Here is a 57,671-nt window from a genome sequence, read left to right on the forward strand (position 1 = left end):
TGGCCTGGTGGCTCAGCTGGTTAGAGCGCCGCCCTGTCACGGCGGAGGTCGTGGGTTCGAACCCCATCCGGGTCGTTTACAATTAAATATTGTATTTCGCTTATTAACTATGGGGTCTTAGCTCAGCTGGGAGAGCATCTGCCTTACAAGCAGAGGGTCACAGGTTCGAGCCCTGTAGGCCCCATACTTTTTACGCCGACATGGCTCAATGGCAGAGCAGCTGATTTGTAATCAGCAGGTTGTTGGTTCGACTCCGACTGTCGGCTCTATATTAACTAATATAGAGTTAGTTAATATTATGGGTGGATTCCCGAGTGGCCAAAGGGGACAGACTGTAAATCTGCTGGCACTGCCTTCGAAGGTTCGAATCCTTCTCCGCCCATTGATAATCTAAAGATTATCTTTTTAAACAATTTATTTAGCGAATGCCGCGGGGTAGAGCAGCTCGGAAGCTCGTCGGGCTCATAACCCGAAGGTCGCAGGTTCAAATCCTGCCCCCGCTACTACGCCTAGATAGCTCAGTCGGTAGAGCAGAGGACTGAAAATCCTCGTGTCACTGGTTCGATTCCGGTTCTAGGCACTTAATTACCACTTCCTAAATCGGAAGTGGTTTTTTTGTTTAATCAAGATTTAATTATAATACTGAAGTTAAAATCATATCATAGTACAAGAAATGCAGTAATACTGCTAGTATTGGGCTATATGAATAACTAAATAAACTTGTATAATATATGATAATAAGCTACAATATAGTAGTTGCGTTTAGAATTTTACATGGAGGATATTATGAGTAAAAAAAGCAATATCAACTATAAGTATTTAAGAAGAAGACAATCATGGTTTAGAAGAAATTTACCTACTGTAATTATTGCAGTGGTTGCAGTTTTATTAATTGCAGCGGCAGTAGTTGTAGGTGTTGTTATAGGAAAGAATAGTAATAAGAAAGACAATAATGATAATCAGGCAACAGTTAAGGAAAGTACAACTGCAGAAGAAACAAGTTCAGAAGTAGATTGGATCATTGAGGAAGAACCAGAAACAACAACAGAAGAAGAGACAGCAGCATTAATGGCTCAGGTTACTACTAATGCAACAACACTTGGTTCATCAAATCCTTACTTCATTAAGGTTAATAGAGCAGCAAACTGTGTAACAGTTTACGGTATAGATACTAACGGCGAATATACAATTCCAGTAATTGCATTTGCAAGTTCATGTGGACGTGAAGGTCACGAAACACCACTAGTTGAAAATTATAAGACTTCAGATAAGTATGAATGGAGATTAATGGTTGATGGAACATACGGTATGTATGCAACAAGAATCGCAGGTACAAGCGGAATCTTATTCCACTCAATTCCTTATCTTTCAACATCATCTTCTAGCTTAGAAGAAGGTCAGTACAATATGCTTGGTGACTATGCTTCACTTGGTTGCGTAAGATTATGTGTTAGAGATTGTAAGTGGATTTATGATAACTGTCCATCAGGTACAGGTGTAACAATTTATGATGACGCTACAAACCCAGGACCACTTGGTAAGCCAGATACAATTAAGGTTCCAGAAGATAGTGAATATGCTGGTTGGGATCCAACAGATCCAAGCACAGATAATCCTTGGAATAACTTTGCTCCTACAATTACAGGTGCTAAGGATATTACAACAACAGTTGGTCAGTCAGTTAATTTATTAGATGGCGTTACAGCTACAGATACATGTGGTAACGATGCTACAAGCGATATTTACTTAGTAGGTACTTACACATACGATCAGGCTGGTACATATGCTATTACTTATAAGGTTAGAGATGCTCTTGGAAGAACAGCTGAAGCAACAGTTAATTTAATAGTTGAATAAGAATAAATTTTAATAAAAAGTGGCTGCATTGTTGAGAAATAATGCAGCTTTTTTTAAAATAGAATTAGAAGAACAGTACTAGTAAAGTTAGGAAATAATACGACAGAAAAAGATGAATAAGAAGATAAATAAAGAGATAAATAAAGAGATAAATAATAATAGTAAAAGCGAGATAAATAATGAGCAAATACAATGATTTATTGGATAAGCTAATTGAATATACAGACAGTGACTACGTTCCTATGCATATGCCAGGTGCCAAAAGAAATGACATTTTTTATGAAAATGAATTTAAGGCCCTAAGCAAACTAGATATTACGGAAATTGATGGCTTCGATAATATGCATGATGCTAGTGGCATTATTTTAGACATGCAGAAGAAGGCTCAGAGGCTTTATAAGGCGGATTTAAGTCTTTTACTTGTAAATGGTAGCACTGCAGGTATTTTGGCGGCTATAAGTGGCGTATGCCACAAGGGAGATAGTATTTTAGTGGCAAGGAATTGTCATGTCTCAGTTTATAATGCCTTATACCTAAATGAGCTTAAGGCCGATTACATTAGTCCACAAATAGATGAAGAAACAGGAATGTTTTTGGGGATAAGTTTGGATGAAATCAAAGATAAGGTGGAAAATAATAGTTATAGGGCAGTAGTTATTACAAGTCCGACTTATGAAGGTAGAACATCAGATATTCGCGGGATTGCGAAATATTTGCATGATAAAGGAATCGTACTGATTGTGGATGAAGCTCACGGGGCGCATTTTAATTTTCATAAGGAATTTCCAGAAAGCGCTATAAGTCAGGGGGCGGACGTTGTGATTAACAGTATTCACAAGACTTTGCCAGCTCCTACACAGACGGCTTTATTACACTTAAATTCAGATTTAATAAATTATGATAGGGTGAAAAGGTATTGGAATATCTATCAAAGCACATCTCCGTCCTATTTGTTAATGGCTGGAATCGACAGGGCTTTAAGCTTTGTAGAGCTTGATGGAGCAGAGGCCTATAAAGAATATGTCGCTAATTTAAAAGAGCTTAGAGGCAAGATTATGGCCTTAGAAAATATATCTCTAGCCGAGGTAGACGACATTTCGAAGGTGGTTCTAGTGGCCAGTGAGAAAGCTAAAGATAAGATAGATAATTTTGGCAAGTGGATTTTTGATAGGTTACTAGAGGGTTTCCACATTCAGCTAGAAATGGCCTCCTTTGATTACGCCATTGCTATGACAGCTGTGGGAGATAAAAAAAAGTATTATGATAGTTTTATAGGGGCGCTAGAAAGCCTTGATAAGGAAATAGACGAGACGAGAATCCAAAAGAAGCAGGACCAGACAGGTTATAAAGACTCGGTAGAACAAAGAGACTCGGTAGGTCAGAGAGAATCAACAGGGCAAGCTGCAAGAAAGGCAAAGAAGGAATTATTTGCTAATCTGGCGGGATATAAGAAGGTCATGGAGGCCCATGAGGCAGTTGAAAAGGCAGATCTAGAGGGCTTTGATATGTTAAGTCTAGAGGATGAGAGCCTTATTAATAGAGTAAGCGTCAATGCGGTACTTTTGTATCCGCCGGGAATGCCTGTGATTAATTCTGGTGAGTTGATTACAGAAGATAAGATTCAAATTATTAAAAAAGCTATAGCGTTAGATATAGAAGTTATAGGATTAAATGACGATTTAATAAAAGTCTTAAAGACCAATTAGGCCTGTAAATATGAGTGTTAGATCGTAAATTTTGGTGTTGGACCATAGATGTAAAAAAGATTAAGCATCTAAATATAGAACTAGAAAATCTAAGGGTAAGTGTGTGAAGATGAACGAAATAGTATTTATTATGGGAAAAAGTGCTTCCGGTAAGGATAAGATTTATAAGACCTTGGTGGAAGATTTTAAGGGAAAATTTAAAACAGTAACTATGTATACTACAAGACCTATGAGGGTCGGAGAGAAAGAAGGGGTAGAGTATCATTTTGTTGATGATGAAAAGGCCCTTGAATTTGAGAAGGCTGGAAAGGTTATTGAGCTAAGAGCTTATGATACTGTTTATGGTTTGTGGAAGTATTTTACTGCAGATGATGGACAGATTGATTTAACTAAGAAGGACAGATACATAATTATTGGCACTCTTGAGGCCTATGAAAAATTCTTAGAATTCTATGGAAAAGAGCATCTTTTGCCGATATATATTGAAGTAGATGATGATATTAGGTTAACTAGGGCCATTAAGCGAGAGAAGAAGCAGGAAAAGCCAAATTACGAGGAATTGTGTCGAAGATTTTTAGCGGATGCTAAGGATTTTAATGAGGAAAATATAAAGAGAGCCGGTATTGAGGTGAGATTCCAAAACAATACTAAGCTTGAAGATTGCATAAAGCGCATAGAGGACTACATTTTAGCAAATTAGCGCTTGCTTGCAAGATAACTAAAGGTGTTATAAAATGTAAGTTGGATTGTTCCAAGCATTAGGTGCAATGTCAATGTGTTACTTAGATGTGTGGAGGCGTAGGGTATGGAAATTAAAATTAGTGATGTACAACAGGTTACATCGAGCCAAAATGTTAATAAAACGGAGACTCATGATGATTCCTTTAAGTTTACGCTTATAAGTAACATTGAGGAGAAGGAATTACAGGAAAAGCTAGGCTCAATGATGCAGGAAATCACAGATCAAGGTGAGAAGATTTCTAAGCATATGGATATTAAGGATATGAAAAGATATAGAGAGCTAGTTAAGGACTTTATGAATGAGGTTGTTAATAGATCTCATAAATTTTCTCGTGAGAATTTCCTTGATAGACGAGGAAGACATAGAGTTTATGGCATTGTAAAGCTTGTGGATAAGAATCTTGACGATTTAGCAGGTGAACTTGTAAAAGAGGAGAAGGATCACTTAGCTATTGTCAGTAAAATAGATGATATAAGGGGATTGTTACTTGATATTTCCACATAGGTTGATGGACAAGTTAATGGATAGGTTAGAGAATAGGTGAAAAATGAGTGGATTTGCAGATATTTATGGATATGACACAATAAAAGAACACTTACAAAATGCAGTGGTTATGGATAAGGTTTCACACGCATATGTTTTTAGTGGCAATTTAGGTGCTGGTAAGAAGATGCTAGCTAAGATTTTTGCTAAGACATTACAGTGCGAGGAAGGTGGAAAGGAACCATGTAATCACTGCCATTCTTGCGTTCAGGCAGAGTCTAATAATCAGCCGGATATAATCTGGGTGAGACACGAGAAGCCAGGAAGCATCGGTGTTGATGACATTAGAGATCAATTAGTTGCAGATATTCAGATTAAACCATATAGTAGTAGATATAAGATTTACATAATTGATGAAGCTGAGAAGCTTACAGTTCAGGCTCAGAATGCTCTTCTTAAGACAATAGAAGAACCGCCAGCGTATGGTATCGTAATTTTGTTGTCTAAGAATGCAGATATATTTTTACAAACAATTCTTTCTAGATGTGTAGTTCTAGATTTAAAACCACTTAGTGATTCCTTGGTGGAAAACTACATAAATGACCATATTTCATGTGGAGATTATGAGAGAAAATTCGCTGCAAAGTTTGCGAGAGGTTGTATCGGTAGAGCGATATCAATTCTCGAAAGTGATGAATTTTCACAGCTTAAGAACCAGGTGGTTAGTATGGTTAAAAATGCGAAGGACATGACATCCGTAGAAATAATGGATAGCGTTAAGAAGGCTGGAGAATTTAAACTAGTAATAGATGATTATCTAGATTTACTTAACGTTTGGTTCCGAGATGTGTTAATATTTAAGAGTACAGCCGATACCAATTTGATTATTTTTAGCGATGAAATTTCTAGCATAAGGAATCAGGCAGAACTAGTTTCTTATGAGGGTCTACAAGACATTTTAGACTCAATAGATAAGGTAAAAGTAAGGTTGCAGGCTAATGTAAATTTCGATTTAACAATGGAACTGCTAATCATGGCAATAAAGGAAAATTTATAAAAGAGGAAGGTGGTACATCTTTAAAAGATGTATAGGTAAATAAGATGACGAAAGTTGTAGGAGTTAGATTTAGACAGGTGGGAAAGATATATTTTTTTGCACCAGGAAAGTACAAAGTAGAAGTAGGACAGCATGTAATCGTTGAGACAGCTCGTGGCGTGGAATACGGTAATGTTGTTTTAGGAGAAAGAGAAGTGGAGGATGAGAAGGTCGTTCAGCCACTTAAGGCAATCATTAGAATTGCTACTCCAGAAGATGATGAAAAGGAAATCAAGAATAGAGAGAAAGAGAAGGAAGCTTTCAACATCTGTCTTGAGAAGATAGCAAAGCATAAGCTTGAAATGAAGCTTATTAAGGCGGAGTACACATTTGACAATAACAAGGTTTTATTCTACTTCACAGCAGATGGTCGTATCGACTTTAGAGAGTTAGTTAAGGACCTCGCTGCAGTATTTAGAACAAGAATCGAGTTAAGACAGATTGGTGTTCGTGATGAAACTAAGATTTTAGGCGGTATTGGCGCTTGCGGTAGACCACTTTGCTGCGCAACTTATATGCCAGAGTTTATTCCGGTTTCAATCAAGATGGCTAAGGAGCAGAATTTGTCCCTTAATCCAACTAAGATTTCCGGCGTTTGCGGCAGACTTATGTGCTGCTTAAAGTATGAGCAGGAAACTTATGAAGAGCTTAATAGCAATTTACCTGTAGTTGGCGATCATGTTACAACACCAGAGAGACTTCACGGCGAGGTTTCATCTGTCAATGTACTTAGACAGTTAGTTAAGGTAATTGTTACACTTGATAACGACGAGAAGGAAGTTAGAGAGTATCCAGTATCAGAGATCAGATTTAAGACAAGGAGACGTGATAGAAACGAACAGATCGATGATAAGGAATTAAAGGCTTTAGAGGAGCTTGAAAGACGCGAAGGTCATGCGCATATTAGTGATGACTAATTTTTATGAAAATATATTTCTAAATCGACAATAAAAAATGGTGGAGGAAAGTGTGATGTGTAATAAAGAGAATATGGGTTTAAATGAAATTTACACGACGCTTTCTGGAACAATACAGTTAGAAGCTGATGAGAGACTAGATGATTTGTGTAGAGATGGCTTGAAACTAATCCAGAAGCCAGATATTTTCTGCTTTGGAATAGACGCGGTGTTATTGTCTACATTTTCAAAGGCACAAAAGGGCAATAACGTCCTTGATTTATGCTCGGGAAATGGGGTAATTCCAATACTTATGCAGGCCAAGAACCCTGATACAAGTTATAAGGGCCTCGAAATCCAAGAGGTTTCGGCAAATTTAGCTTCTAGAAATGTTGCGATTAATAATTTAGAGTCAAAAGTAGAAATTATTAAAGGTGATTTGAAGGAGGCTGCCAAGATTTTTGGTGAGGCCTCCTTTAATGTTGTAACCGTGAACCCACCCTATAAAAAGGCCAATTCAGGGCTAGTTAACCCAGATTCCACAAAGGCCATTGCAAGGCACGAGATTCTTTGTGACATAGACGACGTTTGCCAGGCGGCCGCAAGATGCCTAAAGTCAAAGGGGCACCTATATATGGTACACAGACCCGACAGACTAATAGATATCATAGCTGCCATGCGTAGAGCCCATATTGAGCCAAAGCGCATAAGAATGGTGCATCCATATGTTGATAAAGAGGCCAATATGGTACTAATTGAGGGGATAAAGGGTGCTAATTCTTACATGATTGTGGAAAAACCGCTGATTGTCTATAAGAGAGTTGATGGACAGTCGGGAGTTTATACCGATGAGATTTTAGAGATTTATAATAATAAGAATTAGAGGTTACGATTTAGAGGTTTTAAAAATGAAAGCAAATCAAGATATAGATAAGGATAACAAAATGGAAATAAATCAAGATATAGATAATCAAGATATTGATTTTGATATAGAAAAGCTAGACGGGAAGCGCGATGGCAAGGGCGAGCTATATTTGTGCGCCACACCAATTGGCAATCTCGAAGACATTACCTATAGGGTTTTGCGAATCCTAAAGGAAGTGGACATTATTGCGGCGGAGGATACAAGAAACTCCATTAAGCTACTAAATCACTTTGAGATTAAGACACCAATGACTGCATACCACGAATTTAATAAGTACGACAAGGCAAAGGTCCTAGTTAATAAAATGTTACAAGGACTCAGTGTTGCTTGCATTACCGATGCAGGTACTCCAGGAATTTCAGATCCAGGAGAGGAGCTTTGTAAGCAGGCAAGGGCAGCAGGTATTAAAGTATCTTCAGTACCTGGGGCAGCAGCTTGTATTACAGCACTAACAATGTCCGGTCAGGCAACAAGACGTTTCGCCTTTGAAGCATTTTTACCAGCAGACAAAAAGCAAAGAAAAGAAGTCTTAGAGGAACTTGTAAATGAAACAAGAACTATGATAATTTACGAGGCGCCACACCACTTAAAGAAGACTTTAGCAGAGCTAAGAAATGTGCTTGGTGGAGATAGAGCTCTTACAATTTGTAAGGAGCTTACAAAAAGATACGAGAATTCCATGGAATTTAGCCTTGATAGCGCATGTGAGTACTATGAGAATAACGATCCAAGAGGAGAGTATGTTCTTGTAATTGCAGGAAAATCAAGGGAAGAGTTAAAGAAGGAAAAGCAGGCCGCATGGGAAGAAATGACCGTTAGAGAACATGTTGACATGTACATAAATCAGGGCCTTGATAAGAAGGAGGCCATGAAGGCAGCCGCTAAGGATAGAGGCGTTTCAAAGCGTGATATTTATAACGAGCTAGAGCGTGATTAATATATCATACGATACATTTTAATTAATATATGTATAGATACTCCCATATATATGGGAGTATTTTTTATGCAACATAACCAAAGTACTAGCAATATAGATAAGATGAATTGTTTAAAATGCTTGACTACAAGCACCATCTAAGATACATTAGAAAATGTAGCTATTAAATTTTTTCTAAGTTTAGACGAGTAATTGTAATTTGAGACTAAATTTATATTACTTGAGATGATTATCCGATTGGGAAGTATTTATGCTTAAGAAAAGATTTAAACAGGTCGCAGTCATTTTACTTACAGTAGTTATGACAGCGATTACATCACTAGCTATTCTACCAGCGAAAAAAGCAGAGGCAGCCGCAGTGGCGCCGAAAGCTGGGAATATTTATTATATTAAAAATAAGAATAGCCAGATGTATTTAACAGTTGCAGGAGACTCTTCTGCTAGTGGAGCAAATGTAATTCAGTCAAAGGGAACAGGAAGTCTAGGACAGAGATGGATTTTAGAGCAAAATTCAAATGGAACATATAGATTACATCCTGCAACAGATATGACTGGTGGGGTTTCATTAGATGTTTATTATGGACGCACAGATAATAACACTAATATTCAGATTTGCTCAAACAATGGTGCAACAGCACAGAACTTCTACCTTACTAAATCAGGTGATGGTTATGCTATCACAACAGAAGTTACAGGGGGAAAGAGTTGTCTCGATGTAGCAAGCGCAAGTACAGCAAGTGGCGCTAATGTTATTGAGTACACTAATAGAGGAGCTTCTAATCAGATTTGGTATTTTGAAGAGGCACAGTGGCCATCATCAGGTTCAGGCTCTAGCTCAGGTTCAGGTTCAAGTTCTGGATCAGGCTCATCAACATCAAACACACCGGCAGCAGTTGACTCAACATATTGCCAGCAAAGAATCCAGCTAGTTAACACAAACGGCAGCTCACTTGTAACTGCTCCATCTAGCACAGGTTCAGTAACAGCCTCAACTAATTCCTCATCATACAATCAGTGGGTTTTAGTTAACAACGGCAGCAACAAGTACATGATTGTAAATGCAGCAACAGGCTATGTACTTGCACCAAATGGCAATAATGCCACAAGTGGAGCTAAGATAGTAGCAACAGGCAAGACAGGCGCAACAGCACAGTATTGGTTAATTCAGGCAGTGTCAAATGATTCACTTGGCAAGGCTTACGAATACAAGATTGTAAACTGCGCTAACTCAAACCTTTGCTTACAGAAATCAGGTTCAAACTTCGTACTTGGCTCATACTCAGGCAGCTCAACACACAAGTTCTACCTTAACACTTACGGTGTAGAAGGTTTTGCAGGACAGTGTAAGAGTGTCAACGGAAAGCAGACAGGCTCTGTAATTGGTGGCGCACTTGGTAAGACAGTATATGTTTCAAATGTATCTGATCTTTCAAAGTACTGCCAGGGTTCAACACCATATACAATTGTTGTAAATGGCAACATCAGAGCAAACAGCTTAACAAAGGTTAATGTAGGCAGCAACAAGACTATTATTGGTTCATTTAATGCAAATACATTGCACAACATCCACTTTAGATGTATATCTAACTCTGGAAATGTCATTTTCAAGAACCTTACAATTAGCCATGATGCAGCAATTAATGGAAATGACGACATTCAGATTTACATCAGCGATGGACAAAAATTCTGGCTTGATCATTGTACATTCCCAGGACATTCAATCGCTTCAACAGATGTAGATAAGTTCGTTTATGTTGGTCTTAAGGCTGATTATGTGACTGTTTCAGGAAATGTATTTAAGAATCATAAGTACGGCTTAATCCTTGGTTACCCACAGGAGGATGGAGCTGGAACATATTCTGGATACCCACAGATGACAATTTGTAACAATTACTTCGATGGCGTATTAACAAGAGCACCAGGACTTATGCGCTATGGTTATTTCCACTCATACAACAACTATGTGGTGAACTTTAACCTAGGCTATACACCTTACACAGGCGCTAACATTTACTCAGAGAAGAACTACTTCTCAAAGGGCAATGCTAAGGGTGCAGTTGTAGATGATCACGGTGTTGGCAACTTCACAGACTATGGCTCAGTATTGTCATCATCTGTTAGCAACTTAAAGACTAAGACAACTTCATGGAGACCAAACTCATGCTACTCATATGCAACAAGATCTGCAAATGACGCAAAGAACTGGGCAGCATCTTCATCAAACACAGGTGTACAAAAGTCAACAATACGCTATGCAATTGACTAATTAGAAACTAATGACTATGTAAAATCGGGTGCTTAAAGAATATAAGGATAAGAAATATAATAGCTACAAAAAAGTCTTGGGAAGAGCGGGCTCTTCCCAAGACTTGATTTTTATGAAAATGCATCACAGGCCTTAGTGAAAAGCCCTTCTGCAAGTCTACATTTGCTTTATTCCACAATCGTATGTTCCTTAATAATATTCCTAACCGTAGCGTAGATAAAAGGCTTGGCAGTTTCAATGTCTGCTGGCTCCTTATAAAGAATTGCGCTATAGCATGTAGAACTAATAAGCTCCACAATCAAGAAAAGCATAATCTCTGGCTCTCTTAAATTAACCTCATCGTCGTTAATCATCTGGTGGTAGACATCAAGGAAGTTAATGTCGTTGTCCGCAACATTAGTAGTTAAGGCTTCCTTAAAAATTCCCCAACTAAGATTCTTTGAAATGAAATTAAGCAAAGTCTGATTGCTATCAAGAGCATTAATAATGTTATCTATTAGGAAAATGATCTTCTCCGTAAAGTTAAGACTTCTCTTTTCAAGTTCCTTATCAAGAGCTGCAACAGCAGATGAGAAAAGAAGACTTGATTCGTGAGAGATAAGTCGATTTCTTATATCAAATTTATCCTTAAAATAAAGATAAAAAGTACCCTTTGCCATGCCGGCCTTTGAAGAGATTTCAGCAATGGATGTTTTAGAAACACCCTTTGTTGTAAAAAGCTCAAAAGCTGAGTTTAGCAAAGAACGTTGTTTATTAATTTTGTTATTTTCTAGTTTTCCCAAAACATTCACCCCTTATCTGAATTTCTAAAGTTGGCGCCTGCGGCGTCACAAGCTTTGATATGGCGCTAATCACACCTGTAATCAAACAACTGTAATATCTTAGCACATTTTCCATCCTTGTATGTGTATCTTAGCATATAAAAAATAAAAAATCTATAAAAAAAGTGACTAGTGGTCATTTTTTGTTGACAGAAAAAATAGTAGTGATATAATGGCTATGAAATCAAAAATGACTAACGGTCAATTTTATAAAACGAAAGAATTTAATACGTCATTTAATGAATGGAGGTTAATTATGGAGAAGTTCGGAAGAGCTGTGGTTAAGTTAAGGATTCCAATCCTTATAATAAGTGTCTTGCTCTTAATTCCAGCAGTTCTCGGATATTTTGGCACACGAGTTAATTACGATATCTTGTACTATTTACCAGATAATATCGAGACTATGGAAGGCCAAGATATCTTATTGAATGATTTTGGAAAGGGCGCCTACGCATTAATCGTAGTGGAAGACATGAATCAAGATAACGTGTCTAAGCTAGTTAATAAGGTTGAAAATGTAGACCACGTAGCGAAAGTTATTTCTTATTCAGGCATCGTTGGAACAGATATTCCAGCAGAACTCTTACCTGAGGAGATAAGTTCTAAGTTTGTAAATGCAGATACAAACTCAACATTATTTGCAGTATTCTTTGATGACACAACATCAAGTGATGACACAATGAATGCTATACAGCAGATAAGAAAGGTTACAGACAAGCAGTGTTATGTAGCTGGTATGTCAGCAGTAGTTACAGATACTAAGAACCTATCAGAAAAAGAAACACCAATTTATGTTTTACTTGCAGTAGTTTTAGTTTGTATCGTACTTGCATTATTTATGGATTCATTCCTTGTACCAGTACTCTTTATGATAAGTATCGGTATGGCAATCGTCTATAACTTAGGTTCAAACTATTTCTTAGGGGAGACATCGTATATTACTAAAGCCTTGGCAGCAGTATTGCAGTTAGGTGTAACCCTTGATTACTCAATCTTCTTGTGGCACAGCTACAAGGAACACAAAGCTGAGTATCCAGGAAATAAGGAAAAGGCAATGGCAGTTGCCATTGGAAATACATTGACATCAGTAGTTGGTTCTTCAATTACAACAGTTGCCGGCTTTATCGCACTTTGCTTTATGAGCTTTACACTTGGTCTTGACTTAGGTGTGGTAATGGCAAAGGGTGTTGTATTTGGTGTAATAGGATGTGTAACAATTCTACCAGCCCTTGTATTAACCTTTGATAGAGCACTAGAAAAGACAATGCATAGAGAAATCATGCCAGACTTTTCAAAGTTTGCTCACTGGGTTGTTAATCACTCATGGGTATTCCTAATAGCCTTTGTAATACTTCTAGTTCCTGCAATTTATGGTTATAACAACACAGAAGTTTATTACGATTTAGCTGGTACCTTACCAAAAGACCTTGATTGCTCACAGGCTAATACAAAGCTTGCTGAAAGCTTTAAGGATTTAAATTCGATTTATATGATCCTTGCAGATAGCGATTTATCTACAGAGGATGGACAAAATATGCTAGATGAGATTCAGAATGTGGATGGCATTTCATTTGCATTAGGACTCCCAACAATAACAGAAACAGGTATCCCAGAGGATTTCTTACCAGAATCCCTCGTATTTGAATTAAAGAGCGGAGATTATCAGTTGATGCTAGTTTCCTCAGAATACGCAATTGCTTCTGATGAAATTAATAACCAGATTGATGAAGTATCAGCAATTACTAAAAAGTATGACAATCAAGCAATGGTAATCGGTGAAGCTCCATGTACTAAGGACTTAATTACAATCACTGATAAGGATTTCAAGACTGTAAGTTTTGTTTCTATCGCAGCGATTTTCGTAATCATTTTCTTCGTACTAAAGTCAATCTCATTACCAATCTTACTAGTTGCAGCCATTGAATTTGCCATCTTTGTAAACATGGGTATTCCATACTTTACAGGCACATCGATTCCATTTATTGCATCCGTTGTAATTGGAACAATTCAGCTTGGCGCCACAGTAGATTACGCAATTCTTATGACAACAAGATATAAGAGAGAACGTGCCTCAGGCCTTTCAAAGAAGGAATCCGTTGAGATAGCCCTTGCTACTTCAATCCCTTCAATCGTAGTATCAGCCCTCGGCTTCTTTGCAGCCACATTTGGTGTTGGTATGTATGCAAATGTAGACATGATCGCATCCCTTTGTATCTTAATGGCAAGAGGCGCAATCATTAGTATGGTTGTTGTAATTTTAGTCGTACCATCATTATTCATGGTATTTGATAAGCTAATAATTCATACAAGTATCGGCTTTAAGCCAAAGAAGAGAAAGTATTCTAATTTAAGTGAAGAAGATAAATTTGCACATCAATAAAGTGCGAGGAGAAAATATAAAGGAGAGCGAATAAAATGATTAGAACTAGTTTAAGAAAAGCTGGAGCCGTAGTTTTAACAGCATCAATGCTTGCCCTAAACCTTACAGCTTGCCAGTCAAATAGTGATAGTGCCAGTGTTAGCGCAGTAAATGAAGATGCTGCTTCTAATACAGAGAACATAATTACATCTACAATGAATGACGAATTATCAATAAATACAGCACAGACACTTGCTAAGAATACAAGAAATCAGACAGTTTACGTATTTGATGATGCAAGCGGTGTGCAAGACCACGTAACTGTAAACACTAAGGTTACAGATAATAATGGTGATACAAGTTCTACTAATGAAAATGTAGACAAGGCCGCACCTGTTACAATCAACGTAACATACTATCTCAATGGAAAAGAAATTTCACCAGAAGATCTTGCAGGTAAGTCAGGTGAAGTAAAGATTAGATTTGACTATGTAAATAATGAAGAAGAAACAATTACAGTAAAAGGCGAGACAAAAACAGCTTATGTTCCATTTACAGTAGCAACAGGACTTATGCTTGATAACGAAAAGTTTACTAACATCGAGGTTACAAACGGAAAGTTATCACAGGTTGGTTCAGATGTAGTTGCCCTAGGTGTTTCCTTCCCAGGACTTGCTGATTCTTTAAACTTAAAGTTTGATAGTGAAGAGGTAAATTTTGACTTACCAAATTACTTCGAGATTTCAGCAGATGTAACAGACTTCTCACTTGATATGTCACTTTCAGTAGTATCTTCAAACTTACTATCTGATATGGACCTAGATGACTTATCAGTAGAAGACTTACAGGCAAAGGTTAACGAACTTCAGTCAGCAGCTGACCAGTTAGAGGCTGGTACAGTTCAGTTACAGGAAGGTACACAGCAGTTAGAGGATAACGTTCCTGACTTAGTTTCAGGTGTGGCAGCACTTAATGATGGTGCAGCAACTCTTAGCTCAGGTGTATCTGCTTATGCAGCAGGTGTAGCAAGCTTAAATGACGGGGCAGCAGCTCTTGATTCTAACATGCAGACATTATCAACAAGCCTTAATACACTTTATGAAACTTTAAAGGCTAATGGATTTGATACAAAGATTGCAGCCCTAAATGAAGGTATTAACGGAAGCTCAGGTCTATTTAATACATTAACAAATGGAATGAGTTCATATAAGTCCCTTTACGAATCAACATATTCATCAGCTTACAGCCTTGTTTACTCAGCTAACTACCAGAAGGCATTAGCAGCACAGGGAATTGATGAAACAACAGATGCAGCAGCAGGATATCCTGTAAAGACAGCAGTAGTTACAAGACTTGCAAATAGCGGAATTACAGAAGATGCCAACATTTCTTCAGTACTTACAAGTGAAACAGCTAACACATCCGTTTACATGACAGCAGGTTTATGTGAATTATATGCAGCTTACTCATCAGCAGGTTTAACTGTTGATACAACACAGCAGCAGACAATTATTTCTGACATCGTTAAGTTAAACCAGTATGCAGCAGCTTATAAGACAATGTATGCTTCATATACACAGCTTAAGGACGCTGGCCTTGATACAGGCGTAGCAGCACTTACAAGTGCAGTTGGTTCATTTAGCACATATCAGGAAGGCACATTATGCTCAAGCCTTTATGCCTTAAATGTAGGTGCTACAAAGTTACAGCAGGAAGGTACATCAGTACTTGCAGCTGGTGCTTCAACACTTGCAGCTAACAATTCAAGCTTAACATCAGGAGCCGCAGCACTTGCAGATGGTACAGAGACATTAAATAACGCAGCAGCCACACTTTCATCAGGTGTTTCTAAGTTAAACACAGGTGCTATTACATTAAAGGATGGCATGGCTGAATTTAATGAAGAAGGAATTTCACAGATTACAAGCCTCTTAGGAGATGATGCAACAACAACTCTTGATACAATTAAGGAAGTTGTAAAGCTTGGTAATAACTACACATCATTCACAGGCAGCACTGGAAATTACGACTCAACAGTAACATTCATCTATAAGACAGCAGAAATTAAATAATTAGCTTTTTTAAGTATGTATAAGTTGAGGCAGAGATACATTTTCAAAGGCGATAAAAAAGGGACCTTAAAAGGTCCCTTTAAATTACTTATTATTCTCTGCTATTTCTTTATTGTCGCCCTTATGCTTCTTAATGATTTCTTCATAACGACGCTGTGAAGCAATCTCCTCTGGTGTTAATTCCTCAGGTACATCCTCAATCGCATCAAGCTGTGCAAAAAGATCCCCTAATTCATTAAGATCAATTAAATTCTTATCATCTGCCATTGCCAATCTCCTTTCGCAAGGTAAATTTAAATTCTACTCCCGTTAAAAAGAACTGCAACTTTAGCTAGTGACATAAGAAGATTAATAGTTTTTAAAACTAGTTATCATAAGACTTAAAGAAAGCCTCAAGTCTATCAAAGGTCTTTACAAGAGTTTCTGCCTCGCTTGGGCTTAAATCCTCTGTAACCTTCTCAATCATCTTCTTATGGAATTTCTGATGATGAAAATATGCCGCAATTCCCTTTTCAGTTAGTGTAGCATAGACAACTCTACGATCTTTATCGCTTCTATATCTAACAGCGTAGCCCTTCTTTACAAGTCTGTTAAGACCAATAGTAAGAGTTCCCATTGTAACGCCTAAACTTTTAGAAATCTCACCCATAGTTTGAGGATCTTTTATACCTACGGCCTCGATTATGTGCATATCATTAACAGATATATCCTTATAATCTTCAGTTATTAAAGCCTTTTCCTCGATATCCAAAATGTCATTAAAAAGATCGACCAAAATCTTGTTTAGAGATTCATAAATATCCATTTATCTGCTACCTTACCTAACTTCATTAATAACTAAATTATATATTAATGAAAATCGATTTGCAAGGCTTCTATAAATTTTTTAATAGTTTGTAATATTTCGAAAATGTATACAAATAAAAGTTCACTTTGTTGCAATTTTATGCGCTGTGTAGTATCATTTTAACTAGTTTCTAAAGGATTTAGAATGGGAGGAAACTAGATGAGATTTATAGCAATTGGAGAATTAATGTTAAGATTATCTCCACCTAATTATGAGAAGATTGTAACAACTCATGACTTTAGAGTTAACTACGGTGGCGCAGAGGCTAATGTAGCTGTATCACTTGCTAACTTAGGTGTAGATTCTACATTTTTTACAGTATTACCTAATACAGATTTAGGAAAGTCAACAGTGAACTATCTTAAGTCAAACGATGTCCATACAAAAGAAATCATTATGGCTGATGGTAGAATGGGTATCTATTACTTAGAGGAAGGCGTTTCAGTACGTCCATCTTCAGTTATTTACGATAGAGGTATGTCAGCATTTGCTGAATATGACTATAAAGACGTGGATTTTGAAGAGATCTTAAAGAATTACGATTGGTTACATTTAAGTGGTATTACACCAGCTCTCTCTTACAATTGTAGAAGACTTGTAGATAGAGCCGTTAAGGCTGCTAAGAAGTTAGGTCTCACAGTAAGTTTTGACCCTAACTTTAGAAGTACACTTTGGTCTTTTGAAACAGCAAGAGACGTATTATCAAAGTATCTTCCATACGTTGATGTTTTAATTGGTATTGAGCCAATTCACCTATATAGAGAAGATGGTACAGATTATAAGGATGGCTTAACAATGGACCCATCTTTTAAAGAGATGGATAGAGTCTTTAGAGAGATTGATAATCAGTATCATATGAAGGCTATTGCTAGAACAGTACGTTACGTACATTCTGGTAGCAATAACTCACTTAAGGCCTTCTACTACACTAATGGCGAGACTTACGAAAGCAAGACTATTAACTTTGAAATCGTAGATAGAGTTGGTGGTGGTGATGCATTTTCATCAGGCCTTATCTATGCCTTAATGGAGAATATGTCTGCCGAAGATACAGTAAACTTCGCCGTAGCATCTTCAGTAATGAAGCACGCTATTAGAGGTGATACTAACATTACAAGTGTAGACCAGATTAAGAGACTTATGACTAATGCATCTTTTGATGTACAGAGATAATTTGTGCTTTAAAGCTAATCTAGGCTAACAATAGAATAAACATGGATTTATAGGCCTATGGAACTAGAAACATCGCTCTAGTTTCCATAGGTCTTTTTTTTATATGAAAAAAATAGGGGAATTTTATTAGGATTTGTAGTATAATATATTATTGCGGAAAATTTGTTATGAAAATTTAGTGAGGTTATATATGGTAGTTTTTCCAAAAGGTGGAATAAAGGCGCAATCGACGCTTTTATCTACATATAGTAAAGGTGAGGCACTATTTAAAAGTGGTGCGATTGAGAAGATTGAATTAATTAAAGGAAAAGGCGGACATTTAACAGTTGCAGGTGATGTCCTAGACGAAAAAGGAACTACATACGGAGCGAGTATTAAGTTTGAACCATTAGACGATAAAGTTAAGGCAGTTAAGATAAATGATTGTGAATGTGCCTGTCCATCAAAGAAGGGACACAAGGGATTTTGTAAGCACATTACAGCCCTTGCCCTAGAGACTAATAAGTTAGTGAAATTAGATGACATTAGGGAGTTACTTGAATCTGAGGAAACTAAGTATAGTTTTGAAGCAGGAATAGATGATGAATCAACTGGCAATAGCTTTCTTGATTCTTTAATAGATATGGGCCTTGAGAGCAGCGTATCAAAGGGTGTGGATGGTTTATCTGATGCATTTTCAGGCAGCAGTCTTGAACAGCATTCCACAACTTCACAGAAGCTTTTTAAGCTTATGAATGATGAACTTATGGATGAGTATTCTAAGTATGAATCTATAAACGGTGTTAGTAATTTAGGTATGGAAGTTACTCTTAATTTAGCAGTTACAGGTATTTTTGCTGAATTTAGAGTTGGTGATAGATATAAGTATGTAATTAAGAATATAGCTGAATTCTGTGAGGCTATGAACACAGGAGAAGTGGTAAATTATGGTAAGAACCTAGAGTTTAAGCATGAGCTAGCAAGCTTTGCACCAGAGTTTAGACCTCTTGTTAAGTTCTTAAGTACAAGTATTTACCTTGAGGAGAAGTACAAGAATAATGATAATTTTTCAAAGTACTATTACAGAGCCTCAGGAGATAAGACAGTAGAGATTAAGCCTCATAACTATAGAGCTTTCTTTAATACACTTGATAAGATTGAAATCGAGCTTATGGGTCTTGAGAATAAGAGAGTTAAGATAGTCAAGGAAGATCCTGAGATTAGCGTAAAGATTACAGCAGATGAGAAGCTTGGCTTTGCCAACATCGAATTCCCAGAATATATCTACCTCGATGGTCTTGATATGGGAATCATGCTTATTGATTCTACAATGTATGTCCTATCTAAGGGATATGTAGATGCTATGGGCGAGATTTTAAAGGTATTTGCAGAATATGTTATACCTTCAAGTGAAGATAGATTTGATAAATATAGCATTAAGAAGAAAGAGAATAACAAGATGAAGGTATCAAGCGGCGACTTTGGTACATTTGCAGAAACAATTCTTCCTAAGCTAGAAAAGCACACACAGCTTGAGGTTACAGGTCTAAACTTTGAGGATTACACAAAGCAGGACGGCGTGTGTGAATTAAGATTTGACGTTGATAATACAGGTAACATCATTTGTAGCGGTGTTATTAAGTATGGCGATAAGGTAGTTGATTTAGGTGAAGGCGCAGTAGATAACGACCTTTCAGGACGTAATGCCAAGGCGGAAGCTAGAATTAAGCACATGCTTAACGAATATTTCCTCAGTGGTAGAAGCGGTAAGTTATGGGTTTTACCTAAAAATGAAGACGATGCCCTTGCAAGACTTATTGACGAAGGTATCCCTAAGTTTGAGGAAATCGCCGATACATTTGCATCAGAAGCCTTTAAGAAGTTAAAGGTAGTGGTAAATAAGCCAATTTCTGGTGGCCTTGCAATTAAGGGAAATCTCTTAACTGTTTCTTGGGACGTTGAGGGTATGTCTAGAGAAGAACTCTACGAGGTACTTGATGCCTACAGACAGAAGAAGAAGTATTTTAGATTAAAGAACGGCGAGGTACTTAGAATTGCCGGAACTGATATTGAAGAGCTTGCTCAGTTAGAGGACGAACTTGGTCTTTCAAAGAAGGAATTCTTAAGCGGTGAGACTGAGGTTCAGCTCTTTAGAGCCCTTCACTTAAATGCTCTTATGATGGAGAACAAGGAAGGTATTAAGTTTAGAACTAATAAGGAATTCGATAACTTAATTAAGAACTTCGAGAATTTAAAGAATAAAAAGCACAAGGTGCCAAAGATTGTAAATGCTACACTTCGTGAATACCAGAAGGAAGGTTTTAACTGGGCTTGCGCTCTTTCAGAATTCTCCTTTGGTGGAATTTTAGCGGATGATATGGGTCTTGGTAAAACTTTACAGATGATTAGTTTCCTTGCCACAAGACCTGAAGAGCACCATATGGTAATCTGTCCTGCATCCCTTGTTTATAACTGGGAGGCAGAAATTGAGAAGTTTGCCCCTTCTTTAAAGGTAAATGTAATCTCAGGTAGCAAGGAAGAACGTAACGAGCAGATTAGCCACTGCAACGAATACGACATCAATGTCACTTCTTACGATTCTCTTAGAAGAGATATTGAGGAATACGAGGGCTTCTCTTTTGATTGCCAGATTATTGATGAGGCTCAGTATATTAAGAATCCGGGAACTATGGTTTCAAAGGCTGTAAAGTCTATTAATTCAAGAACACGTTTCGCCTTAACTGGTACACCGATTGAGAATAGACTTAGCGAGTTATGGAGCATTTTCGATTATCTTATGCCTGGATATCTTTACAAGTATAAGAACTTCAAGGATAGATTTGAGGAGCATATTGTTGGGGGCGTTAGCGTCGGTGAAGACCTTGAAAAGGAAAATGATGCAACCCTTAAGGCATTAAAAGACCTTATTTCTCCATTCTATATTAGACGTAAGAAGTCAGACGTATTAAAAGACTTACCTGAAAAGGTTGAGAAGGTTGTTTACTCTAAGATGGGAGCTAAGCAGGAGAAGTTATACTACGCTTCAGAAAAGAACCTTGTGGATCAGATTGGCAGCAAGGACAACAAGCAGTTTAAGGAAGATAAGTTACAGATTCTTGCTGAACTTATGCGTCTCCGTCAGTTATGTTGTGATCCTAAGCTTGCCTTTGAAAATTACAACGATGAATCCGCTAAGTTAGAAACATGTATCGACTTAGTAGAATCAGCAGTTGAGGGTGGTCATAAGATCTTACTCTTCTCTCAGTTTACATCAATGCTTGAAAAGATTGAGGCTAGACTTACAGAGAAGAATATTACAACTCTTAAGCTTACAGGTCAGACACCTAAATTAAAGAGAATGGAACTTGTTGAGAAGTTCCAGGAGGGTAAGGTAGATGTATTCCTTATTTCTCTTAAGGCTGGTGGTACAGGTCTTAACCTTACAGCAGCAGATATGGTAATTCACTATGATCCATGGTGGAATGTGGCAGCTCAGAATCAGGCTACTGATAGAGCCCATAGATTCGGCCAGAAGAATACAGTTACAGTTGTTAAGCTCATTGTTAAGGGCACAATTGAAGAGCGTATTATGGAATTACAGAATCGTAAGAAAGAGCTTGCAGATATGGTACTTTCAGCAGAAGGTGTGGCTATTTCTTCACTTTCTAAGGATGACCTTCTTAAGTTATTTAATAAAAACTAATATATATAGATGCTTTATTGATTTATACAATAGTGAAATGCTATTATTGAGGTAAAGTTAAATAGATATATAGCTGCGTGTCTTTAGGCTCGCAGCTATAATTATAAGGAGGGTTAGTATGTTAGATTTTAATTACTACGTTCGTACTGATGTTAGATTTGGCAAGGGCCAGATTAAGAGCCTAAAGGAATTGGTGGCTAAGTATAATAGACAGGCACTTGGCCAGTTAGGTGAAATCAAGGAACTAGAAAAACCAAACGTACTTTTAGTTTATGGTGGTGGAAGCATCAAGAAGAATGGCATTTATAACGATGCTATGGAAGCTTTACAGGGCTGCAAGGTTTGCGAACTTAATGGAATCGAACCTAACCCTAAGATTGAGAAGATTAGAGAAGGTGCTAAGCTTTGTAAGGAAAATGATATCGATATTGTAGTTGCCATCGGTGGCGGTTCAGTTATTGATACCTCTAAGGTAGTGGCAGCAGGTGCTTACTATGACGGAGACCCATGGGATATGGTTCTTGATAGTAATAAGATTGGTAAGGTTTTACCAATTATTGCAATTCTTACAATTGCCGCAACAGGTTCTGAATGTAATAAAAATGCTGTCGTTTCCAATATGGAAACAAATGAGAAGCTTGGTACAAGCTCTAAGGAATTTATACCAAGAGCTGCAATTTGTGACCCAACATATCTTTTTTCACTTCCAGCAATTCAGACAGCAGCTGGTACAGCAGATATTATGTCCCATACTTTCGAGCAGTATTTTAGAAAGGATACAGGCGCTTATCTTACACAGTCTTTCTGTGAGTCAATCTTAAAGACATGTATTAAGTATTGTCCTGTAGCTCTTCAGGAACCAGACAACTACGAGGCTAGAGCTAACTTAATGTGGGCATCAACTACAGCTCTTAATTCACTTATGTCTTGTGGTACAGGTGGAGCTTGGACATGTCACCCTATTGAACATGAGCTCAGTGCGTATTATGATATAACTCATGGTGTAGGCCTTGCCATTGTTACACCTAGATGGATGAGATACATTTTAAATAAGGATACTGTGCTTAAGTTTGCACAGTACGGTCATAATGTATGGAACATCAGAGGCGAGCTTGATAGCATTGACGGCCTTTCAAAGGGCGAGTTAAGCATCATTGCTAATGAGGCCATCAATAGAACAGAGATGTTTTTTAAGGCATGCGGTATTCCAATGACACTTACAGAAATCGGAATCGATGATTCTAAGATTGATTTAATGGCAGAGGATACTATTAAGTATAACGATTTATCTAATGCTTTCGTGCCTTTAACAAAAGAGGATATAAGTAAGATTTTAAGAATGTGTTTATAGTAAGAGGTAAAAATGGAAAAAGAAACTATATCAGTAATAGTGCCAGTTTATAATGTTGCAGATTATTTAGAGGAGTGCGTGATTAGCATTATAAATCAGACCTATAAGAATTTAGAGATTATACTAGTTGATGATGGTTCAACTGATAATAGTTCTAAAATATGTGACGATTTTAGTAAGAAAGATACTAGAATAAAAGTAATTCATAAAGAAAATGGCGGAATAGGTAAGGCAAGAAATGCAGGAGTAGAACTAGCAACAGGAGAATATTTAGCTTTTATTGATAGCGATGATTGTATAAAAGAGACATTTATTGAAGAACTATATAAACTACTAAAAGAAACAGACGCAGATATTGCTGGTTGTCGTTTTTATAGAAATGTACCAAACACCACAGATTACGTATATCCAAAAGAATCAGAGGATTACAACTTTGTAACTGATTCTGAGGGAGTAATGAAGAGGCTTTATAATGACATGGGTGTCTTTTGTGTTGTATGGAATAAATTGTACAAAAAAGACATTATAAAAAAGCATCCATTTACGGATATAAAAATAGCAGAAGATGCATATATAATGCGTGAATATATGTTTGAAGCCAAGAAAATAGCCTGGACTAGTAAAGCTCTTTATATGTATAGAGATAGACCAGGAAGCATAATGACTTCTAAGAGAAATTTTAGTATAGAAGAACAGGAACAAAGAATGTTCTGGTTAGAGAAGCATATTGCTTATTATAAAGCTAATAAGATGGAAGAATTACAGGCATTAGCTGAGAAAGTATACCTTTTTAATATAAATGAAGCGTGGTCTAATTTAGACAAAGAGGCAAAAAATTATTATAAGAAAAAGTGCTTTGAAAAATATAGACATATGGTGTGGGCAAAAGGTAACCCAATAAAATCTAAAATAAAATATACAATATTTGCAATTAAATTAGTTTTGTCGTAAACTTGAATACAGTGGCATTTTACCAACTGTAATCATGAGGAACTTGCAAAGTAGATTTAGAATGTTAGTTTTACCGTAGTGTAAGCAATTAAATAACTTTTAAATTTGCTTTGTAAAAATACGACATAAAAAGGAAAACTAGTTAATATGAAAAATAAGAAAATAGACGCAGTAGTATTATGGGTTGATAGTAATGATCCAAAATGGCAGGAAGAAAGAAAACACTATAAAATAGCTAAGGCTGACGAACAAGGAAATCCATCATCATGCTTTAGAGATTATGATTTATTAGAGTTCTTCTTTAGAGGGATTGAAAAAAATATGCCATGGATTAATAATGTCTTCTTTATTACTTGGGGACATTTGCCTAAGTTTTTAGATACTAAAAATCCAAGACTAAAAATTGTAAATCACAAAGACTTTATACCTGAGGAGTATTTACCAACATATAACTCCAACGTAATAGAGTTAAATTTACATAGAATTAAGGAACTCTCAGAGAATTTCATCCTATTTAACGATGACATGTATGTAATAGATGAATTAAAAGAAGAGATGTTTTTTAAAAACGATTTAGTTTGCGACAGTCTTTTTTCTAGAACAATGGTAAATTATGTCTATGGACATCAGATTTATTATACAGTCTTTAATAACATGAGCTTAGTAAATAAGCATTTCTATGGACATAAACCATTTACTAAGTGGATAAATTCGAAATATCCATTAAAAGAAAATATATCTAATGCGGTTAATAGACTAACTAAGAGATATTCAAGTTTTGAAAATCAGCATTTACCCCTAGCACATAAAAAATCAACTTTTGAGGAGATTTGGAAAGAAGAAGGAGAAGTCCTTGATAAAATGTGCCATAACAAGTTTAGAACAGCTTATGATTTTAGTCATTGGCTAATGCGTTATTGGAGATTTGCTAAGGGAGATTTTTGCCCAGTTAACGTAAAAGAAATAGGCTTTTACACAGATTTAAATTGGAATATAAATGACTTAGTAGATATAGTTGTTAATAAAAAAGAAAAGATATTTTTATTAAATGACTCAGCTGATGAGACAGATGAAGATTTTATAGAGCATAGACAAAAAATCTATGATGCCTTATCTAAGGTTTTACCGGAAAAATCATCCTTTGAGTTAGATAGTAAGACTAAAGAAAATGTAGCATAAAACTTTTAATTTTAGAAAGAATCATCCCTTGACTTTTTTCTATATATTAACTACAATTAATTAAAATGCGTAGACGAAGACAGTAGATTTTGTTTGAAGCTAAGAGCGAGCCGGGTTGGTGTGAGCCGGTACCAGTAGAACTTAATTGAACATCACTTCCGAGCAGCCAAGCAGAAATAAGCTATAAGCTTAGAGTAAGCAAGGACGGTAATCCCATCGTTAGGAGAAATCTAGGGACGCATATGCTGGTATGTCGTAATTGGTTAATAATGAGTGAATTTTCGCCCCATTGCCGTTTACGGCAGTGGGGCTTTTGTTGTAATAAGACAAAGAAAGGAAGAAGAACAATGGTTTACGAGAAAGTATCATCAGACATGAATTTCGTCGCACGAGAAAAAGAAGTAGAGAAATTCTGGAAGGATAATGACATTTTCCAAAAGAGTATTGATAGTCGTAAGGAAGGAGAAACATATACATTCTATGATGGTCCTCCTACAGCTAATGGTAAGCCACATATTGGACATGTGCTTACAAGAGTTATTAAGGATATGATTCCAAGATATAGAACAATGAAGGGTTATCAGGTTCCAAGAAAAGCTGGTTGGGATACACACGGCCTTCCTGTAGAACTTGAAGTAGAGAAGATGCTTGGTCTTGATGGTAAAGAGCAGATTGAAGAATACGGTCTTGAACCATTTATTAAGCATTGTAAGGATTCAGTTTGGAAATACAAGGGAATGTGGGAAGATTTCTCATCAACTGTAGGTTTCTGGGCTGATATGGATAATCCTTATGTAACATACGATGATGATTTCATCGAGTCAGAATGGTGGGCTCTTAAGACAATCTGGGAAAAGGGCTTATTATATAAGGGCTTTAAGATTGTTCCTTACTGTCCTAGATGTGGTACACCTCTTTCATCTCACGAGGTTGCCCAAGGGTATAAGACAGTTAAAGAGCGTTCAGCAGTTGTAAGATTTAAGTGCGTTGGTGAAGATGCTTACTTCCTTGCATGGACAACAACACCTTGGACACTTCCAAGTAACGTAGCTTTATGTGTTAACCCAGATGAAGTTTATGTTAAGGTTAAGACAGCTGAAGATAAGGTTTATTATATGGCTAAGGCTTTACTTGATTCAGTACTTTCTGGATTATCAGTTAAGGAAGGAAAGACAGTAAAGGGCGAAGCTCTTGATAAGAATGAGAAGGGTAATTTTGTAGCTAAGGGCTCAGGCGAAGGCTTTGACTACGAGATCCTTGAAGAATATAAGGGTAGTGACCTTGAACATAAGGAATATGAGCCATTATTTGCTTGTGCTGGTGAGTTAGCTGCTAAGCAGAATAAGAAGGGCTTCTTTGTAACATGTGATTCATATGTAACAATGTCAGATGGTACAGGTATTGTACATATCGCTCCTGCATTTGGTGAAGACGATGCTAAGGTTGGTCGTAAGTATGACCTTCCATTCGTACAGTTCGTTGATGGTAAGGGTGAATTAACTAAGGAAACTCCATATGCTGGTACATTTGTTAAGAAGGCTGATCCATTAGTACTTAAGGACTTAGATGCTGAAGGTAAGTTGTTTGATGCACCTAAGTTTGAGCATGAGTATCCACACTGCTGGAGATGTGACACACCACTTATCTACTATGCTAGAGAGAGCTGGTTTGTTAAAATGTCAGACCCAGAAGTAAAGGCTAACTTAATTGCTAACAACAAGACAATTAACTGGATTCCTGAGACAATTGGTTCAGGTAGATTTGGTGCTTGGCTTGAAAATGTACAGGATTGGGGTATTTCTCGTAACAGATATTGGGGTACACCACTTCCAGTATGGGAAACAGAAGATGGTACAGAAAGAATCTGTATCGGAAGCAGAGAAGAACTTGCTAAGCTTTCTGGTAACCCAGAAGATGCTAAGGTAGAACTTCATAGACCATACATTGATAAGGTTGTTATTAAGTCACCTAAGACTGGTAAAGAAATGCACAGAGTTCCAGAAGTTATTGACTGCTGGTTTGACTCAGGTTCAATGCCATTTGCACAGCATCACTATCCATTTGAGAATAAGGATTTATTTGAGAAGCAGTTCCCAGCTAAGTTCATTTCAGAAGCTGTAGATCAGACAAGAGGTTGGTTCTATTCACTTCTTGCTATTTCAACACTTCTCTTTAATAAGGCACCATACGAGAACGTAATTGTACTTGGTCACGTTCAGGATGCTGATGGACAGAAGATGAGTAAGTCAAAGGGTAACGCAGTTGATCCTTTTGATGCATTACAGAAGCACGGCGCTGATGCTATTAGATGGTATTTCTATGAGAATTCAGCACCATGGATTCCTAATAGATTTAAGGATGAATGGGTTTCAGAAGGCCAGAGAAAGTTCATGGGTACATTCTGGAATACATATGCATTCTTCGTACTTTACGCTAATATCGATGATTTTGATGCTACAAAGTACACACTTGAATATGATAAGCTTTCAGTAATGGATAAGTGGGTATTATCAAAGCTTAACTCACTTGTAACATTAGTTGATGAGAACTTAGCTAACTATAAGATTACAGAAACAGCTAGAGCTCTAGAAGATTTCGTAGATGAATTATCTAACTGGTATGTAAGACGTAGCCGTGAGAGATTCTGGGCTAAGGGTATGGAGCAGGATAAGATTAATGCTTATATGACTCTTTATACAACACTTGTAACTCTTGCTAAGATTTCAGCTCCTATGGTTCCATTTATGACAGAGAATATCTATCAGAACCTTGTAAGAAGCATTGATAAGACAGCTCCAGAGTCAATTCATCTTTGCGACTTCCCAGTTGCTAATGCTGAATTTGTTGACAAGAAGCTTGAAGAAACAATGGAAGATGTTCTTGATGCAGTAGTTATTGGACGTGCTTGCCGTAACACAACTAATATTAAGAATCGTCAGCCAATTGGTAAGATGTTTATTAAGGCAGATTGGAAGTTAGATGATTTCTATACAGCTATTATTGCTGATGAATTAAATGTTAAGTCTGTTGAATATAAGGATGATGTAAGAGACTTTACAAGTTATTCCTTCAAGCCACAGCTTAAGACACTTGGACCAAAGTACGGTAAGATTCTTAATAATATTAGAACAGCTCTTACAGAACTTGATGGAAATAAGGCTATGGATGAGCTTAATGAAACAGGAGTATTAAAGCTTACAGTTGCAGATCAGGAAATCGAACTTTCTAAGGAAGATTTACTTATTGAAATGACTCAGATGGAAGGTTATGTTGCTAACTCAGATAAGGGTGTAACAGTAGTACTTGATACTAACCTTACAGAAGAATTATTAGAAGAAGGCTTTGTACGTGAAGTTATTTCTAAGGTTCAGACAATGCGTAAGGATGCTGGATTTGAAGTTATGGATAAGATTACACTTTACATTTCAGGTAATGATAAGGTAGCAAGTCTTGTAACTAAGAATGCAGACCAGGTTAAGTCAGTTTGCTTAGTTGAAGAAATTAAGACAGATAGTCTTGCAGGATCTACTAAGGACTGGGATATTAACGGTGAGAAAGTAAGTCTTGGCGTTGAAAGAAGATAAAAGATAAGTTGTCTATAGAGTATTGACTAAATTTAGACATAAATAAATTTAGTCATAAATAAATTTTGACATAATAAAATCGGGAAATGAAATATTTCATTTCCCGATTTCTATTTTTGAAAATCTAATTAGCTATCTTGTTCGATATCAGTTTTTACTCTTTCAATATGCATTGCAAGATAACCTATTTCGATATCATCTAGTTTAGTACCAAGGCTATTTCCTAATTCTTCGCAAACTGTAGCAGCTATGCCAAAGGATTGTGGGAAAGTATTGAGAATGTAGTCATTCATGTTAAGCTTAAGAGGCTCATTGTGCTGAACCCTTGCTACCATATATCTAATGTGGTTCATTAGACGGTTATAAGAAAGGGAATCTACACGAATTGTAGTCTTTGTAACATTTTCAATCATTGTGACACATTCTCTGACAGCTCTTGCAATTTCCATTGACTGAGAAATCTTATCGTTTGAAATGGCGGAATGCACGTGAAGTGCAACATAGCCGATTTCATCATCACTAATTTCTATATTAAATTGTTCCTTTAAAAGTGGGCGAATAGTTTCTGCTATCTTATACTCACTGTGGAATAAGATTTTAATATCATCTATAAGTGGATTAGAGATTTCCTCGCCCTTTTCAATTCTTTTTACAGCAAACTCTAAATGGTCTGCCATTGGAAAAATAATGTTATGATCAACATTATCAAATTTCTCATCTGCGACACAAAGAACTTTATCGGCCATTTCAATGTAGATAGGAGATACATTTTTAATGAACTCCTTAATATTGCCTCGTTCTGTTGTCTCTGAGAGAGAAAAAATTCTTTCTTCTGAGCTGATGGCAATTTCTTGGGTTGGCTTCTTACCGAAGCCAATCCCTTTGCCAAGAATCAAATATTCATTTAATTCATCTGTGTTAACGGCAATTACCGTATTATGATTTAATACTTTCTTTACCTTGTACATATCCGTATTTATTCTTATTCAAAGATTTCTACTTCAAATAATGGGTCTCCTGCTTTTATTTCACCTGACTTAAGGAGATGAATTTTCATAGAATCTTCATCCATATCTGAAACGATAATAGGAGATGTAACAGAAGGTGCATTCTTGCTTAAGAAATCAAGGTCAAGCTTCATTAAAGGCTCACCCTTCTTTACCTTCTGACCATCTGTAACTAGAACTTCAAAGCCCTGTCCAGCTAATTTAACTGTGTCGATACCAACATGAATAAGTAAGTTAATATCATCTTCAGTTACAAAACCAATGGCATGCTTTGTGTCAAATACAAAACCGATTTCACCGTCAGCTGGAGCATAAACATATCCAGTACTTGGAGTAACAACTGCGCCATCACCCATCATTCTACCAGCAAATGCCTCATCAGGAGCAGTTGCTAAATCATCTGCATTTCCGTCCATAGGGCTATAGATAGTAACAGTCTTACTTGGTTTCTTAGCTTCCATAGATGCTTCTTTAGAGTTTTCGTTTTCAGTCTCAATAGGGTTACTAATAATATACTCCTCATTTGGAGCTTTTTCTAGATAATCTTCTAAATTTGCTTTGATAACAGTAACACGAGGTCCATAAATAATCTGAACACCCTGACCGTTAGTTACAACACCTGAAGCGCCTGTACTCTTAAGTAAAGCCTTGTTTACAAGTTCTGGCTTATTAACTGTACAACGAAGTCTTGTAGCACAGCAGTCAACATCAGAGATGTTCTTCTTACCACCAAGACCCTTCATAATCTGATCGCTTAATTCATCAGCTGCTGATAAAGCACCAGCTTCTCCAGCCTGCTTTGCCTTATAATCAGCCTTTGTGTAAAGCTTTGTCTCTTCTGAATCATCTTCTCTACCTGGAGTCTTTAAGTTTAACTTCTTAATAAGGAAGCTAAAGATAAAGTAGTAGAGTAAGAAGTAAATAATACCAACAGGGATGATTAATAACCAGCTAGTCTTTGCATTACCCTGAAGGATACCAAAGAGGAAGAGGTCAATAAATCCACCTGAGAATGTAAGTCCAACTGCGATGTTAAGCATATGAGCAATCATGTAAGCTGAACCAGCTAAGATTACCTGAACACCGAAAAGTATTGGAGCTACGAAAAGGAATGAGAACTCGATAGGTTCTGTAATTCCTGTAAACATAGAAGCAAGAGCAGCTGAAAGCAAAAGACCACCAACAGCCTTCTTCTTTTCTGGTCTAGCTGTTCTATACATAGCAAGAGCAGCACCTGGAAGACCAAAGATCATGAAGATAAACTCGCCTGAGAAATATCTTGTTGCATCTGCACTAAAGTGTGCGATATCTGCTGAGTGAGCAAGCTGAGCAAAGAAGATATTCTGTCCGCCCTGGTATAACTCACCAGCAACAGTTGCTGTACCACCAACAGCTGTCTGCCAGAATGGCATATAGAAAACGTGATGAAGACCGAAAGGAATTAATGCACGCTTAATTAAACCAAATATTAAAGTTCCTACATAACCACTACCTGTTACAAGGCCACCTAATGCGTAAATACCATTCTGAATAAATGGCCAAATAAAGAACATTAAGATACCAACAAATGTGTAAACTAATGTAGAAATGATTGGAACGAATCTAGAACCAGCAAAGAATGAAATCGCATTTGGAAGTTCAATCTTGTGGAACTTGTTATGAAGTGCGGCAACACCTAAACCAACGATGATACCACCAAAGACACCCATTTCAAGAGTTGTAATACCACAAGCCTGTGTTATTGCACCATCAATAGCAGATTCTTCATAGTTAGTAAGTGTAATCATAGCACTAATTGCTGAGTGCATTACGAAATAAGCAATAGCAGCTGAAAGAGCAGCAACTTCTTTCTCCTTTTTAGCCATACCAATTGCAACACCAATTGCGAATATCAGTGGTAAGTTGCCAAAGATTGTATTAGCTACTGCGTTCATAACAGTGAGTAAGCCATTAAGGATAGTACCCTGTCCTAAAATAGCCTCTAAGTGATAAGTTGCGATAGTAGTTTCATTTGTAAAAGAACTACCAAGTCCAAGTAGCAAACCAGCTACTGGTAGAACCGCGATTGGGAGCATAAAGCTTCGACCGATTCTCTGTAAAACACCAAAAATTTTACCTTTCATGTAAACCTCCTTAATTTTGCCCAATACTTTATGTATTATTGCTTTGTGAGGTGTAAATAAATTCTAATGTTTTTTTGGGGGAATCTATGTTTGATAAAAAATAGACAATAAAAAACATTAACTAACAATACACCTCCGGTGTTATTGTACAGTTAATGCCTACTTAAAGTTACATACTGAATCGATTGAATAAAATTTACCATAAATATAAAGAATTGTCAATTCAAAATATATTTTTGATATTAAACAATGTAACTTATACTATTGAATTCTAGCAAGATACTGTGCTAAAATCACATAGATTTAGTTAAGGAAAGGGATTTAAAATGGATTTAGCATATATAACATTTCAACAGGTATTTGTATTATTTATTTTGATTTTTATCGGATTTTTATCTAGAAAGTTAAACATTATAAAACCAGAAGGAAAGCAATGGTTTTCAAATCTTTTATTATATATTATTGTGCCATGTATGGTTGTGGATTCTTATTTACAAGAATTCAATCCAGACATTTTGCCAAATCTTGTAAAGACTTTAGGACTTAGCACCTTAGTTTTAGCAGTAAGTGTGGTTATTGCATTTTTAGTAACTCTAAAGTATCCATCTAAGGATAGAAGAGTAATGCAGTTTGCCATAGGCTTTTCCAACTGCGCATACATGGGCTTTCCACTTATTACTGCAATGTTTGGAGCAGAAGGACTTTTATATGCCAGCGTTTTTGTGACAATGTTTAACATGTTCTTATGGACAATCGGTGTAGGTATTATGAGTAGAGCCATAAGTGCAAAGTCTATTGCAAAAAGCATTATAAGAACACCAGTATTATATGCAGTAATTATTGGATTGTTTTTTTATTTAACGCAGATACAGGTGCCACTAGTAATATCACAGCCGCTAGGTCAGGTGGGAGATATGAATACACCTTTATCAATGATTATTACAGGAATGCTTATTGCCGACAGTAATATTCTTAAGCTTTTGAAAAATAAAGACATATATTTTACAATCTTAGTAAGAATGCTAGTAATACCAACAATATGTTTTGCTATTGTAAAACTAACAGGAATAACTGGTATTGTTGCAAATGTATGCGTTATCTTAATTTCTTGTCCAACAGCGGCGATTACCTCTGCCTTTAGTGTTAAATATGGACATAATGAAGAATATGCATCAGGAGCAGTGGTATTTACAACACTTGTAAGTATTATTACTTTACCTTTAATTTCATATTTATTAACTATGTAATCAAAAACTTCGTTTCTACTTACCGCATTCCAAATAAAAAAATATAAACAAATCCCAATTATGATTGAATATTGGGAAAAAAAGAATATAATTGGGGGTAGAGATTTTCTCCCAACGGCAGAGAATATCTCCCAAAACAATAAATAATATGGGCGATAAATATTCGCCTTGGGAGAAAGGAGAACTTATCATTGCGAAAATTTGATTATTCTTATCTTGCAGATAGAACTTGGGATAATGAGATAATATCGTATATATCAAAGATCCACGAGTACAAGGGAAAACAGGAACTTTTTCTACGGCAGAAACCTGTGGAGCTTAATAGACTTATTGAAATTGCAAAAATACAGAGTACAGAAGCATCCAACAGGATTGAAGGTATCATAACTACGAATGCCAGATTGAAGCAGCTTGTAGCAGATAAAACTACTCCAAAGAACAGGGATGAGGAAGAAATCATCGGCTATAGAAATGTGCTTAACCTTGTGCATGAGAATTATGATGTTTTGCCAGTGCGAAGTAATTATATTCTTCAAATGCATCGAGATTTGCTTAAGTTCACAAATCTTTCTTATGGGGGACAATATAAGACAACTCCAAATGAAATAGACATGGTATTGGAATCAGGTGAAAAGGTTGTATTGTTTAAGCCATTAGAGCCATATGAAACACCACCTGCTATCGAAGCTATTTGTGACAAATATCAAGAAGCATTGGATAAAGAGCTTGTTGATGAGCTCATCTTAATACCATGTTTCCTACTAGATTTTTTGTGTATTCATCCGTTTAATGACGGCAATGGACGTATGAGCAGACTATTAACATTGCTGTTGTTATATCGTAGCGGATACATGGTTGGGCAATACATCAGTATTGAGAAGGCTATAGCTGATACAAAGGAAGCGTACTATGATGCGCTTCAAAAGTCAGACCAAGGATGGCACGAGGGAATAAATGACCCTAAGCCATTTATCAAGTATATGTTGAGTATCATACTTTCATGTTACAAGGAATTTGAAGCAAGAGTATCTATTGCTCATGTGGCTGGAGCAAAGAGTACGTCATATGACATTGTGAAAGCTTATGTAAGTGAGCGTATTGGTAAGTTTTCAAAACAGGAAGTCCTTATAGGCTGTCCAAGCCTAGGTAGTTCTTCTGTAGAATCAGCGTTAAAGAAGCTTGTTGATGATGGTACATTAGTTAGACTTGGCGCAGGCAGAAAAACGTTATATGCAAGAGCTGATGCAGTAATTGATTAAGCTTTTGGGCGTTTCCCCACTAATCATGCTTCGTGTGGCTCTTTCTTTTAAATTCATAAATATAACGCATAAAAAAATAACCCTCCTTACTGAACTTTACATTGTCCAGTAAAGAGGGTATATATCAAAAATGTCTAGGCTTTTATATTAAAGAATCAGTTAGATCATGCTAAATGTACTATAAATATCTGAGCAATCGTTGTTTAACTTCTTGATAAGTTCTTCCATGCTTGAAGCTGATATAACTTTCTTATCATTAAGATAAGCACAGTAGCTTAAACCGCTTGAAACTCTTTCAACTCTTAAAGTTAACTCTTTACCATTCATTATAATAACCTCCTAATAAAATAACTATTCTAACAGTCTGTAATTTTAACACTTAGGAAACTTTTTAGCAACAAAAATTACCCCTATTTTATAGAAAATTCACAAAAACCATACTAAAGTACTAATAATAGAATAGTTTACTTGTCTAACGCTAAAAATATGATACAATAGATATATAAGTATTTGTTTCGTGAAAATTTTAATAGGAGGTTTCTTATGGGATACGATGAGAAAGACGAATTCTATCTTTTGGCGGAAGAAGATGCTATTACAGGTTTGCTAAATCGAAGAGGTGGAGAAGAGGAAATTAATGACTACATTAAAGAGCATCCAAAGGAAATATGTGCCTATATTATTTTTGAGTGTGATAAGTTTAAAAAAGTAAAAGATACATTTGGACATAAAGTAAGTGATAAGATAATAACGGAAAGTGCAGATGAAATAAGTAAATATTTCCTTGATAAAGGTATCGTATTACGTATGGATAGCGATGAGTTTGTAGTCTTTTATATTAATACAAGTATAGAAGAAGTTAAGGAAAAACTAGATAGGTTTATTGAAGATCAAATGCCAGCAAGAATGATAAATGGAAGGATGATACCATTTACTTTCTCTATTGGTGTAACGATGTATCCAGAGCATGGAAAGAATTTTGCTGAATTATTAGAAAAGGCTGATATTGCTTTATATGATGCAAAATATCGTGGAAGAGCAAGATACACAATATATGAAAAAGGCTTTGTTAATGCTCATCAGAATCAGTTAATGTTCGGGTTAGAAGAATTTTCAAAATCTTTACCAGGAGGTTTCTTTGTATATGAAGCTAAGGGAGATGAGAAAATCCTTTATGCTAATGAATCCATGGTAGAACTATTTAAATGTGATGATATGAACGATTTTCGAAAATATATTGGTAATTCCTTTAAAGGAATCGTACATCCAGATGAGTATGAGAAGGTTGTAAAAGTAATTAATACTCAACAAGGCAAGTCAGATAATCATGGTAATCTAGATTACATAAGATATAGAATAAAATGTAAAGATGGTACAGAAAAGCTTGTAGATGATTTTGGACATTTGGTAAATGATCCAACCTTTGGCATGATTTATTATGTGTTCCTATTAGATGTGGACGAACATATTGTAAATAGATAAATGGTATATAAATGACTTTGGGAAAAGGTAATGCAGTTTTCCAAAGTCATTTTTTTTTTGTATATAAAATAGTTATAATTGTTGAAAAGTTAAAAAAAGAGTTGTAAAATAATTACAAAAATTATATGAGGGAGTCCAGACAGTATATGATAAAAAAGATAAATAAAAAAAACGTAGTAAGAGGTTTGTTTTGCCTATTTTTTGTATTGGTTGTTTTAGGAGTAATAGTTAGTAAATTGTTACCTGAACACAAGAAAAGTAATGTTGGTAATGTTGCATCAGATGAAGAAAATGTAAGCGTTCCAGTAGATTATAATACAGATGTAAATTATGATAATGCTGATGAACACGAGTCAATAAGAGTTAGAACAAAATATAAGATATTAGATGTATCAATTGAGCAAAATATCAGTTCTGAAGATATGGAATATATCGATGAAATATATAAAAAAAGCGGTAAGGTTTCAGATGGTGTTAGCTTAGTAAAGATTAAAGTTGAGGTAACTAATGTTGGTGAGGAGCAACAGGAGATATATTTAAATAGCAATAATTTATGTATGTTTGATTCTAGCACTAATGAAAGTGTTTCTACAGAAATGGTTGGTGTTAGCAATCCTGAAAATAAAGGAAAATCACTTTTTGAATTTGTTTTACAACCTCAAGAAAGTACAACGCAAACTTGTTATTATTTACTTGATAATGATTATTTGAATGAGAAATATAATTTGAAGTATTGTGTAAATCCATGTGGACAGCCAAGAAGTGGAAATATAGGTTCTGGAGATCCTAATTATAATGTTGACGATTATATATCATATATAGATATCACTTCAATGCTTAATTAAAGGAAGAGGAAAATGGGATTAAAATTTGAACTTAAACAATCTTTTAGAACACCTCAATTTAAATTGGTACTTATTATTGAATTTATAATTGTAATATTGCATTTTATAATTAGGGATGTCAGTCTGTTTATTAATAATAGATCTATAGAAGCATTTAATGTTTATATGTTATATCCTGTAAGTAGTTATGAAGCATGGATAGCCCTAGATTATAGATTTTATATGTATATGATTCTTTTATTATGTCCAATACTTGCAGCATTACCATATAGCACAAGTCATTATACACAAATTAGAGGATGTATAGGGAAAAATGTTCTTATAAGAGTCGGCAAGAAAAAATATTTGAAAAACAAATTGATAGCTGTTTTTATAAATGGTGGAGTAACAGTATGCTTACCATTGTTGGTGGATTTATTGATGTGTATGGCAATTTTTCCATCAATAAAACCTGAAGTGTCAAGTTTTACACTTTTAGTACCACATTCGTCATTTAGTAATATTTATTATAATTATCCTTTACTTTATTGTATTATTGAGTTGGGTTTTATATTTGTATTTTCTGGAATTTGGGCAATATTAGCATTAGCTTGTACAAAATATGTAAAATATAAATATACTATAGTAATAATTGGTGCTATTATTAATCTTTTTTTAAGTGTAATTGGAGATTTTATTTCAAAAGATAGTATTGCACCAACATCATTTTTGGCAGGCTATTTTAGTAAACCTAGAATCTTACCGTTTGTTGTAGAGGGTTTATTGTTTTTTATAATTGTTGTTGTAGATTATTTATTGCTAGGTTCAAGAGGTGATATTGAGTAGTGAAAACAAAGCTATTTTTAAAGATTTCTTTAGGTGTCGTTTTCTTAATATGGGCAATATTATTTTTGGTTATAAATCATAAATATAAAAGTCCAAATATAATAGAATCTGATTATCAAGTCTATCATAACGGTATATCATATGAGTTACTTGATGTTGAAGTAAAAAAGAATGTGGATGAAGAGGCTCTTAATGATGGTCTTGGAGAAAATATTGAATATGTAATTACAGTTAAAGTTAATAATACAAGTGAAGCACAAAAAATAGATTTAAGCGAAGTTGTTTTGTACAGAACAGATTATTCCAATTGTGTTGCATTGGATTATTATTACGACGAAAATGAAGATGTAAGTTTATATTTAGAAGCGGGAGAAGAAAAAATATATAAGTTTCCATTTATAATTTATCAAAATCTTTTTACAGATAAACAATGGAAAAATATAGAAAACAGTGATTGGAAATTATTGTTAAATCTATATCCTGAAAAAATAATGCTTGATATATCTTAGATAAATTATGAAATATCTGATATCTGAATATCGGTTATAAATTTAAAATTTATATGTTGATCATTGTCCATGATTATTTCTTTATTGATTGTATCAATTTTTTTTATGAAACCAGTTAGAAGGAGGTATTTACCTCCTTCTTTTTTATTATCTGGTGAGAAATAATTAATTGTCACAGAAACTTTTTTGTAATCATCTAAAGATAATAATTGATTAATCTGCAGGTCTAATTTATCTAAGTCATAATTATCTAATTCTTTGTAAGCTTCAGTTAGACGCGCTGTTTCTTGAACTTGTGAATCATAACCTGTAAGAGCGGCAAAAGGTGAAAATTGCGCAGCTCTGTCATGTATAGACATATGAGCATGATGCTTTGATTGATGATGTTCAAGGTTAATAATATCATTATATTTATCTGATTGATTAAAAGTCATGCTTTATGTCCTCCTATTTGTCTATTTCTGTCCATGGCAGTTGCACCTTCTTGTAAATTAGTACCCTTTACAATGGCGTTATTACCGTATTTCTTTTTTATATCAAGAAGAGCTTTTTGAATAGACTTCTCTTTTTTTAGTTCTTCTTCTTTTTTCTTAGTTTCTTTTTCGAGTTTGTCATAGTCAGTAAATAAATCAAGTTGTCCAAGTAAAGGCGAGTTGTTAGTAACTTTATCCTCGGCTAATACATGATTTGCAACAAGGGTTATTCTTCTTATAAGAAGATTCTTATCTACAATTCGTTCATATAAAGAATCTACTAATTTAATAATTTCTCTTGAAGATGATGTGTGACTATTAAAATTAGCAGTTCCATGGGCATGTTCGGGAATGCGTCTACCATAATGATCTATTTTTATTGAACCTTTAAAATTAGCTAGGCGATTAGGTTCATTCAGATTATTAATATCATAGCCTATTGTTAAAACGATTTGGTCAGTCATTAGTTTTTTGTCAACCAAATCAAGACTAAGTGCATCTGCCATTTCTGAAACAACAATTCTTGCCTTATCATACTCATAGGGACAGTGAAGAACTTGTCCTTGGCTAAGGCTATTCGTGCTTGGCTTATAGGCCTTAATGTCAGCTATTGATACAGGTTCCCATCCCCAAGCGTGGTCAATAAGTAATTCTGCATTAATTCCAAAAAATTCATAAAGTAAATCTTCGTTGTAATATTCATTAGGAGAGCCGATAGAACAGCGGGCAATATCTCCCATTGTGTAAAGACCGTGGGCTTCTAGTTTTTTAGCATAACCTCTACCAACTCTCCAAAAGTCTGTTAAAGGTCTATGATTCCATAAGTATTTACGATAACTATATTCATCTATCTGAGCAATTCTTACGCCATCTTCATTAGCAGGCATATGTTTAGCAACGATATCCATAGCAACTTTACAAAGATACAGATTAGTGCCAATCCCTGCTGTAGCAGTGATTCCAGTTTCATTAAGAATATCTTTAATCATATGTAGAGCGAGTTCTTTAGCTGTCATCTTATAAGTATTAAGATAGTGACTTGCATCTATGAAAACTTCATCAATTGAGTAGACATGAATGTCTTCAGGAGCAATATACTTAAGGTAAATATTATAAATTCTTGTGGAATAATCCATGTATAATTGCATTCTAGGAACAGCTCTGATAAAGTCAACTTCTACATTAGGGTCTGAATTACATATAGTAGCATCTGTAGAAGTGGAATTAAATTGGTGATTCTTTGCATTGATTCTTCTTGCAGCATTAATTTCTTTAACCCCTGCAACAACTTCAAAAAGTCTAGCTCTACCAGAAATTCCATAAGCTTTAAGTGAAGGAGTAACTGCTAAACATATGGTTTTTTCAGTTCTAGATTCATCAGCAACGACAAGGTGTGTTGATAGAGGATCTAGTCCGCGCTCAACACATTCAACTGATGCATAAAATGATTTTAAATCAATGGCTATAAAATAATTTTCCATAAAAAGCTACTCCTTTCACATATAATTGTATCACAACTAGAACAGATGTTCAAGTTAATGATAAGTCAATAAATTTCATAAATTAATTGACGAAAAAGATATAGAAGTATATAATTTGATTAAAATTATAAAATTTCAAAGGAGTAAAATGAAATTTATAAGAGAATTAAAGAGATGTTTAAAACATGGGATATTAGAGAGAATTTTATTATTTATATTACCTGTAATAATTACAATAATAAGTTGTTTGCAAGTAGATAATAGGAGTATATGCCTTTCATGCACGGATATTAATAAATACCTTTTCTTTTTATATAGAGGTATGCCATTTCCAAAAGATAGCATAGAAATTATTCCATCAGGGCTATGGATATTTAATTGTATATATCCAATATTGATTACAGCATTATATATTAATGAGAGTAAGGATACATTTTTCAAAACAGAACTTCTAAAATTAAATGATAAAAAAATATGGTTATTTTCAAGATATATAACAAGTGTGTTAATAACAATTTTAACCATAGTAATTCAATTTGTTGCGGTTTGTTTTTATGCGTTTTTGAATAAAAAAGACATACAAAGAGATAATTTAAAATCACTAAATACTTATATTGATACAAGTAAATCAGGCGAAGTTTTTTCTGAAAATATGCTGATAAATATTCTGATTATGTTAATCGTAATGTTGGCATTTATTTCTTTAATGTTTTTGTTGTCATTTATTATAAATATTTTATTATCTAGTGTTATAATTATTATGTTGATTGTTGCTACGGTTTATCTGAACTTAGAGGGATATATAGGGAATTTGTTGATGTTTAAAAGAGCAATAAGTACCAATGTAGTATATGCCAATATAATTTTAGCTTTGATAATTATAGCGATTTCAATTGCAGGAATAGTAGTATTGAGTGGTAAAGTGGATGAGGATTTTAAGTAAAATATTAAGTGTAATATGGTTGCCAATTATAATTTTAGTATATGGATATTTTCAAGCAAAATATGCAATAGATAGTATTAATGTTGCATCGTATTTAGCAGAAGGTTCTAGAGTTGATATTATTGTTATAACAATAGGGAAGATAATTAACTCTTATATGTTTATATTGATGACTGCTATATATGCAATGATAGTAAGTGTAAGGCATGAAAAGATAAATTTTAAAATAAAATATAAATCTAATTTTTCAAGGATTTTATTAGAAGCAAAAAATTACTCTATTATAACATTTGTGTATACTTTTTTAATTATTACAATTTTTGTTTTATATGCTAGATATAACATAATGCAAGATATTAATTGGAGTAGTTCACACTCTTATTATGCATTCAAGACAATGAGTACATCAAATGTATTATTTATTAATATAGTTATAAAGTTGTTCTTGATTTTATATGTGAATTTCGAAATGATTTATATACTTTATAATATAATATATCATTTAATACATATGAAGGTGGTTTCAATAATGATAGAATTTATATTTATAAATGTTTCGGAGTATCTTTTGCATGTAAATATATTAGCATCTTATAAATATGATTCTATAGCAAATAATATTAATTTCATATTTATATTATTATACTGTTTAATGATAATTGTAGGATTAGTAGTGTTAAAATATGTAGTTAATAGGGAGGAATATGATGAAAATAAAACTTGAGAATCTCGAGAAAAAGCTAGATGGAAATGTAATAATAGAAAATGTAAATATGGAATTTGAAAGTGGTAATATTTATGGCTTAGTGGGTCGAAATGGATCAGGTAAGACAATGATAATGAAGTGCCTTTGTGGTTTTATGAAATCAAAGGGGGATATTATTATTGATGGAGTTAAGGTTGATACAAGTAAAAAATACCTTGATAGTGTTGGCGTTTTAATTGAGACACCAGGATTTATAGAACATTATAGTGCCTTTGATAATTTAAAAGAATTAGCGTCTATTAAGAAAATTGCATCAGATGATGAAATAAAAGAATTACTTAATGAAGTTGGTCTTGATTGGCAAGATAAAAAGAAAGTAAAAAAATACTCATTGGGTATGAGACAAAAATTAGGTATTGCAATGGCGTTTTTAGAAGAGCCGGAATTAATAATTCTTGATGAACCTTTTAATGCATTAGATGAAGCTACAGAAGCAGTTGTGGTTGAAATGATAAAAAAGAGAAAAGAAGCAGGAAAATTAATCATTATAACATGTCATGATTCATCAATGATAGAAGAATTATGTTCTAAAGTATATAAAATTGAAAATCATACAGCAAAGTTAATGTAAAATAATTAGAAGAGCTGTGAAATTATCAATTTATGAAAAAGAGAAGTAATAGCGGTAAAAGCTTATACTTCTCTTTTTGCGTTATATTTTTAAAATATATAATAGATTGCAATAATAGTTATGGTTTAGTATAATATTTTTAGAAATTTTTGGGTGTAAGTTATACGATTTCTTGGAGGGGATCAGGTATAGACTTAGCAGAATGGAGGAGTTATGGCAATACATAAGGCTAAATTTGATAAAGAAGAATTTAAAAAAGCCGTAGTTGGAAATTGTAAGTCTTTATACAGAAAAACATTAGATGAGGCAAGCCAACAGCAAAGATTTCAATCAGTAGCATATGCGGTAAAAGATTTAATTATGGATAAGTGGATTGCAACTCATAAGCAATATGACAAGGAAGATCCAAAAGTCGTCTATTATATGTCTATGGAATTTTTGATGGGCAGAGCACTTGGAAATAATATGATTAATTTGATGCAGTATAAGGAAATTAAAAAAGCGTTAGAAGAGTTGGATTTAGATATTAATGAAATAGAAGATCAAGAACCAGATCCAGCTCTTGGTAATGGTGGTCTTGGTAGACTTGCAGCTTGTTTCCTTGATTCTTTAGCAACACTTGAATATCCATCATATGGATGTGGAATCAGATATAGATATGGTATGTTTAAGCAGGAAATTAAAGATGGATATCAAATAGAAACACCGGATGATTGGTTAAGAGATGGTTATCCATTTGAAATTAAAAGGGCTGAGTATCGTTATGAGGTAAAATTTGGTGGATATGTAAAGGTTGTAAAAGACGAAAAGACAGGACGAGATAATTTTGTACAAGAAGATTATCGCTCAGTAATAGCTGTTCCATATGATTTGCCAATACTAGGATACGGTAATAATACAGTTAATTCACTTAGAATATGGGATGCTGAACCTGTAGTAAAATTCAATCTAAATTCATTTGATAAGGGAGATTATCAAAAGGCTATTGAAGAGGAAAATCTTGCTAAGAATTTAGTAGAAGTGTTATATCCAAATGATAATCATTATGCAGGTAAGGAATTAAGATTAAAGCAGCAATATTTCTTTGTATCAGCATCAGTTCAAAGAGCGGTTGATAGATATAAGAATATGCATGGTGGCGATGTTTCTAAGTTATATGAAAAGGTTACATTCCAACTTAATGATACACATCCAACAGTTACAGTTGCAGAACTTATGCGTATACTTATGGATGAAAATGGACTCGATTGGGATCAGGCATGGGATATAACAAGCAAGACTGTTGCCTATACAAATCATACAATTATGGCAGAGGCTCTTGAAAAATGGCCAATCGAACTCTTCTCTAGATTATTACCTAGAATTTATCAAATCGTAGAGGAAATCAATAGAAGATTTGTAGAAAAGATTAAGGCTAAGTATCCAGGAGACCAGGAAAAAATTAGAAAGATGGCTATTATTTATGATGGTCAGGTAAAGATGGCTCATTTAGCAATTTGTGCAGGATATTCAGTAAATGGTGTTGCAAAGCTTCATACAGAAATCTTAAAGAAGCAAGAATTAAAGGATTTCTACGAGATGATGCCAGAGAAGTTTAATAATAAGACAAATGGTATCACACAGAGAAGATTCTTACTTCATGGTAACCCACTTCTTGCAGAATGGATTACAGACAAGATTGGTGATGGCTGGATAACAGACCTTAAGCAGATCGACAAGTTATCACTTTATGTAGATGATAAAAAGGCTCAGCAAGAATTTATGAATATTAAATATAAGAATAAGGTAAGACTTGCAGAGTACATAAAGAAGTACAATGGAATTGATGTGGATCCTAACTCAATCTTTGATGTTCAGGTTAAGAGATTACACGAATACAAGAGACAGTTATTAAACATCCTTCATGTAATGTACCTTTATAACAAGTTAAAGAGTGATCCAACTTTTGATATGGAGCCAAGAACATTTATCTTTGGAGCTAAGGCAGCAGCTGGATATAGAATCGCTAAGCAGACAATTAAGCTTATTAATAATGTGGCAAATGTAATCAATAACGATGCTTCAATATCTGGCAAGATAAAGGTTGTCTTTATTGAAAACTACAGAGTATCAAACGGTGAGATAATCTTTGCGGCAGCAGATGTATCAGAACAGATTTCAACTGCATCAAAGGAAGCTTCAGGAACTGGCAACATGAAGTTTATGCTCAACGGTGCTATAACTCTTGGAACAATGGATGGTGCAAATGTAGAAATTGTTCAGGAAGTTGGCGAAGAAAATGCAGTTATTTTCGGACTTAGCTCAGATGAGGTAATTAAGTACGAAAATGAAGGCGGATATGATCCAATGGAAATCTTTAATGAAGATCAGGATGTTAGAGAAGTTCTTATGGAACTCATTAATGGAAAGTATTCTGAAAATGATCCTGAAGAGTTTAGAGACATTTACAATTCATTACTTAATTTCCAGGATGGAAGAAGAGCCGATATTTACTTTATCTTAAAGGATTTCAAGTCTTATGCTAAGGCACAGGAAGAAATTGATAAGAGATATAAAGATAAGGCAGGCTGGGCAAAGTCAGTAATGCTAAATACTGCAAAGTCAGGAAAGTTCTCATCTGATAGAACAATTGAAGAATATGTAAAAGATATTTGGAAGTTAGAAAAAGTTCATGTTGAGATGTAAGATTTAAGACTTAAAAAATATTTAAAAAATAAAGCCTATAACCAGAGACGATAGATAAAGTCAAAGGTTATAGGCTTTTTTGATTTTATAATTTAATGCTGAAGCAGACCCGAATCCGGCGCTAGACTTACGAGCGAGTCTTGACAGTTTACATAGTTGCAACATAAGTAAAAATCATAATGTAGTGGCAAAGACTTCCAGCCATAACAAAGAGGTGGAAAATCTCATGGCTGCCAAAATTTGGATGAGCCATATCAAACTTAATAGGCTTTAATGCATAAATAATTGCACCAACGCTATACATAACGCCACCGGCAAAAAGCCAGATGAAACCTGCAAGTGGAACTGCTGCTAAAATCTGAGGAAAGGCCATAATACAAGTCCATCCCATGATTAGATAAATTACAGAAGAGACCCATTTTGGACAAGTAACCCATAAAAGCTTAAAGGCAATAGCAATAAGAGCAAGTCCCCAAACTATAGAAAGCATTACAAAACCCACTGTATTGTGAAGAGCCACAAGACAAATAGGAGTGTAACTACCGGCAATTAAAACAGGAATCATGCTGTGGTCTAATTTTTTCAAAATCTTATTGGCAGAAGCAGAAATATCATAAGAATGATATGTTGTACTAGCTGCATAAAGTGCAATCATACTAAGCATAAATACTGTAACTGAAATAACATTTACAATATTATTAGTAGTTGATGCCTGATAAACCATAGCAGGCATAGCAATAATTGCTAGAATCATGGCTATTAAGTGTGTGATAGCACTTCCCGGATCCTTTAACCTAAAGTTTCCTCTCTCCTTTAGTTTATCAAAGGAGATAAGTCTAATAATGTGATTCTCCTTCTTATGACGATAAACAGAATTTCCGCCATAAGTATCACGAAGACGGAAAGTGTTCTTAAAAATAGAATTATCAAGATTAATTGTACTGTTGTTAATTGGTCTTAAATAGTCCATATTTATACCTCCTCTATTAGCGATGTATATGTATAGTTTAGTAAAGCTTCCAAAACAGCAGCGTTACTGTTGTTGTTACTAGACATGTGGTTATTGATTACTTTTGTATGTAGTTTTCAAAACTACATCTGTAAGACAATAATACTACCACATTGTTAATAAAGCAAGTAAAAATCTTCTAAAAGTATTTACAAAAAAAGGGAAAATGTAAACATTTTCCCTTAAAAGCTATAAATATATGGACTTATTTGCTGGAAACTGGAGCGCTAATTAAAATGTATAGCATCTCCTTTCCATCCTCAAAACACTTAGAAACAGTGACACCAATAATGTCACCATTAAGTGTAGAGTTAGTATCCTTCATAATCTGCATGATGTTTTGGCTCAATTTGTGGAAAATTAGACAGCCATCTCCTTCGTTTAATTCATCAGTAGAAATCTTTTCCATACACATAATTGATTTAGTAGTTGGATAATAGTGAACAAATTCATTAGTAGTTAAATTGACTTTCTCGGCTAAGTAGCCCTTAACGGCCCAACCAGAACAAAGAGTGTAGCTCTTATTATCGATGTCCTTTTTTTTCATAAGATAGATTCTTTGAACCTCGGGATAATTATAGATAAAGTTGTTTAAAATCTCCTGATGTTTTGCATCTTTAGCAAGCTTGCTACCTTCAGAATAAAGACTGTAATATAGATCCACACAGTCCTTAAAATATGGCTGCGCCACACTGCTTGTAGCCTTTTGCATTAGTTTAATGTCATCCTTAATACGATGGTGAATATTCTTTAAATTAGAGATGGTGTCTTCTAGTTCTTTCATTTTCTCTTGGTATGCAGTAATATTTTCTTCCATTGAAAATGTATTCATGGCCGCGAGTTCCTCATGGGAAAAGCCATATTTTCTAAGAAGTCTAGCATTAAGAGCTTGGAAGACACTTTCTTCATCATACATTCTATAGCTATTAGAAGGATCTCTGTCAGAAGTGAAATAGCCCATGTTCTCATAACGTCTTATGGTATTAGTAGACACATTCATAAGTCTTGCAAGATCACTGATTTTGTATTTCATAAATCCAATCCTTTCTTATAGTATTTATATTCACAATTTAATTTTAGTAGAAATTCTAGAAAAGAGCAAAACAAAAATGACCTAAATTATAAAATAAAATTGTAGTAAATTGAATTATATGCTATCATGCAAAGAGCTGAAGGGGCGCGTAATTGAATAGAATACTGGAGGATTAAATATTGTTTGCTAGAAAATATACTTATGATTGGACAATGATTGATATACATAATCACATGCTCTTTGGAGTGGATGATGGCTCTAGAAATTTGGAAATGTCTATGGAAATGTTAAAGATGGCTAGAGAAGATGGGATTTGGGACATTGTTATAACTCCCCATTATTCACCTAAAAGAGGTAAGGCACCATATGAATTGATCCAAAGAAATTTTAATACACTCCAAAGAAAAGTGGCAAAGGAGTTGCCAGAATTATCTTTATATCTCGGACGAGAAGTCTATTATAGCTCAGATACCTTTGAGGATGTGGAAAATGTAAAAGATCCCGAGACAAAAAAGTTTGAATATGAATGGGGCAAAGAAGACGATAGTAAAAATGATTATAGAATGAAAGATCTAATGGGAATTAGAATGTGCGCTACTAGAAACATTTTATTAGAGTTTTCCTTTATTACAGATTTTGAGACTATAAAAAGAGGAGTTACAGATTGCTTTTTAGCAGGCTTTCAGCCAATTGTAGCTCATGTGGAAAGATATGCCTGTATTGCAGAAAAGCCAATGCTTATAAAAGAGCTAAGGGAAATGGGAGCATACATTCAGATAAATGCTGATTCCCTATTTGCAAGTGGAAGAACTAATACAAGACGCTGTGCCAAAAAATTGATAAAAAACTACCTGGTGGATTTTGTGGCTAGCGACGCTCATAACCTAACAAGTAGAGTTCCCGTACTTTCCGCTGCTAGAGACTATGTTACAAGACATTGTTCTGAAGAGTACTCAAGAAACATTTTCAGAGAAAATGCCAAGAAAATAATTATCGATAAATACATAAAAAATACAATTTAAATACAGGAAAAATCCCTCCAAAGCGTTGACCTTGACACTATGTCAGACTTTATAATTAATATACAACTAGTAGGAAATGTATGTGTAGCAAGTACATTTTCTATTCATCTTAGATTACCCGCATTCTCTAAGGTGGTTTTAAAGAGCATTAGCTCTTTAAAATAGTTGTAACATATTCTAACAGGGGTGTTAGGGTTTAATTGTTTTGGGGAGGATTATATGTCTAATAGGCATAGGAATCTATTATGGATGCTATATATCCATGATAGATTTTTTTGCACTAATCTTAATATTTTCCTCTTACATTTTTAAGGGAGGACAACTAAATATGAAACACAGAACTAGAAGTCTTTTTAGACGAATTAGTAGTAGTGTCTGTGCCGCAGTTTTGACAGCTACTACAATTTTTAGTGGTGTTACATTTGCTAGTGCAGCTTCAAATCCAACTAGAAAAATCGATGTTTGGGATTTTGGTGGTGTACAAGAAACAGATACAAGCAAATATGACAACCATATTAGTGCAACATTCTGGGATGACTATGATAAGTTGGGTGATAATGGTAGATTTGTTCAAAATAAGAACGAAGTTGCAACAATCACTTGGGATGATTTAAAGCTTACTTATATTGGACAAGATAGAGTTTATCGTAAAGCTGAAACTAAGACAGCTGGTCTAAACAATATTGCACAGACAAAGTATGATGATGGATACAATGCTATGGGTATGTATTATTGTAACGGTACAGGCTCTGATCAAAATAGATGTATGGATATTGCCAATGTAAAGGCAGGAGATAAAATTGTTGTATATATGGGCACAAGTAATGCTGCTGAATCAACAATTTACTTTAGATACGAAGATGGTGATGAGACTAAATCACAGCTAGAAGGTCAGCCTATTACTAACGTTGGAGTAAAGCATGAATTTATTGCTCAGTACGATGGTAATTATAAAATATACCCAGATAAGGCAGCAGGTAAGCCAGTGTATAACAGAATAGTAAGAATTCCAGGTGTTGCGGTATCTGGAAAAATTGATACACAGGGTATTTCATTAACTGATTACACATTAAGATTTACATGTGATAGCACAGGTGCTACAACTGATGCTAATGTAGATGCTAATGGAAATTTCACAGTTGTACTTGCAGCTGATGAAGAATATACAGCTAATGTTATTGGTGTTAAGGGTTACGGTACAACTAAAGAGACAAAGACAATTACAACAAGTCTTAATGATGCCCTTACAGGAATTTCTAATAAAACAATTAAGATCGAAGAAAAGAAACTTTGTGATTACACAGGTAAAGTTACAGGATTTGCCAGCGATTATGATATTTCAAAGCTTGCTGTAATTATGCATCCAGAAGATGAAATGGCAGAAGACGTAACACTTAATATAGCAACAGATGGAAGCTTTAACGCTAGTTTAGAAGCTGAAGAAACTTATACAGCAGAGTTAAAGGGCGTTAATGATTATGAAATCATTAATGGAGCTAGTGTAAATTGTAAGGATAACACACAACAGGATATTGAGGTTGCGCTTAAGCCAATGTATTCAGTAAATGGTGAATTTACAGGAAATAACGGTGTTAAGCCAAGTTCACTTAAGTTTGTAAACTTAGATGATTCTTACGAATACACAGCAACAGTTACAGATAATGGATATAAGATTTCACTTCGTGATGGTTCTTATAAAGCAGTAGTAGATATTGATGGATACAGAACAACAACTCATGTAGTTGTAAATGGTGCAGATGTTACTAAGGCACTTATGTTTGTATCAACAACAGCTAAGGATGCATTAACTAGAGTTCCTGATCTTTATGTAGGTTATGAAGATAAGGGAAGCTTAAACTACAACACAGTTAGTGAAGCAGTAGAAGCAGCTTCTTTAATGAACCCAAGTTCAGAAACTGAAAGAATTACAATTCATATTGCTCCTGGAACATACAGAGAGCAGATTAGAGTTAATACTCCTTTTATTTCTTTTGTAAATGATACTAATGAAGAAGTTAAGTTAACATGGTATTACGGTATTGGTTATAAGTATTATAGTATTGATGATTCAGGATTTTATAATGCTGAAAACGAATATGATAAATTTGATAAAAATGGCCCTGCTAAGTGGGGTGCATCAGTTTATGTAACAGGTAATGCTGATTCATTTAGAGCTGATGGAATTACATTTGAAGCATCATTTAACAGATACTTAACAGATGAAGAATTAGAAGATGGTGTAGTATCAGATGGTTCTATCGCATTTGTTAGAAGATATGGTGCAGATGTAACTTCTAAGGCAGCAACAGAAAGAGCAACAGCATTTGCTGTAGAAGCTACAGATGTTGAAATGACAAATTGTAAGTTCCTTGGTAGCCAGGATACACTCTACACAGGAAATACAGATGCTAGACTTTATTTCTTACATTGCCAGATTGAAGGTAACACAGATTATATCTTTGGTGATGGTAATTGTGTATTTGATGCATGTGAATTAAAGTTTTATGGATATAGCACAGGTTCAGTAGGTGGTTATATTACAGCTATGAAGCCAAGTGCTAATGCAGGTTATTTATTTAGAAATTGTACAATTTCAGCTAATGATGATTTAACAGTAACTAAGGGATACCTTGGTAGACCTTGGGGAGATAAGGCTAATGTAACATATCTTAATACTAAGATATGTAGCGACTTAATCTTAGATGAAGGTTGGACAACAATGAGTTCTAACAAGCCAGAAAATGCTAGATATAGAGAATTTAATTCAACATATACTGATGGCAGCGTGGTTGACTTATCTAAGAGAGTTACAGGCGTAATTGATGAAAATGAAGCAAACAGTGTTAGCTTATCTGAATACTTTGGCGATTGGACACCAGTTAGTCTTGTAACAGAAACAGAAGGCGTTAAATTTGAAAAGGATCCATACATGATTGATAACGGAGATATTAATGCTCCTTATCCAGGACATGTATTAACAGCATGCTATGACCTTGGTGATAACATGAAGGCAGATGCATCAGTACTTAGATGGTATATTGTATCAGATGATGGATCTAAGGAATTAGTAAAGACATCTACAGCAAGTGTAGATAGAACATACAAGATTACAGATGCAGCAGTATCAAAGCACATTTGCCTTGAAGTAGAAGCTCAGACAATTTCAGGCCAGAAGGGTGAAACTAAGTCAGTAACTACAGATGCATTTGTAAGAGAAGGATACGAAGACCCAACAGGAAAGATTACAGATCCAACAATTGGTGATGGAATTAATATCTATCTTGCTGGTGATTCAACAGTAAAGGATTACTCTACTAAGGGTATGTATAATGGCGGAAAGTCACAGTCAGAAGGTTCTTGGGGCGAATATCTACAGGATTATTTTGATAGTGATGTGGTAAATGTTGTTAACTACGCTAATGGTGGTAGAAGTTCTAGAAACTTCATTAATGAAGGCAGCCTAGATAAGATTGCAGCTAATATTAAGAAGGGCGATTACTTATTCATTCAGTTTGGTCATAATGACTGTGCTAATGAAATAGGTTATAGAGAAGATAGATATGTTCCACTAGGACAGCCTGATGCTAACGGAATCTTCCCTGTAACAGCAGGAACTAAGGTAGCAACACCAACATCACTTCAGGATAGATATGGTGATACATTCTATTCATATGATTGTGGTGGAACATATAAATGGTATTTATTACAGTATATTAACGTTGCAAGAGAAGCAGGTGCAACACCTGTACTTGTAACACCAGTGGCAAGACTTTACTTCACAGCAGAAGGAAAGATTAGACCACATCACGATGCAACTGATAAGACAGACACATATGCAGGTTCATATGTACCAGAAAATTCATATAACTCATATGTTGAAGCAGTTAAGCAGTTAGCAAGTGAAGAAGATGTAATGTTAATTGATGAATTCCAGCTAACTAAGGATTTATATGAAGAAACATATGCTAATGATCCTAATGCAGCTAATGGAGTTTCAAAAACAGCATCAAAGCTTTTATGCAGCGGTGATAGCACACATTCAAGTAAGTTAGGCGGATTAGTATCAGCAGGACTTATGGCTGAAGAAATTCAGAATCGTAACTTAAATATCTCTAAGTATGTTAAGGCACCTACTAAGACAAGTGGTGTTAAGGCTAACGGAGATGTTGAATTTACAGTAAATAAAGATGGTGTAATTGATACAGAAGACGTATTACTTAAGACTTATACACAGGATATGTTTACTACAATTACAACTAAGGCAGAAGAACTTAAGAACAATACAGAGACTCCAGAAACTCCAACAGAGCCAGAGACTCCAGCAGAGCCTGAAACACCTGCTGAAGAAGCTGATACAACACCACATACTTTATGGGTAGTTGGTGACTCAACAGTATCTTCATTTAATGATGCATATTACTATCCAAGATATGGCTATGGAACACAGTTATATAAGTACTTAACTTCTAATATAACAGTTCAGAACTTAGCTCTATCAGGTAGATCTTCAAAGAGTTATGTAAATGATAAGGAATACACTACATTAATAAATGGTATGCAGGAAGGCGATTACCTTGTAATTGGCTTTGGTCATAACGACGAGAAGGCAGAAGCAGATAGATATACAAATCCAAACGGAAATTATACAACAGAGGGTAGTTTCGCAAATTCACTTTACGAAAACTACATTAAGATTGCACAGGAAAAGGGCGTAACTGTAATTCTTTGTACACCAGTAGTAAGAAGAACAGCTACAGGAGAATGGTCAAATTCAAATCTTCATATTACATCTAAATCAGGTGAGTATGAGGGTGGCGATTACGCACAGGCAATTAGAGATTTAGGTAAGGATTTAGGAATTACTGTTGTTGATATGACAACACTTACTAAGAACTTATATGACGAACTTGGTGCTAGTGAAACACTTTACTTACATGCTTGGAATTCATCAAGTGAGTCATCAGTAGATAATACACATGCTAATATCTACGGTGCAACATATTGGGCTTACCTTTTAACACAGGCTGTTAAGGAAACAGATAATAGCTTAGCTAAGTATATTGTTTCTGCACAGGCTCCAACTAAGGCAGATACTTTAGTAGTAAACCCAGAATACACAGAAGCTGACTACACACCAATTGCTGAAGGAACAAGCTCAAGCATTTGGAAAAATGTAGGCATTTGGAGTGGTTCAGTATTTGGTAATGTAGGTGGTACAGATAAGATTTCAACAGATAACTTCGCATTAGAGGAAGTTAACGGTGGAGTAAGAATTGCAGCATTAAAGGGCAATGGTAAGATTGCTTCAACAGTTGATGGACTTGCAATGTATTATTATAAGATTCCAGTAGGATCTACATTTACTTTAACAGCAACTGCAACAGTTAATAGTATTACACAAAATGATCAGGTATCCTTTGGTTTAATGGCAAGAGATGACATGTATCTTGATACATCACTTTCTGATGCATTAGGTGATTATGTTGCAGCTGGTCCTTTAAAGATTACAAAGGGTTCTAGCATGTGGAATTGCTTTGCTAGAAAGTCAGGCGTACTTACAAGCGGTGGTGCTTGTGAAAACTACACAGCTATTAACGCTGGAGATAGCTTTGATCTTAAGATTCAGAGCAACTCAGATGGATATGCTTGTACATTCGGTAATGAAACAGCAGTTACAGGCGGATTTGATTTCGCTTTAACTAAGGTAGATTCAGATTACGTATATGTTGGTATGTTTGTTGCAAGACAGGCAGACGTAACATTTACAAATATTAAGTTAGTAGTTGATGGAGTAGAAGTTTACCCAGCTAATGCTTCAGAAGAGCCAACAGAACCATCTACAGAAGAGCCTTCAACAGAAGAACCAACAGAACCTTCAACAGAACCTTCAACAGAAACTCCTTCAGAAGATCCTTCAGAAGAAGTGGCAGCAGACGAAGATACAATCTTTGAAATGCTTGAAGGTGCTAACCAGACAGTAAATGTTGGTGATAAGGTAGATGTAGTACTTAGATCAGAAGCTGACTTCTCACTCTTTAAGGGTGTATCAGTAGATGGTGTAGTAATTGATCCTTCAAACTACACAGCTAAGGCTGGTTCAACAATTATTACATTAAATGCTGATTATGTAGCATCATTATCATCAGGTAATCATGAAGTGAGAATCCTTTCAGAAGGTGGTTACGCTAGTGCAACATTAGTTGTTAGTGGCGAAATTGCTACTGAAGAAATTAATAAAGAGACAACAGAAGTTGCAGCTGACACAGCTGTAGTTACTGGAGAAATCGCAGCAGATACAGATGTAGTTGCAGCAGATTCTTCAGAGGTTGCAACAACAGATAAGAATACTGCAGATGCTAACAGCTTAGCTGTATTTATCATCATTGCAATGTTATCAGCTATGACACTTGCAGTTGTTTCAAAGAAGAGAGAGTTCTAAGATAACTTAGAACAGGGTTCTTAATTAGATTAGGACCAATTATGATGGAGACAAAGTAATAATCTTTATTGCTATATCTCATATAAAACTATAGACAACAACGGGAGTAGTCGCTTGCTTTATGCAGGCGGCTATTTTCGTTAATCAACCTTTTGTTGGTTTAATTTCAAAATCAAGTATGCTATACTTAGTGAGATTGTGTATTTATGCAAGAAAGAAGGATTTAGTATGGTATATAGGACTAAAGGAGTCTGTTCTAGACAGATACATTTTGAAGTGAAAAATGGAAAAGTATGTGATGTGGAATTCCTAGGCGGTTGTGATGGTAACACACAGGGTGTTTCACGATTAGTCGAAGGAATGGATATAGACGAAGCAATCAAGAGATTAAAAGGTATCGATTGCGGTGGAAAAGGAACATCTTGCCCTGATCAGTTGGCAACTGCTCTTATACAGTATAAGGAGGAAGTTTAAAAGTGAAGAAGATTGTACTTACAGGCGGCGGAACTGCAGGACACGTTACACCTAATATTGCTTTAATGCCATCATTAGTTGAGGCAGGTTATGAGATTGAATACATCGGTTCTTACAATGGAATTGAGAAACAGTTAATTGAAGCGGAAAATGTTAAATATCACGGAATTTCATCAGGTAAATTAAGAAGATATTTAAGCGCTAAGAATATATCAGATATCTTTAGAGTTCTTAAAGGTATAGTTCAAGCTAATAGACAGTTAAGAAAGATTAAGCCGGATGTGGTATTTTCTAAAGGCGGCTTTGTTTCTGTACCAGTTGTGCTTGCAGCAGGACATAGACATATTCCTGTAATTATACACGAATCAGACATGACTCCAGGTCTTGCCAATAGAATAGCAATGAAGAAGGCCACAGCCATTTGCTGTAACTTCCCAGAAACAGTTAAGTACCTTCCAGCAGGAAAGGCACATTTAACAGGCTCACCAATAAGACAGGAATTACTTAAAGGTAGCAAGGAAGCTGGTCGTAAGCTTTGCGGTTTTAATGAAGAGAAGCCAATCGTTTTGGTAGTTGGTGGAAGTACAGGTGCTAAGCACGTTAACGAGGCTATTTACGACATTTTACCAGAACTACTTGAGAACTATCAGGTGTGTCATCTATGCGGTAAGGGTAAGAAAGAAAGCAAGTATGAGACATTACCAGGTTATAGACAGTTTGAATACATTAGCGAGGAGATGAAAGACCTCTTTGCTATGGCAGATATTGTGGTATCAAGAGCAGGTGCTAATGCTATTTGCGAATTATTAGCCCTTAAGAAGCCTAACCTTTTAATCCCTTTATCAGCTAAGGCAAGTAGAGGTGATCAGATTCTTAATGCTAAGTCATTTAAGGAACATGGTTACTCATTAGTATTAGATGAGGACGATTTAATTAAAGATGATAAGATTCAGGGAGCTCTATTACTTGAACAGATCAATAAATTATATGAGAATAGAGAAGAATTCATAAAGACAATGGGAGAAAGCAAGCAGGCGGATTCCATTTCAACTATTATTGAATTAATTAAGAAGTATTCTAAATAATAGCTTTCGTTAACATTTTTTTGAAAGAGAAAAATGTGTTATAATAAATAAAGTCTATTATTAGAATGAAATAAAAACAATCGATTATTATTTAAGAGATTAGAAAATTAATAACAAAAGGAGGGATGCTGCCCTATGATAGGAATTATTGGCGCAATGGATGAAGAAGTTGAGCAGATTGTAGCTGCAATGGACATTACAAAGGAAGAGTCTAAAGCAGGTATGAATTTCAGAGCTGGAACATTAAACGGAAAGGAAGTTTGTGTTGTACGTTCAGGAATTGGTAAATGTAATGCTGCAGCTTGTACTCAGATTTTAGTAGATGATTTTAAAGCAGACTACGTAATTAATACAGGAATTGCAGGCTCATTAAATGCAAAGATTGATATCGCTGATATCGTTATTTCAAGTGATGTACTACATCATGATATGGATGCAACAGGTTTTGGTTATGAACTAGGACAGATTCCAAGAATGGATACACTTTCTTTTAAGGCAGATGAAAGATTAGTAAAGCTTGCAAGTGAAGCAGTTGCTAAGGTTTTACCTGAAATTAAAGGATATGTTGGTAGAGTAGTATCTGGTGATCAGTTCGTTTCTGATAGAGAAGTAAAGGAAAGAATTGAATCAACATTCCATGGATACTGTACAGAGATGGAAGGTGCTGCAATAGCACAGGTATCATATATCAATAAGGTTCCATTCCTTATTCTTAGAGCTATTTCAGATAAGGCAGATGATTCAGCAACACTGGATTATCCAACATTTGAAAAGCAAGCAATTGCTAATTCAGTTAAGTTATTAAAGGAATTAGTAGCTAATATTTAACATTTAATCCGTCGCAAACTTGCGGCGGATTTTTTAGGAATAAAAAAGAGGAAATGAAATGAGATCATTAGCAAGTAGACTTACAAAACAAGAACAGATGTCAGAGGCTTTAATTGTGGGGCTTTTTCTAGCGTTTTCAGGGGGCTTTCAAGATGCTTATACATATATTTTAAGAGGAAATGTATTTGCTAACGCTCAGACAGGAAACATTGTGCTTATGAGTACGCATTTTATGAAAAATGAGTATCTATATGCACTTAAGTACCTAGTCCCATTAGTGGCCTTTGCCCTTGGAGTATTTATAGCAGAGCAAATTGGCTTTAAGTTTAAATACTCTAAAAAAGTGCATTGGAGACAAATTGTACTATTAATAGAAATCATAATACTTTTTGTAGTAGGCTTTATGCCTTTAAAATACAATATTTTAGCTAATTCTTTAGTGTCTCTAGCTTGTGCAATGCAGGTTCAAGCGTTTAGAAAAGTAAGTGGTAATGCTTATGCAACAACAATGTGTATAGGAAATTTACGAAGCGGAATGGCGGCATTATCAGCGTTTACAAGAACAAGAAAAAGAGAAACTCTAAAAAAGGCAGCATATTATTTTATCGTAATCTTTATTTTTGCAATAGGTGCAGGAA

At 35.1% G+C, this 57,671-nt stretch carries 43 protein-coding genes and 6 tRNA genes (1 of these 49 running past the window's edge); 39 read left to right on the forward strand and 10 right to left on the reverse strand.

The window, feature by feature from the left end; genetic code table 11:
- The first annotated feature begins 1 nt into the window (after position 1).
- The 15 genes from G600_RS0107610 (at position 2) to G600_RS15445 (ending at position 10,908) form a co-directional block, all read left to right on the forward strand.
- Positions 2–75: transfer RNA gene (locus tag G600_RS0107610), tRNA-Asp, on the forward strand.
- Between the two features lie 36 nt (positions 76–111).
- Positions 112–184: transfer RNA gene (locus tag G600_RS0107615), tRNA-Val, on the forward strand.
- A gap of 10 nt (positions 185–194) precedes the next feature.
- Positions 195–266, forward strand: a tRNA-Thr gene (locus G600_RS0107620).
- 34 nt (positions 267–300) lie between these two features.
- A tRNA-Tyr gene (locus G600_RS0107625) sits at positions 301–382 on the forward strand.
- A 47-nt stretch (positions 383–429) separates the two neighbouring features.
- Positions 430–503 (forward strand) — tRNA-Met (locus tag G600_RS0107630).
- A gap of 4 nt (positions 504–507) precedes the next feature.
- A tRNA-Phe gene (locus G600_RS0107635) sits at positions 508–580 on the forward strand.
- A gap of 206 nt (positions 581–786) precedes the next feature.
- Positions 787–1,857 carry a L,D-transpeptidase family protein gene (locus tag G600_RS0107640; RefSeq protein WP_242826363.1) on the forward strand — a complete coding sequence of 357 codons (1,071 nt, stop codon included), beginning with the start codon at positions 787–789 and terminating at the stop codon, positions 1,855–1,857.
- A gap of 179 nt (positions 1,858–2,036) precedes the next feature.
- A complete protein-coding gene (locus G600_RS0107645) occupies positions 2,037–3,563 on the forward strand; it encodes an aminotransferase class I/II-fold pyridoxal phosphate-dependent enzyme (RefSeq protein WP_034245944.1) in 1,527 nt (508 codons plus the stop codon).
- Positions 3,564–3,672: 109 nt separating this feature from the next.
- Positions 3,673–4,263, forward strand: a complete 591-nt coding sequence (locus G600_RS0107650; RefSeq protein WP_027431418.1) for a nucleoside/nucleotide kinase family protein — start codon at positions 3,673–3,675, stop codon at positions 4,261–4,263.
- Between the two features lie 105 nt (positions 4,264–4,368).
- Entirely contained in the window at positions 4,369–4,809 is a 441-nt protein-coding gene (locus G600_RS0107655; protein ID WP_027431419.1) for a YaaR family protein, read from the forward strand.
- 43 nt (positions 4,810–4,852) lie between these two features.
- Positions 4,853–5,845 (forward strand): DNA polymerase III subunit, encoded by a 993-nt coding sequence (locus G600_RS0107660; RefSeq protein ID WP_027431420.1) that lies wholly within the window; start codon positions 4,853–4,855, stop codon positions 5,843–5,845.
- Positions 5,846–5,889: 44 nt separating this feature from the next.
- Positions 5,890–6,801 (forward strand): PSP1 domain-containing protein, encoded by a 912-nt coding sequence (locus G600_RS0107665; protein WP_027431421.1) that lies wholly within the window; start codon positions 5,890–5,892, stop codon positions 6,799–6,801.
- Between the two features lie 55 nt (positions 6,802–6,856).
- Positions 6,857–7,663, forward strand: a complete 807-nt coding sequence (locus G600_RS0107670; protein WP_242826365.1) for a tRNA1(Val) (adenine(37)-N6)-methyltransferase — start codon at positions 6,857–6,859, stop codon at positions 7,661–7,663.
- Between the two features lie 25 nt (positions 7,664–7,688).
- A complete protein-coding gene (gene rsmI, locus G600_RS0107675; RefSeq protein WP_242826364.1) occupies positions 7,689–8,642 on the forward strand; it encodes a 16S rRNA (cytidine(1402)-2'-O)-methyltransferase in 954 nt (317 codons plus the stop codon).
- Positions 8,643–8,892: 250 nt separating this feature from the next.
- Entirely contained in the window at positions 8,893–10,908 is a 2,016-nt protein-coding gene (locus G600_RS15445) for a pectate lyase family protein (protein ID WP_081669438.1), read from the forward strand.
- Between the two features lie 167 nt (positions 10,909–11,075).
- On the opposite strand, the gene G600_RS0107685 is transcribed toward G600_RS15445, so the two are convergent.
- The gene (locus G600_RS0107685; RefSeq protein WP_027431425.1) at positions 11,076–11,690 is read right to left on the reverse strand and encodes a TetR/AcrR family transcriptional regulator; all 615 of its coding nucleotides are present in this window, start codon (positions 11,688–11,690) and stop codon (positions 11,076–11,078) included.
- Positions 11,691–11,985: 295 nt separating this feature from the next.
- Here G600_RS0107685 and G600_RS0107690 point away from each other — a divergent pair, with 295 nt between their 5' ends.
- Both G600_RS0107690 and G600_RS0107695 read left to right on the forward strand, forming a co-directional pair.
- Positions 11,986–14,109 carry an efflux RND transporter permease subunit gene (locus G600_RS0107690; RefSeq protein WP_027431426.1) on the forward strand — a complete coding sequence of 708 codons (2,124 nt, stop codon included), beginning with the start codon at positions 11,986–11,988 and terminating at the stop codon, positions 14,107–14,109.
- A gap of 35 nt (positions 14,110–14,144) precedes the next feature.
- A complete protein-coding gene (locus tag G600_RS0107695; RefSeq protein ID WP_027431427.1) occupies positions 14,145–16,160 on the forward strand; it encodes a hypothetical protein in 2,016 nt (671 codons plus the stop codon).
- A gap of 84 nt (positions 16,161–16,244) precedes the next feature.
- On the opposite strand, the gene G600_RS0107700 is transcribed toward G600_RS0107695, so the two are convergent.
- Both G600_RS0107700 and G600_RS0107705 read right to left on the reverse strand, forming a co-directional pair.
- On the reverse strand, positions 16,245–16,427 hold the full coding sequence (locus tag G600_RS0107700; protein ID WP_027431428.1) for a hypothetical protein: 183 nt from the start codon (positions 16,425–16,427) through the stop codon (positions 16,245–16,247).
- Between the two features lie 97 nt (positions 16,428–16,524).
- A complete protein-coding gene (locus G600_RS0107705) occupies positions 16,525–16,965 on the reverse strand; it encodes a MarR family winged helix-turn-helix transcriptional regulator (RefSeq protein ID WP_027431429.1) in 441 nt (146 codons plus the stop codon).
- Between the two features lie 201 nt (positions 16,966–17,166).
- Here G600_RS0107705 and G600_RS0107710 point away from each other — a divergent pair, with 201 nt between their 5' ends.
- The 6 genes from G600_RS0107710 (at position 17,167) to ileS (ending at position 28,927) form a co-directional block, all read left to right on the forward strand.
- Positions 17,167–18,180 (forward strand): sugar kinase, encoded by a 1,014-nt coding sequence (locus G600_RS0107710; protein WP_027431430.1) that lies wholly within the window; start codon positions 17,167–17,169, stop codon positions 18,178–18,180.
- Positions 18,181–18,370: 190 nt separating this feature from the next.
- Positions 18,371–21,862 (forward strand): DEAD/DEAH box helicase, encoded by a 3,492-nt coding sequence (locus G600_RS14060; protein WP_051195421.1) that lies wholly within the window; start codon positions 18,371–18,373, stop codon positions 21,860–21,862.
- A gap of 118 nt (positions 21,863–21,980) precedes the next feature.
- Positions 21,981–23,213 (forward strand): iron-containing alcohol dehydrogenase, encoded by a 1,233-nt coding sequence (locus G600_RS0107720; RefSeq protein WP_027431431.1) that lies wholly within the window; start codon positions 21,981–21,983, stop codon positions 23,211–23,213.
- A 12-nt stretch (positions 23,214–23,225) separates the two neighbouring features.
- Positions 23,226–24,164, forward strand: a complete 939-nt coding sequence (locus G600_RS0107725) for a glycosyltransferase family 2 protein (RefSeq protein WP_027431432.1) — start codon at positions 23,226–23,228, stop codon at positions 24,162–24,164.
- A gap of 147 nt (positions 24,165–24,311) precedes the next feature.
- Complete coding sequence (locus tag G600_RS0107730) at positions 24,312–25,343, forward strand: Stealth CR1 domain-containing protein (protein ID WP_027431433.1); 1,032 nt, start codon at positions 24,312–24,314, stop codon at positions 25,341–25,343.
- Positions 25,344–25,690: 347 nt separating this feature from the next.
- A complete protein-coding gene (gene ileS / locus G600_RS0107735; protein ID WP_027431434.1) occupies positions 25,691–28,927 on the forward strand; it encodes an isoleucine--tRNA ligase in 3,237 nt (1,078 codons plus the stop codon).
- Between the two features lie 128 nt (positions 28,928–29,055).
- Here ileS and G600_RS0107740 read toward each other — a convergent pair whose 3' ends face one another.
- Positions 29,056–29,895: a PRD domain-containing protein gene (locus G600_RS0107740; protein ID WP_027431435.1), complete on the reverse strand. Its 840-nt coding sequence runs from the start codon at positions 29,893–29,895 to the stop codon at positions 29,056–29,058.
- A 14-nt stretch (positions 29,896–29,909) separates the two neighbouring features.
- A complete protein-coding gene (locus G600_RS0107745) occupies positions 29,910–32,057 on the reverse strand; it encodes a PTS transporter subunit IIABC (protein WP_027431436.1) in 2,148 nt (715 codons plus the stop codon).
- A gap of 326 nt (positions 32,058–32,383) precedes the next feature.
- On the opposite strand from G600_RS0107745, the gene G600_RS0107750 reads away from it, so the two are divergent.
- Positions 32,384–33,304 (forward strand): AEC family transporter, encoded by a 921-nt coding sequence (locus tag G600_RS0107750; RefSeq protein ID WP_027431437.1) that lies wholly within the window; start codon positions 32,384–32,386, stop codon positions 33,302–33,304.
- A 191-nt stretch (positions 33,305–33,495) separates the two neighbouring features.
- Positions 33,496–34,563, forward strand: coding sequence for a Fic family protein (locus G600_RS0107755; RefSeq protein WP_027431438.1), 1,068 nt, complete (start codon positions 33,496–33,498; stop codon positions 34,561–34,563).
- Positions 34,564–34,722: 159 nt separating this feature from the next.
- On the opposite strand, the gene G600_RS15690 is transcribed toward G600_RS0107755, so the two are convergent.
- Entirely contained in the window at positions 34,723–34,890 is a 168-nt protein-coding gene (locus G600_RS15690) for a hypothetical protein (protein ID WP_155885958.1), read from the reverse strand.
- A 216-nt stretch (positions 34,891–35,106) separates the two neighbouring features.
- Between G600_RS15690 and G600_RS0107765 the strand changes: the two genes are divergently transcribed.
- The 4 genes from G600_RS0107765 to G600_RS0107780 all read left to right on the forward strand — a co-directional run bounded on the left by G600_RS0107765 (position 35,107) and on the right by G600_RS0107780 (position 38,224).
- Positions 35,107–36,045 carry a diguanylate cyclase domain-containing protein gene (locus G600_RS0107765; protein WP_027431439.1) on the forward strand — a complete coding sequence of 313 codons (939 nt, stop codon included), beginning with the start codon at positions 35,107–35,109 and terminating at the stop codon, positions 36,043–36,045.
- Positions 36,046–36,281: 236 nt separating this feature from the next.
- Positions 36,282–36,890 carry a hypothetical protein gene (locus G600_RS0107770; RefSeq protein WP_146058873.1) on the forward strand — a complete coding sequence of 203 codons (609 nt, stop codon included), beginning with the start codon at positions 36,282–36,284 and terminating at the stop codon, positions 36,888–36,890.
- Positions 36,891–36,902: 12 nt separating this feature from the next.
- Positions 36,903–37,715 (forward strand): hypothetical protein, encoded by an 813-nt coding sequence (locus tag G600_RS0107775; RefSeq protein WP_027431441.1) that lies wholly within the window; start codon positions 36,903–36,905, stop codon positions 37,713–37,715.
- A complete protein-coding gene (locus G600_RS0107780) occupies positions 37,715–38,224 on the forward strand; it encodes a hypothetical protein (RefSeq protein ID WP_027431442.1) in 510 nt (169 codons plus the stop codon). The genes G600_RS0107775 and G600_RS0107780 overlap by 1 nt, the downstream gene beginning before the upstream one ends.
- A gap of 5 nt (positions 38,225–38,229) precedes the next feature.
- Here the strand turns inward: G600_RS0107780 and G600_RS0107785 are convergent, their stop codons facing one another.
- Positions 38,230–38,658, reverse strand: a complete 429-nt coding sequence (locus tag G600_RS0107785) for a hypothetical protein (protein ID WP_027431443.1) — start codon at positions 38,656–38,658, stop codon at positions 38,230–38,232.
- Positions 38,655–40,178, reverse strand: a complete 1,524-nt coding sequence (locus tag G600_RS0107790; protein WP_027431444.1) for a Y-family DNA polymerase — start codon at positions 40,176–40,178, stop codon at positions 38,655–38,657. Before G600_RS0107790 ends, G600_RS0107785 begins: the two co-directional genes overlap by 4 nt.
- A gap of 148 nt (positions 40,179–40,326) precedes the next feature.
- Between G600_RS0107790 and G600_RS0107795 the strand changes: the two genes are divergently transcribed.
- The 4 genes from G600_RS0107795 to G600_RS0107810 all read left to right on the forward strand — a co-directional run bounded on the left by G600_RS0107795 (position 40,327) and on the right by G600_RS0107810 (position 45,143).
- A complete protein-coding gene (locus G600_RS0107795; RefSeq protein WP_027431445.1) occupies positions 40,327–41,121 on the forward strand; it encodes a hypothetical protein in 795 nt (264 codons plus the stop codon).
- Positions 41,105–41,845, forward strand: coding sequence for a hypothetical protein (locus tag G600_RS0107800; RefSeq protein WP_027431446.1), 741 nt, complete (start codon positions 41,105–41,107; stop codon positions 41,843–41,845). Before G600_RS0107795 ends, G600_RS0107800 begins: the two co-directional genes overlap by 17 nt.
- Positions 41,829–42,458, forward strand: coding sequence for an ABC transporter ATP-binding protein (locus G600_RS0107805; RefSeq protein ID WP_027431447.1), 630 nt, complete (start codon positions 41,829–41,831; stop codon positions 42,456–42,458). The genes G600_RS0107800 and G600_RS0107805 overlap by 17 nt, the downstream gene beginning before the upstream one ends.
- Positions 42,459–42,671: 213 nt before the next feature.
- The gene (locus G600_RS0107810; protein WP_207637194.1) at positions 42,672–45,143 is read left to right on the forward strand and encodes a glycogen/starch/alpha-glucan phosphorylase; all 2,472 of its coding nucleotides are present in this window, start codon (positions 42,672–42,674) and stop codon (positions 45,141–45,143) included.
- A 148-nt stretch (positions 45,144–45,291) separates the two neighbouring features.
- Here the strand turns inward: G600_RS0107810 and trhA are convergent, their stop codons facing one another.
- Together trhA and G600_RS0107820 are read right to left on the reverse strand one after the other, a co-directional pair.
- A complete protein-coding gene (gene trhA / locus G600_RS0107815; RefSeq protein WP_081669439.1) occupies positions 45,292–46,113 on the reverse strand; it encodes a PAQR family membrane homeostasis protein TrhA in 822 nt (273 codons plus the stop codon).
- Positions 46,114–46,357: 244 nt separating this feature from the next.
- Positions 46,358–47,185: a MerR family transcriptional regulator gene (locus G600_RS0107820; RefSeq protein WP_027431450.1), complete on the reverse strand. Its 828-nt coding sequence runs from the start codon at positions 47,183–47,185 to the stop codon at positions 46,358–46,360.
- Between the two features lie 179 nt (positions 47,186–47,364).
- Between G600_RS0107820 and G600_RS0107825 the strand changes: the two genes are divergently transcribed.
- The 6 genes from G600_RS0107825 to G600_RS0107850 form a co-directional block, all read left to right on the forward strand.
- Complete coding sequence (locus G600_RS0107825) at positions 47,365–48,207, forward strand: CpsB/CapC family capsule biosynthesis tyrosine phosphatase (RefSeq protein ID WP_027431451.1); 843 nt, start codon at positions 47,365–47,367, stop codon at positions 48,205–48,207.
- Between the two features lie 328 nt (positions 48,208–48,535).
- Positions 48,536–54,646, forward strand: coding sequence for a pectinesterase family protein (locus G600_RS15450; protein WP_162141498.1), 6,111 nt, complete (start codon positions 48,536–48,538; stop codon positions 54,644–54,646).
- Positions 54,647–54,874: 228 nt separating this feature from the next.
- Entirely contained in the window at positions 54,875–55,120 is a 246-nt protein-coding gene (locus G600_RS0107835; RefSeq protein WP_027431452.1) for a TIGR03905 family TSCPD domain-containing protein, read from the forward strand.
- 2 nt (positions 55,121–55,122) lie between these two features.
- The gene (locus tag G600_RS0107840) at positions 55,123–56,205 is read left to right on the forward strand and encodes an undecaprenyldiphospho-muramoylpentapeptide beta-N-acetylglucosaminyltransferase (protein WP_027431453.1); all 1,083 of its coding nucleotides are present in this window, start codon (positions 55,123–55,125) and stop codon (positions 56,203–56,205) included.
- 135 nt (positions 56,206–56,340) lie between these two features.
- Complete coding sequence (locus tag G600_RS0107845) at positions 56,341–57,033, forward strand: 5'-methylthioadenosine/adenosylhomocysteine nucleosidase (RefSeq protein WP_027431454.1); 693 nt, start codon at positions 56,341–56,343, stop codon at positions 57,031–57,033.
- A 58-nt stretch (positions 57,034–57,091) separates the two neighbouring features.
- A protein-coding gene (locus G600_RS0107850) for a YoaK family protein (protein ID WP_027431455.1) crosses the window boundary here: on the forward strand, positions 57,092–57,671 show its 5' portion. 104 nt of this gene lie beyond the right edge of the window; only the first 580 of its 684 coding nucleotides appear in the window; the start codon lies at positions 57,092–57,094; its stop codon lies beyond the right edge, outside the window.

It is taken from the genome of Lachnospira multipara ATCC 19207, from assembly GCF_000424105.1.
Classification (GTDB): Bacteria; Bacillota; Clostridia; order Lachnospirales; family Lachnospiraceae; genus Lachnospira; species Lachnospira multipara.

Bases quoted from the DNA above. Each gene is read 5' to 3' on its own strand.
- G600_RS0107640 (WP_242826363.1), top strand. From the start codon at position 787: ATGAGTAAAAAAAGCAATATCAACTATAAGTATTTAAGAAGAAGACAA.
- G600_RS0107645 (WP_034245944.1), top strand. From the start codon at position 2,037: ATGAGCAAATACAATGATTTATTGGATAAGCTAATTGAATATACAGAC.
- G600_RS0107650 (WP_027431418.1), top strand. From the start codon at position 3,673: ATGAACGAAATAGTATTTATTATGGGAAAAAGTGCTTCCGGTAAGGAT.
- G600_RS0107655 (WP_027431419.1), top strand. From the start codon at position 4,369: ATGGAAATTAAAATTAGTGATGTACAACAGGTTACATCGAGCCAAAAT.
- G600_RS0107660 (WP_027431420.1), top strand. From the start codon at position 4,853: ATGAGTGGATTTGCAGATATTTATGGATATGACACAATAAAAGAACAC.
- G600_RS0107665 (WP_027431421.1), top strand. From the start codon at position 5,890: ATGACGAAAGTTGTAGGAGTTAGATTTAGACAGGTGGGAAAGATATAT.
- G600_RS0107670 (WP_242826365.1), top strand. From the start codon at position 6,857: ATGTGTAATAAAGAGAATATGGGTTTAAATGAAATTTACACGACGCTT.
- rsmI (WP_242826364.1), top strand. From the start codon at position 7,689: ATGAAAGCAAATCAAGATATAGATAAGGATAACAAAATGGAAATAAAT.
- G600_RS15445 (WP_081669438.1), top strand. From the start codon at position 8,893: ATGCTTAAGAAAAGATTTAAACAGGTCGCAGTCATTTTACTTACAGTA.
- G600_RS0107690 (WP_027431426.1), top strand. From the start codon at position 11,986: ATGGAGAAGTTCGGAAGAGCTGTGGTTAAGTTAAGGATTCCAATCCTT.
- G600_RS0107695 (WP_027431427.1), top strand. From the start codon at position 14,145: ATGATTAGAACTAGTTTAAGAAAAGCTGGAGCCGTAGTTTTAACAGCA.
- G600_RS0107700 (WP_027431428.1), bottom strand. From the start codon at position 16,427: ATGGCAGATGATAAGAATTTAATTGATCTTAATGAATTAGGGGATCTT.
- G600_RS0107705 (WP_027431429.1), bottom strand. From the start codon at position 16,965: ATGGATATTTATGAATCTCTAAACAAGATTTTGGTCGATCTTTTTAAT.
- G600_RS0107710 (WP_027431430.1), top strand. From the start codon at position 17,167: ATGAGATTTATAGCAATTGGAGAATTAATGTTAAGATTATCTCCACCT.
- G600_RS14060 (WP_051195421.1), top strand. From the start codon at position 18,371: ATGGTAGTTTTTCCAAAAGGTGGAATAAAGGCGCAATCGACGCTTTTA.
- G600_RS0107720 (WP_027431431.1), top strand. From the start codon at position 21,981: ATGTTAGATTTTAATTACTACGTTCGTACTGATGTTAGATTTGGCAAG.
- G600_RS0107725 (WP_027431432.1), top strand. From the start codon at position 23,226: ATGGAAAAAGAAACTATATCAGTAATAGTGCCAGTTTATAATGTTGCA.
- G600_RS0107730 (WP_027431433.1), top strand. From the start codon at position 24,312: ATGAAAAATAAGAAAATAGACGCAGTAGTATTATGGGTTGATAGTAAT.
- ileS (WP_027431434.1), top strand. From the start codon at position 25,691: ATGGTTTACGAGAAAGTATCATCAGACATGAATTTCGTCGCACGAGAA.
- G600_RS0107740 (WP_027431435.1), bottom strand. From the start codon at position 29,895: ATGTACAAGGTAAAGAAAGTATTAAATCATAATACGGTAATTGCCGTT.
- G600_RS0107745 (WP_027431436.1), bottom strand. From the start codon at position 32,057: ATGAAAGGTAAAATTTTTGGTGTTTTACAGAGAATCGGTCGAAGCTTT.
- G600_RS0107750 (WP_027431437.1), top strand. From the start codon at position 32,384: ATGGATTTAGCATATATAACATTTCAACAGGTATTTGTATTATTTATT.
- G600_RS15690 (WP_155885958.1), bottom strand. From the start codon at position 34,890: ATGAATGGTAAAGAGTTAACTTTAAGAGTTGAAAGAGTTTCAAGCGGT.
- G600_RS0107765 (WP_027431439.1), top strand. From the start codon at position 35,107: ATGGGATACGATGAGAAAGACGAATTCTATCTTTTGGCGGAAGAAGAT.
- G600_RS0107775 (WP_027431441.1), top strand. From the start codon at position 36,903: ATGGGATTAAAATTTGAACTTAAACAATCTTTTAGAACACCTCAATTT.
- G600_RS0107785 (WP_027431443.1), bottom strand. From the start codon at position 38,658: ATGACTTTTAATCAATCAGATAAATATAATGATATTATTAACCTTGAA.
- G600_RS0107790 (WP_027431444.1), bottom strand. From the start codon at position 40,178: ATGGAAAATTATTTTATAGCCATTGATTTAAAATCATTTTATGCATCA.
- G600_RS0107795 (WP_027431445.1), top strand. From the start codon at position 40,327: ATGAAATTTATAAGAGAATTAAAGAGATGTTTAAAACATGGGATATTA.
- G600_RS0107800 (WP_027431446.1), top strand. From the start codon at position 41,105: ATGAGGATTTTAAGTAAAATATTAAGTGTAATATGGTTGCCAATTATA.
- G600_RS0107805 (WP_027431447.1), top strand. From the start codon at position 41,829: ATGAAAATAAAACTTGAGAATCTCGAGAAAAAGCTAGATGGAAATGTA.
- G600_RS0107810 (WP_207637194.1), top strand. From the start codon at position 42,672: ATGGCAATACATAAGGCTAAATTTGATAAAGAAGAATTTAAAAAAGCC.
- trhA (WP_081669439.1), bottom strand. From the start codon at position 46,113: ATGGACTATTTAAGACCAATTAACAACAGTACAATTAATCTTGATAAT.
- G600_RS0107820 (WP_027431450.1), bottom strand. From the start codon at position 47,185: ATGAAATACAAAATCAGTGATCTTGCAAGACTTATGAATGTGTCTACT.
- G600_RS15450 (WP_162141498.1), top strand. From the start codon at position 48,536: ATGAAACACAGAACTAGAAGTCTTTTTAGACGAATTAGTAGTAGTGTC.
- G600_RS0107835 (WP_027431452.1), top strand. From the start codon at position 54,875: ATGGTATATAGGACTAAAGGAGTCTGTTCTAGACAGATACATTTTGAA.
- G600_RS0107845 (WP_027431454.1), top strand. From the start codon at position 56,341: ATGATAGGAATTATTGGCGCAATGGATGAAGAAGTTGAGCAGATTGTA.